Raw genomic sequence first — 57,671 nt, forward strand, 5'->3', positions numbered from 1 at the left:
GGCTCGTAAAACTCTGTTATTAGGGAAGAACAAATGTGTAAGTAACTGTGCACGTCTTGACGGTACCTAATCAGAAAGCCACGGCTAACTACGTGCCAGCAGCCGCGGTAATACGTAGGTGGCAAGCGTTATCCGGAATTATTGGGCGTAAAGCGCGCGTAGGCGGTTTCTTAAGTCTGATGTGAAAGCCCACGGCTCAACCGTGGAGGGTCATTGGAAACTGGGAAACTTGAGTGCAGAAGAGGAAAGTGGAATTCCATGTGTAGCGGTGAAATGCGCAGAGATATGGAGGAACACCAGTGGCGAAGGCGACTTTCTGGTCTGTAACTGACGCTGATGTGCGAAAGCGTGGGGATCAAACAGGATTAGATACCCTGGTAGTCCACGCCGTAAACGATGAGTGCTAAGTGTTAGGGGGTTTCCGCCCCTTAGTGCTGCAGCTAACGCATTAAGCACTCCGCCTGGGGAGTACGACCGCAAGGTTGAAACTCAAAGGAATTGACGGGGACCCGCACAAGCGGTGGAGCATGTGGTTTAATTCGAAGCAACGCGAAGAACCTTACCAAATCTTGACATCCTTTGAAAACTCTAGAGATAGAGCCTTCCCCTTCGGGGGACAAAGTGACAGGTGGTGCATGGTTGTCGTCAGCTCGTGTCGTGAGATGTTGGGTTAAGTCCCGCAACGAGCGCAACCCTTAAGCTTAGTTGCCATCATTAAGTTGGGCACTCTAGGTTGACTGCCGGTGATAAACCGGAGGAAGGTGGGGATGACGTCAAATCATCATGCCCCTTATGATTTGGGCTACACACGTGCTACAATGGACAATACAAAGGGCAGCTAAACCGCGAGGTCATGCAAATCCCATAAAGTTGTTCTCAGTTCGGATTGTAGTCTGCAACTCGACTACATGAAGCTGGAATCGCTAGTAATCGTAGATCAGCATGCTACGGTGAATACGTTCCCGGGTCTTGTACACACCGCCCGTCACACCACGAGAGTTTGTAACACCCGAAGCCGGTGGAGTAACCATTTATGGAGCTAGCCGTCGAAGGTGGGACAAATGATTGGGGTGAAGTCGTAACAAGGTAGCCGTATCGGAAGGTGCGGCTGGATCACCTCCTTTCTAAGGATATATTCGGAAACATCTTCTTACGAAGATGAAATAGGAATAACATTGACATATTGTATTCAGTTTTGAGTGCTCATTGGAGTATTCATTGCATTATTTTGTACATTGAAAACTAGATAAGTAAGTAAAATTTATGATTTTACCAAGCAAAACCGAGTGAATTAGAGTTTTTTAACAAGCTTTGAATTCAAAAAGAAATAATCGCTAGTGTTCGAAAGAACACTCACAGATTAATAACATTTTGGGTTTTCAACCGACTTGTTCGTGTTGAAAGTCAAAAAAGATTAAGTTATTAAGGGCGCACGGTGGATGCCTTGGCACTAGAAGCCGATGAAGGACGTTACTAACGACGATATGCTTTGGGGAGCTGTAAGTAAGCTTTGATCCAGAGATTTCCGAATGGGGAAACCCAGCATGAGTTATGTCATGTTATCGATATGTGAATACATAGCATATCTGAAGGTAGACGCGGAGAACTGAAACATCTTAGTACCCGCAGGAAGAGAAAGAAAAATCGATTCCCTGAGTAGCGGCGAGCGAAACGGGAAGAGCCCAAACCAACGAGCTTGCTTGTTGGGGTTGTAGGACACTCTATACGGAGTTACAAAAGAATAAACTAGACGAATCATCTGGAAAGATGAATCAAAGAAGGTAATAATCCTGTAGTCGAAAGTTTATTCACTCTTGAGTGGATCCTGAGTACGACGGAACACGAGAAATTCCGTCGGAATCCGGGAGGACCATCTCCCAAGGCTAAATACTCTCTAGTGACCGATAGTGAACCAGTACCGTGAGGGAAAGGTGAAAAGTACCCCGGAAGGGGAGTGAAATAGAACTTGAAACCGTGTGCTTACAAGTAGTCAGAGCCCGTTAATGGGTGATGGCGTGCCTTTTGTAGAATGAACCGGCGAGTTACGATTTGATGCAAGGTTAAGCAGTGAATGTGGAGCCGTAGCGAAAGCGAGTCTGAATAGGGCGTTGAGTATTTGGTCGTAGACCCGAAACCAGGTGATCTACCCATGACCAGGTTGAAGTTCAGGTAACACTGAATGGAGGACCGAACCGACTTACGTTGAAAAGTGAGCGGATGAGTTGTGGGTAGCGGAGAAATTCCAATCGAACCTGGAGATAGCTGGTTCTCTCCGAAATAGCTTTAGGGCTAGCCTCAAGTGATGATTATTGGAGGTAGAGCACTGTTTGGACGAGGGGCCCTTATCGGGTTACCGAATTCAGACAAACTCCGAATGCCAATCAATTTAACTTGGGAGTTAGAACGCGGGTGATAAGGTCCGTGTTCGAAAGGGAAACAGCCCAGACCACCAGCTAAGGTCCCAAAATATATGTTAAGTGGAAAAGGATGTGGCGTTGCCCAGACAACTAGGATGTTGGCTTAGAAGCAGCCATCATTTAAAGAGTGCGTAATAGCTCACTAGTCGAGTGACACTGCGCCGAAAATGTACCGGGGCTAAACATATTACCGAAGCTGTGGATTGTCCGTAAGGACAATGGTAGGAGAGCGTTCTAAGGGCGTTGAAGCATGATCGCAAGGACATGTGGAGCGCTTAGAAGTGAGAATGCCGGTGTGAGTAGCGAAAGACGGGTGAGAATCCCGTCCACCGATTGACTAAGGTTTCCAGAGGAAGGCTCGTCCGCTCTGGGTTAGTCGGGTCCTAAGCTGAGGCCGATAGGCGTAGGCGATGGATAACAGGTTGATATTCCTGTACCACCATAATTCGTTTTAAGCGATGGGGGGACGCAGTAGGATAGGCGAAGCGTACTATTGGATTGTACGTCCAAGCAGTAAGACTGAGTGTTAGGCAAATCCGGCACTCTTAAGGTCAAGCTGTGATGGGGAGAGGAAATTGTTTCCTCGAGTCGTTGATTTCACACTGCCGAGAAAAGCCTCTAGCTAGAATTGTGGTGCCCGTACCGCAAACCGACACAGGTAGTCAAGATGAGAATTCTAAGGTGAGCGAGCGAACTCTCGTTAAGGAACTCGGCAAAATGACCCCGTAACTTCGGGAGAAGGGGTGCTCTTTAGGGTTCACGCCCAGGAGAGCCGCAGTGAATAGGCCCAAGCGACTGTTTATCAAAAACACAGGTCTCTGCTAAACCGTAAGGTGATGTATAGGGGCTGACGCCTGCCCGGTGCTGGAAGGTTAAGAGGAGTGGTTAGCTTCTGCGAAGCTACGAATCGAAGCCCCAGTAAACGGCGGCCGTAACTATAACGGTCCTAAGGTAGCGAAATTCCTTGTCGGGTAAGTTCCGACCCGCACGAAAGGCGTAACGATTTGGGCACTGTCTCAACGAGAGACTCGGTGAAATCATAGTACCTGTGAAGATGCAGGTTACCCGCGACAGGACGGAAAGACCCCGTGGAGCTTTACTGTAGTCTGATATTGAAATTCGGCACAGCTTGTACAGGATAGGTAGGAGCCTGAGATACGTGAGCGCTAGCTTACGTGGAGGCGTTGGTGGGATACTACCCTCGCTGTGTTGGATTTCTAACCCGCACCATTTATCATGGTGGGAGACAGTGTCAGATGGGCAGTTTGACTGGGGCGGTCGCCTCCTAAAGAGTAACGGAGGCGCTCAAAGGTTTCCTCAGAATGGTTGGAAATCATTCATAGAGTGTAAAGGCATAAGGAAGCTTGACTGCGAGACTTACAAGTCGAGCAGGGTCGAAAGACGGACTTAGTGATCCGGTGGTTCCGCATGGAAGGGCCATCGCTCAACGGATAAAAGCTACCCCGGGGATAACAGGCTTATCTCCCCCAAGAGTTCACATCGACGGGGAGGTTTGGCACCTCGATGTCGGCTCATCGCATCCTGGGGCTGTAGTCGGTCCCAAGGGTTGGGCTGTTCGCCCATTAAAGCGGTACGCGAGCTGGGTTCAGAACGTCGTGAGACAGTTCGGTCCCTATCCGTCGTGGGCGTAGGAAATTTGAGAGGAGCTGTCCTTAGTACGAGAGGACCGGGATGGACATACCTCTGGTGTACCAGTTGTCGTGCCAACGGCATCGCTGGGTAGCTATGTATGGACGGGATAAGTGCTGAAAGCATCTAAGCATGAAGCCCCCCTCAAGATGAGATTTCCCAACTTCGGTTATAAGATCCCTCAAAGATGATGAGGTTAATAGGTTCGAGGTGGAAGCATAGCGATATGTGGAGCTGACGAATACTAATCGATCGAAGACTTAATCAAATTTTAAATTGTTTTGTTTTGGTTAAATCATATTTTACTTACTATCTAGTTTTGAATGTATAATTTCATACATTTCATTGTCTGGTGACAATGGCAAAGAGGTCACACCTGTTCCCATGCCGAACACAGAAGTTAAGCTCTTTAGCGCCGATGGTAGTCGGACTTACGTTCCGCAAGAGTAGGACGTTGCCAGGCAATTAAATTATTCCACAGTAGCTCAGTGGTAGAGCTATCGGCTGTTAACCGATCGGTCGTAGGTTCGAGTCCTACCTGTGGAGCCATATGGCCCCGTGGTCAAGCGGTTAAGACACCGCCCTTTCACGGCGGTAACACGGGTTCGAGTCCCGTCGGGGTCATTACATATTTGGAGGATTAGCTCAGCTGGGAGAGCATCTGCCTTACAAGCAGAGGGTCGGCGGTTCGAACCCGTCATCCTCCACCATTTTAATTAAATAGTACGGAGGGGTAGCGAAGTGGCTAAACGCGGCGGACTGTAAATCCGCTCCTTCGGGTTCGGCAGTTCGAATCTGCCCCCCTCCACCATTTATGGGCTATAGCCAAGCGGTAAGGCAATGGACTTTGACTCCATCACGCGCTGGTTCGAATCCAGCTAGCCCAGCCATTAGAGCCATTAGCTCAGTTGGTAGAGCATCTGACTTTTAATCAGAGGGTCAGTGGTTCGAGCCCACTATGGCTCACTAGTAAGCACTTCTCACAAGAGAAGTGCTTTTTTTGTATAAAATTATATTTCACTTTTAAAATAAATACTTGTGTTATTTACTCAATTTCACTTATATAAAGTAATAATATAAGCATGAAGTACAAATCCGTATTGTAGTTAGAACTTTGAATAAAGTTTGTTTTTTTTATTTATACATTTTATTGTTTAGTAAAATAATAAAAATCGATACTAAAAGGATTTGTTTTGAATGATAAATCATTATATTGATTTTATATGTAAAAAGGCAGAAATGAAGAGAAAAGCTGTTTTAACAACGCTTGAAATGTTAATGTCTTTAGATTATTCTAGAAACATATAACAACAAAGGGGTTTTAAAAATGAATAAAACAGTAGAAATTATTGGAGTACCAGCAACATTTGGGCAAAGGAAATTAGGGGTAAACCTTGGTCCAGATGCGATTCGATATGCTGGAATTGAGGACCGTATTAAAGCAATTGGTCTATCTGTTAAAGATTCTGGTAATATTGCAGTACCTAAATTAGATTTAGAAAAGTTTAATTCAGAGCAAGAGGGCTTACGTAATATAGAGGAAATCATAGAAACATCAAATATGTTAAGTGATGCTGTATCAACTAGCATTGAACATAATCATTTTCCATTAGTGCTAGGGGGAGACCATTCAATTGCAATTGGTTCTATATCAGGTGTTAGTAAGCACTATGAGAATTTAGGTGTTATTTGGTATGATGCACATGGTGACTTAAATGTACCTGAAGAATCACCTTCAGGAAATATTCATGGCATGCCGTTACGGGTGCTTGCAGGTGATGGTGATGAGCGTTTGGTTAATATTTCGGATTATTCACCGAAAGTTAAACCTGAAAATATTGTGCTTATTGGTATGAGAGATTTAGATGAGGGTGAAAGACGCTACATAAAAGAACATAATATTAAAACATTTACGATGGCTGAAGTTGACCGATTTGGTATTAAAAAAGTGATTGAAGAAACAATAGCTTATTTAAAACCTAAAACAGATGGCATTCATCTATCACTTGATGTTGATGCCTTAGATCCTGTTGAAACACCAGGAACAGGCACTAGAGTGCTTGGAGGTTTAACGTATAGAGAAAGTCATTTTGCATTAGAGTTGTTACACAATTCTAATCTCATTACTTCTATGGATTTAGTGGAGGTTAATCCACTAATCGATCATAATAATGACACGGCAGAGCAAGCAGTAGGTTTAGTAGGTAGTTTCTTCGGGGAAACATTACTATAATTCAGTTGAAATTATGTCTATAACATAGAGAAATAAGCTAAGTACTTAGCTACAATGTAATATTGGAATAGCTGACTGATATCAGAAAGTATTTTTCATGTTTTGTGTCAGTCAGTTTTGTTGGGGCGGGATAATGAAATCTTATGTTTAAAATAAGATTTCAGTTTCGCTCCTTTTGATTTTGCTAAAAATTTAAATACTAAATATGACAGTTAGTGTTATGATTGGTATAATATATAACATGGGAACAGATAACCGGAGGAGATGTTATGGAATTATCCAACTTTTTTGATAACTGGAGTACAGTTAAAATAATTGCAAGTGTACTCGACTTACTCATAGTATGGTATGTACTTTATCTTCTCATTACAGTTTTTAAAGGTACCAAAGCCATTCAACTATTAAAAGGTATTGTTGTAATAGTAATTGGTCAACAATTGAGTAAAATGCTGAACTTAACAGCTACATCCCGTCTTTTTGATTTAGTTATTCAATGGGGGGTATTAGCTCTAATCGTGATATTCCAACCAGAAATTCGCCGTGCCTTGGAACAACTTGGTAGAGGTAGCTTATTTAAACGTTATTCAACGAATTTAAATAGTGATGAAGGGAAGTTAATATCTTCAGTATCAAAGGCAGTACAATATATGGCCAAACGCCGTATAGGTGCATTGATTGTATTTGAAAATGAAACAGGGTTACAAGATTATATTGAAACAGGCATCGCAATGAATTCAGAAATATCACAAGAACTATTAACAAACGTTTTTATACCAAACACACCATTACATGATGGTGCAATGATAATTCAAGAGAATAAGATTGCTAGTGCTGCGAGTTATTTGCCGTTATCTGATAGCGCTAAAATTGCTAAAAGTTTAGGGACAAGACATAGAGCTGCAGTAGGTATATCAGAAGTATCAGATGCTTTTACTGTTATCGTTTCAGAAGAAACTGGATCTATTTCTGTTACTTTTGACGGTAAATTAAGAAAAGATATTTCAAACGAAGCATTTGAAGAATTATTAGCTGAACATTGGTTTGGTACACACTTTCATGAGAAAGGTGTGAAGTAATATGTTAGAAAGTAAATGGGGATTGAGATTAATCGCCCTTGTGTTAGCCCTTGTGTTTTTCCTATCAGTTAACAATATGTTTGGAAATATATTTAATGCTGATAACTTAGGCCAAAAGTCTTCCGAAACGATTCAGGAAGTTCCGGTGCAAGTTAAGTATAATAATAAATCATTATATGCTAGTGAAGTGCCTGATAAAGTTGATGTGGAAATTTCAGGTCCTCAATCACAGGTTTTAAAAGCTGAGAATGGTGAAAATATTAAAGCAGTTTTAGATTTAAGTGGTGAAAAAGCAGGAAAACATACGACGCAATTCCAGGTCAATGGATTGAATAAAGACATTGATTATAATGTTAAACCGAAAGAGGCCACTGTAAATCTTGAAGAACGTGTGAGCAAAACATTAAAAGTAGAACCGGATGTAAGTAATAATGACTTAGATTCAGACTATAAAATTAGTGAGCAAAGCGTTTCACCAGAGACAGTTAAAGTGACTGGTGGACAAGATCAAATTGATAAAATAGCATATTTAAAAGCAACATATAAAAACAAGAGTAAAATTGCTAAAAATACTACAGATGTAGCAAAAATTACTGCATTTGATAGAAATCTTAATAAAATTGACGTTTCAATACAACCGAATGAGGTAAACTTGAGCGTTAAGGTAGAAGATTATAGTAAAAAAGTTAAAGTAAAAACAAAAGCAGTAGGATCCTTATCAAATAATCGTGAATTAGACAATATAAGTTTAGAAGATGAAGAAGTAGAAATTTATGGTAATAAGGATGACTTAGAAGATATTGATGAAATTACTGCAAATGTAAATTTGGATAATATCTCAGATACTACTGAAAAAAATGTGAAGTTTAAAGTACCTAAAGATGTGACAAAAGTTAATCCAAATGGTACTACAGCTAAAATTACAGTTAAATAGATTTGTATAAATAAAGGAGATATAAATAATGGCAAAATATTTTGGTACAGATGGCGTAAGGGGAGTAGCAAATAAAGAATTAACACCTGAACTTGCGTTTAAACTAGGGCGCTATGGCGGCTATGTTTTAGCACATAATAAAGATGAGAAGCACCCTAAAGTACTAGTTGGTAGAGATACTCGTGTTTCAGGAGAGATGTTAGAATCTGCTTTAATTGCAGGACTAATTTCCATCGGCGCAGAAGTTATGCGTTTAGGCGTTATTTCAACGCCAGGTGTAGCCTATTTAACACGAGAAATGGAAGCCGAATTAGGTGTCATGATATCTGCTTCTCATAACCCAGTTCCAGACAATGGTATTAAATTCTTTGGTTCTGATGGCTTCAAATTATCAGATGATCAAGAACAGGAAATAGAAGAATTATTAGACCAAGAAAATCCTGATTTACCTCGACCTGTTGGCGAAGATATTGTACATTACTCTGATTATTTTGAAGGTGCACAAAAATACATTAGCTATTTAAAATCAACTGTTGATGTGAACTTAGATGGAATGAAGATTGCATTAGATGGGGCAAATGGTTCTACATCTTCTTTAGCACCGTTTTTATTCGGTGATTTAGAAGCTGATACAGTGACAGTTGGCTGTAAACCAAATGGTTATAATATTAATAAAGATGTTGGTTCTACGCATCCTGAAACATTAGCTAAAGAAGTTATCGAATCAGAATGTGACTTTGGTTTAGCTTTTGATGGTGATGGTGACAGACTAATTGCAGTAGATGAAAAAGGTAATATTGTCGATGGTGACCAAATTATGTTTATTATTGGTCAAGCGATGAGCAAAAATCATGAGTTAAATAATAATATGATTGTTTCTACTGTAATGAGTAACTTAGGGTTCTATAAAGCTTTAGAAAATGAAGGTATCCAATCTAACAAAACTAAAGTTGGAGATCGCTACGTTGTAGAAGAAATGAGAAGAGGTAACTACAATTTAGGTGGAGAACAGTCAGGTCATATTGTATTAATGGATTATAATACGACTGGAGACGGTTTGTTAACAGGTGTTCAACTAGCTAGTATTATAAAAATGACTGGTAAAAGTTTAAGTCAACTTGCAAGTCAAATGAAAAAATATCCACAATCATTAGTTAATGTTCGTGTAACAGATAAATATCGTGTGGAAGAGAATATTGATGTGCAAGAAATAATGACTAAAGTAGAAGTAGAAATGAATGGTGAAGGTCGTATTTTAGTAAGACCTTCTGGAACAGAACCATTAGTGCGAGTAATGGTTGAAGCATCAACTGATGAAGATGCGCAGCGATTTGCCAATACAATTGCTGATGTAGTTCAAGATAAAATGGGATTAGATAAATAGTTATTAATTAAATATAATCAAGACCTAAATATTTAATTCAAGTCGCCCAGCACATCATATAAAAACGATGTGCTGGGTTATTATCATTATTGTTTTAAAACATAAATTAATAAACATTCAACCATGTAAAAAAGCAATAGCTCAGACTGTCGACAGATTCTTTGACTTTTTTGCAGTTTTTTTATTCACGTTTCCCGGAGACACTGCCTAAGTCTGAAGTATTCAGCTAGTGCTCTTCCCACAATAGTCGATCCAAATATTACACTGAAAAGAGTATAGTATATATAAATTAAACAGTGGTGGTGTTTACTATGTTGAATAACTCAATGGATAAAAGTAGAACTTTGCTCTAAAAGACCCATGCTATTTTGAAAAATAAATATACAAATATAAATAAACAAACTCTAGGTGAAGTAGTACAGAACCCCTAAAGTGGAAACTTAATAAAAACTCTATATTCTAGGCTGCTAATTCCTGTATTTTATAGGGGCTAAGTAGCCTAGTTTTTGTTGAATTCGATTACTATTATAGTTTTTAATGTAATTTTCGATAATATCTATCACAATGTGATTAGAGCTATTAAGCTCATTGTTGAGGTAGAAGGTTTCACACTTTAGCGAGGAATGAAAACTTTCTATCGGGGCATTATCAGCAGGTGTTCTCTTTCGGGACATGTTTCTGATAATGCCTTTTTCTTCGCATAATTGATAGTAAGAATACGACGTGTAAACAATACGACGTGTAAACACTACCTTGGTCACTATGTAGTATGCAACCCTCAGATATATCAATTAGATTTAATGTATCATTAACTAAACTTTGGTCCTGTTATCTAACTTTAATTATTCTACTTCTGATAATTCTTCCACTCCTTTGTCATAAGCATATTGCTTGGCTCTTTGTTGATAAAACCTATAAGTTTCGCCATTTTTATATCATCACCACCAAGTTTTTACCTGTGTGCTGTTTTTAATATTTAATGCTTCTATAATTTCTTTTACAGTATATCCAGCTTCTTTCATTTCAATAGTTTTATATTTTGTTTCTATTGAATAAGACATTATTTTCATAGAAAAAACACCTCCGTATGATTCATTTTAAATGAATTCAACGAAAGTGTTTTTATTTTATTCCCGTTATTTGGGGGCAGTTCAAGTACCACCTAAGGTTTGTTCATGTTCTGAACCGTTGCTATTTTAATAGCGACGCCTTATTACATTTATAATACATTGTATGCTTGAACGATTTCTTGAGTTAATTGTTCATCTGTTTTAGCAAATTCTTTTAAGAATGCTTCAAGACCATGTTCTTGAATATAATCATTTTTTTCTACTGTTTCTTGATCATTTGTATCATCATATTTTAATAATAAAGCAGCAGTTTTAACTAATGCATCATGTTTTAAATTATTTTGATATAAATAATTTAACGGTTTAATGATTCTATCTTGTGGCCCGATTTTACGCATTGTACCTCGTCCTACACGTGTAACTTCATCAGATAAGTTTGGATTTTTAAAACGCTCAATAATTTTTTGGACATATTGAGCTTGTTCGTTTTCGTTAAAATCAAACTGTTTGGTAATGTATTGACTGGTTTCTTTAAGAACACGTTCTAAATCATGTTTAATGTCTGTATCGTTAACTGCATCTAGAATAGTTGGTTGTCCAAAATATCTACCTGCATAAGCAAGGTAAGCATGACCAGTATTCACTGTAAGTAACTTACGCTCAATGTAAGGAGTTAAATTATCTACATATTTAATATGATTAAGTTCTGGACCAAACCAAGCGTCTTTCTCTATTACCCATTCATAGAAAGGTTCAACGACCACATCTAAAAGGTTATCATTAGTTTGTAATGGAACAATACGATCAACTGCAGAATTAGCAAAATGAATGTGTTCAGGTAGTGGACCTGTAATATCTAAAATTGCTTTTTCTAAAGTATTGGTTGCCATAATTGCATTCTCACATGCAACAATATTAACAGGTGTTTCTTTTTCTGTTAAATAGGGAGCAAACGATTTTGCAATTATAGGCAAGATGTTGACACCAACCGCAGTTGTAATTAAGTCAGCTTCTAAAACTGCTTGTTTTAAACTTTCTGACGGGGCACCAGAGTTGATTGCATCTACATTATGCACACGTGTTGTTGTTTTAGCTTCATCAGCTAAAATGACATCGTATTCATGATTTTGATCCAAAGCAGTGATGATTTCAGCATTAACATCTGCAAAAGTTACTTTTATATCATTATCAGCAAGAATGTAACCGATAAAACCTCTACCTATATTTCCAGCACCAAAATGTAAGGCTTTCATTATGCGTCAGCCTCCTCAAAGACTTGTTTAATTTCTTCTGCTGATGAAGCTTGAATAATGCGTTCTACGTTTTCTTCTTCGCTAAACGTAATAGCTATTTTAGAAAGTAAGTCTAAATGTTCACCATCTTTACCTGCAATACCTACGACAACTTTAACAACTTCGCCATCCCAGTCAACGCCCTCAGGTATTTGAATTAAAGTTAAACCTGATTTTAAAACACTAGCTTTAGCTTCATCTGTACCGTGAGGGATAGCTAAGCCATTGCCCATAAATGTTGTTACTACTTGCTCGCGATCTTTCATTGCTTGTATATACGCTTCTGTTACAGCACCACTTGATACTAAAGCTTGTCCTGCTTTTTCAATTGCTTCGTTTTGATCTTTAACTGTTTGGTTGATAAAAATGTTTTCATTGCTAAATAACTCGCTCATTTTGCTTCACTCCATATTTAATAATTTTTGTAATTGCATAAGATAACTTTGCTTAAGTAACGCTTGAAGTTGTTCTGGTTGCTCCATAAATCCATCAATATTATCTAGATGCTCGACCAATTTTCCTGAGATATCACTTACAAGTTGTGCCATTGTATCATCAGGGGGAACGAACATGCTTAACAAATATCTCACGGAAAGATTGTCATTTTGATTACTATTAAGCAAAATAGGCTCATTTAAAATGGTTATTAATATAAAAGGTTTCTTAATAATTTCACTTTTTAAATGAGGGATTGCGATTGGATAAGGGTCTAAGACAAACCCTTGTCGATCCATGTGTTGCTTAATCAGTTCAGCGAATGACTGACCTTCTGTGATGATTTGATGGTCCAATAATGTGTTGGTTAAATAAGTTGTCCAGTTCGAAACTGAAGTATAATCGACATTTACAGAATCAATTATTTCTAGTCCTTTTCTGATGTATGTTAATTTTTCTTCAGGATTTAGAATATTACCATTATTCGTTTCATAGGTTTGAATATTTGGTTGTTTGTGCTGTGTGTTTAAAAAGGCTGATACGTGATTTACATCTGCGTCAGGCAGTAAAGGGTTCACCGTAATATATGGTAAGGCGATATCTAAATCTACAGTGGAAATAATCGCATCAAATTGTGTAGCATCAATATCATTTAAATCACCAACTGAGGCTTGAGTAGTATTTTGTATATCACTAAATGTTTGCTGTAACCGTGTTGCTAGTAATCTACTGGTTCCAATACCACTACTACATACTACAAGTACATTGTAAAAGGCGCTGTTTTGATTTTGTAAAGCACCACCAAAATGAAGCACAATAAATGCAATTTCACTATCTGGAAAATTAAAATTTGGCCAAGTTTGTAGTAAAGCACGATGAACACTTTCAAATAGCCGTGGGTACTTATGTTGAATCATTTCCGTTAATGGATTATAAGTTTCAATATTAGCGTTCAAACGGTTAATCGCTGGTATAATATGCAATTTTAATCCTTCGCTAAGCGTTTTAAAATCTTTGAACGATTGTTGAGAAAAGTGTGAAACAGAATGAATAAAATTCTCAATCTTTGATTCGTCTTTACTATCTTTAAATACTTCGGCAGATTCTTTACGTTTCGCACCTCTAAGGTGAATAGTGATAAAAGTCACTTCAGCTTGGTTAAACTGGACACCATAAATATGTTCAAGGTGTAAGGCAAGTGCTTTTGCTACTTCGTGTTCAAATGAATCTTTAACACTGTTATAAATTTCGTCATTTAAAGCTACGTATTGATTATTAAGCATTCGTTCAATACTTAAGACAATGTGTACAGTTAAGGTTAAATAACTTGATTCTGTTAAAGAGTAGGGAAGTTGTCCCAAGTGATCCATTAAAATACGTTCAATTTGAAATATTTTGTCCATATCAACCATTGCCAATTGTGACTGGTTAATAGATTGATATACGAAATGATTTTCAATAACTGAATAGACACTGGTGCTGTTTAGATTATTGACCATCAACTGGCTTAATAGTTCACGTTTTTTTGATTCTGCACCATGTAATTGAATACCTTCACCACGTTTTTTTTGTAGTGTTAATTGGTATTGATCAAGTTCTGTATCTAATTCATCTAAAAGTTTTGTCATTGTTTGGTTAGAGACACCGATTTCTTGTGCTAAAACGTATTGTTTAATAGGAGTAGTTGTTTGAATCAATGCATATAAAATGATTACTTTTTGTTCTTCTTGTGATAAATCTATTGTATTTTCGTTTAATAATGCATGTTTTAGTGAATTTAACGCCATCTCCGTCGTTTTCAGTTGTATACCTTTTTTGGTAACTCTTTCAAGCTCGATATCAAATGTCGATAAAAACGATTCAATAGATTTTAATTCCCTATGAATAGTACGAGAGGATACAGCTAGATGTTGAGCAATGTCATAAATAGTGACATATTGACCGTGATATTTAATTAACATTTCGATAATTTCCTTTTCACGTGTACTCAAAAACATAGCCATACCCTCCAGTATTGTTCTATATAGTGATTGTTTAATTATTTAAGATTTTCAAGTAATTCATCATATCTAGGTGAATTTAAGAAATTATCAACTGATATATGAATTGCATTTGGTACTTGTTTAATCGCTCTATCAGTAAGTTTCTTTTGTGTAATAACGAGTTGTGCATCGCTTGGTAATTGATTGATTGCAGTATTTGTTACATCTACGTCTTGTATATCAGCTTTTTTAAATTTATTACGTAGCATGCTTGCTCCCATAGCGCTTGATCCCATACCAGCATCACAAGCGAATATTACATGGTTTACTTTACTATAATCATGAGCATCTACATTTTCAGTATCGTAATTGTCTAGTAAATCTTCTTCAGATTGCGTGTCTGTACTATCTGTATCAGCAGTGGTTGCAGTAGCAACACTAGCTGTTGAAGTTGTATTACTATCTTCATTCCCTTTTAACTTAGAAGATACACTTGATTTTTTCCCTTTTGAAGCTTCCATTTTTTCAGTAGCAGCCTCTAGGTCTTCTTCGGGCTCTTTTGTGAATTTTAAAATAATCGCAGCAACGATAAATGAAACAATTGCTGCAAGAAGTACACCGATTACCATGTGTAAAAATTCGCCCTTAGGCGCGTTTAACATATAAACGATAAATGACCCTGGCGAAGCGGGACTCTTGAATCCAAAATCAAGTAGAGAATATGTTGCTACACCTGTCATACCACCTAAAATTACAGCTATGAATAATAAAGGACGCATTAACACGTATGGGAAGTAAATTTCGTGAATTCCACCTAAGAAGTGGATAATACCAGCACCATATGATGTTGCTTTAGCTGTCCCAGTACCGAAAATCATATAAGCGACTAAGATTCCCAGACCTGGGCCAGGGTTAGATTCTATCGTGTATAGTATTGATTGTCCTGCAGAAGATGCTTGGTCTGCACCAAGTGGTGTAAACACACCGTGGTTAATTGCATTATTTAAGAATACAATTTTAGCAGGTTCTACAATAATACTTACTAGTGGTAATAAATGTGCATGCACTAAAGCTTCTACAGCTAAAGATAAAACATGCATAATAAATTCCATTATTGGAGCTAATATTTTAAATCCAACAATTGTCATAATAAAACCTAAAATACCAGCTGAGAAGTTATTGAATAACATCTCAAACCCTTGTGGCGTTCTTGGTTGTATAAATTCATCGGTTTTCTTCATTAGCCAACCAACGAGCGGCCCCATAATCATAGCGCCAAGTAACATTGGCGTGTCAGGTAAAGCAACGATTACACCCATAGTTGCTACAGCTGCGATAATACCCCCACGCATTTCATGTATTAAACGTCCACCACTATAAGCAATTAGTAATGGTATTAAATATGAAATCATAGGCCCAGCTAATTGGCTTAAATCTTTATTTGGCCACCAACCGCCATCTATAAATATAGCTGCGATGAAGCCCCATGCGATAAAAGCACCGATGTTCGGCATAATCATACTACTTAAAAATGATCCAAACGCCTGTACCTTACGACCAATCCCATTATTTTCTTTAGTCTCTGTTTGTGACATATTATTGCACCTCTTTTTCTCTTTTTATTTATAACTTAATTGTAGGTGGCAGTAATGAATTAAACAATATAAAGTAATTTCAAATTTGTCACACAGTCTTTGACAATTATGACAATGTAGAAATTACTATTACTGCCTTCTTTAGAACTAAGAAATAGCATAAACAATGATTAAATAAGTTATGAATATAGGAGATTATTTTATAGATCATATAGTTAATGCAAGTACTTAGGTTATGTTCATTTATGCTAAGGAAGAATTATTGATATCAAAGAAAGCACGATACTTTTAACTAATGCTCAACTTTATTTGTGTGTTTGTAAATATATTGTTAATAAATTGTTTGCATTACAGATGAATAACATTGTACAATTAATGTTATTGAGAGAAAGGAGGAAAGATAGAGTTTTAGTCAATTATAGCGCCTGTACAAGCGATGAGGTTACGTATTAATAATTTAAGTTTTAAAACAGAAAGCTTAATAGGTATGTTAATCGAAGTTTGTAGACGAGGAGGATAGTTATCGAACCATCGGCGGATGCTATCCCGGATGTGGCTCATTCGTGAACTTATTAAGGAAAACATTAGGGCAACCTAGTGCACAAAGTTAATAAGATAGCCAAAATTAAATAACTATTATTATAAGGTGATTGAGATAACCATTATTATCACAAGACCTAGTACTATTGATTTAAATAGGGATTAGTCTGTCTATAAGGGTTTTAAATATATTGAACAAGTTCGTATGCGCTAGACGTTCAATTATCTCATTGCCATTACATTGGAGGAAATTTATATGTGTGGAATTGTCGGCTATATCGGTCAAGATAATGCGAAAGAATTATTATTAAAAGGATTGGAAAAATTAGAATACAGAGGTTATGACTCAGCAGGTGTTGCAATCGTTAATAATGAGGGCACATCAGTATTCAAATCAAAAGGTCGTATTGCAGAATTAAGAAAAGTTGCAGATGGCGAAGATACTGACGGTAATGTGGGAATTGGTCATACACGTTGGGCAACACATGGTGTACCAAATCATGAAAACTCACACCCACATCAGTCTGCAACTGAACGCTTTACATTAGTTCATAATGGAGTAATTGAAAACTATGAAGAACTAAAAAATGAATACTTAAGTGACATTACTTTCATTTCAGAAACAGATACAGAAGTTATAGTACAATTAGTTGAATATTTTTCAAATACTGGTCTAACTAGTGAAGAAGCATTTACAAAAGTTGTATCTTTATTAGACGGTTCATATGCTTTAGGACTGATTGATAATGAAGATAGAGATACAATTTATGTTGCTAAAAATAAATCACCGTTATTAATTGGTGTTGGTGATGGTTTCAATGTAATTGCGTCAGATGCAATTGCAATGTTGCAAGCTACTAATCGTTATAAAGAAATTCATGACCATGAAATTGTTATAGTTAAACGTGATGAAGTGATCATTAAAGATCAAGATGGCAATGTTCAAGATAGAGAAGCTTACACAGCACAAATTGATGCAGCTGATGCGGAAAAAGGCGTATACGACCACTATATGTTAAAAGAAATTCATGAACAACCAGCAGTTATGCGTCGTATCATTCAAGAGTACCAAGACGAAGAAGGTAACTTGAAGATGGATCCAGAAGTGATTAAAGATGTAGCTGAAGCTGATCGTATTTATATAATCGCAGCAGGTACAAGTTATCATGCTGGGCTTGTTGGTAAAGAGTTCATTGAAAAATGGGCCGGTGTACCTACAGAAGTACATGTTTCTTCAGAGTTTGTATATAATACACCGTTACTTTCTGAAAAACCATTATTCATCTATATTTCTCAATCAGGGGAAACAGCAGACAGTCGTGCAGTATTAGTTGAAACAAATCGTTTAGGACACAAGTCTTTAACTATCACTAACGTGCCAGGTTCTACGTTATCACGTGAATCTAATCATACGTTACTGTTACATGCTGGTCCTGAAATCGCAGTAGCGTCTACAAAAGCTTATACAGCACAAATTGCAGTATTATCTATTCTGTCACAAATCGTTGCGAGAGAACACGGCAGAGATGTAGAAGTAAGTTTATTACGTGAATTAGCAAAAGTTACAACTGCTATCGAATCAATTGTTGATGATGCAGATATTATGGAACAAATTGCTACTGATTTCTTAAGAACTACACGTAATGCATTCTTTATTGGTCGCACAGGGGACTATAATGTAAGTTTAGAAGGTGCATTAAAACTTAAAGAAATTTCATATATCCAAGCTGAAGGTTTTGCTGGTGGGGAACTGAAACACGGAACAATTGCATTAATTGAAGAAGGCACTCCTATTATTGCGTTAGCTACGCAAGAAAAAGTAAACTTATCTATCCGTGGTAACGTAAAAGAGGTAGTTGCACGTGGCGCAAATCCATGTATTATTTCAATGGATGGCTTGAATAAAGATGGTGATTCATATGTGATTCCTCATGTACATGAATTATTGACACCACTTGTTTCAGTAGTAGCATTACAGTTAATTTCATATTACGCTGCATTGCACAGAGACTTAGATGTAGATAAACCACGTAACTTAGCAAAATCAGTTACAGTTGAATAAATCAATCTAAATTAAATGTGGCAAACTTTATACTTTGTCATTAATATAAGGACTTATCATTAGCATTTTATCGCTAGTGGTAAGTCTTTTTTTATTTATAAGTTTCATCAAATGTCATAATATTAGTATATCAATTTAATTGTTAAATATCATTTGTCGAAATGATAGAATTGAAATGAAAGAAAATAATATAAATTATTTAACAGGTGAGCATTGTGAAACTACGTCAACTGGAACGCTACTAAAGTTTATAAATATAGAGTTGTCAGAACCTATGTTATTTGGTATTGGAGAGGGGCTTGGCTATATTTATTGGGATATGAAAAATATGGAATTCCCTTTTCTTGGTGGGCGTATTAAACCAGATTACTTAACAAAAAACATCGTGAGAAATTTAAATTTGGAAATCCATTTAGAAGAAACTACATCAATTAAAAAGGCATGGCAAAATGTCAAAAAGGTAATTGACGCTGGCCAGCCAGTTGGTTTGAAATTAGATAGTTATTATTTAGATTATTTTTCTAGCAAAGTGCATTTCGCAGGTCATTATGTAGCAATGTATGATTATGATGATTTATACGCCTATTTAATTGATACGAAACAGCAGGGAAGTAATGTTAGAACAACACTAAATAGTATAGAACAAGCTAGGAATGCTAAAGGGCCAATGTCATCTAAGAACCTTTCATATACAATTAAGCAAGTGACATCAATGCCGGATATGAGAACAGTCGTTTTAACAGCTATACAAAATAATGCGAATGATTATTTAAATCCGCCAATAAAGAATATAGGATATAAGGGGATAAAGAAGACAAGTGAAAAAGTAAAAACCTGGTTTGAAAGAAGTACTAATATTGAAGCTGATTTATTGCTTGTAGCTAATTTAATGGAAAATGGGGGGCCTGGTGGTGCATTGTTTAGGAAAATGTACAAATCATTTTTGAAAGAAGCACAGTTATTGATTGAAGATGATGCTTTGACACAAGCCTACCATATGTTTAAAGATATAGTTATAAACTGGGAAAATGTTATTGAACTGATAAAAAAGGCAGGGCTAACACAAAGCAAGACATTTTTAAATGAAGCTTCGACGATACTAGATAAACTAGCAGAACAAGAATATGAAGCAATGAACTTATTATTAAAAATTAAAAATTAATATGAGTAGCATTCATTTGAAAATGATTAGAATCAAAATATTTTTAAATATGTTAAGACTTTATTATTCTAATTAAGACGGTATATGATTGTATCAAGTTAAAGGAGGGATGTATTGATGGCAAAGCCTAAAATTTATGCAATGTCGTTTGCTTCGATATATCCACATTTAATAAAAAAAGTTGAGAAAAAAGGTAGAACAAAAGAAGAAGCGGATGAAGTCATTCATTGGATGACAGGCTACTCGCAATCACAAATAAATCAATTAATCAAAGACGGTACAGATTATGAAACTTTCATTAGCCAGGCACCAAAATTAAATCCAAATAGAACTAAGATAACAGGTGTAATTTGTGGTATTCGTATTGAAGAAATGGAAAATTCAATAATGAAAGAAATAAGGTATTTAGATAAAATGATCGATGAATTAGCAAAAGGAAAATCTTTAAATAAAATATTTAGAAACAACGTTTAGTATTCTAATATATATAATTACGTATCGGAGGGGGATATCATATGCTTATTGATATAAAAAACATTGCACGTAGAAAACAGGGGAAAGAAATAATAAAAAATATAAGTTGGCGTATCAACGAAGGCGAGAAGTGGATGCTTTATGGACTCAATGGTGCAGGGAAAACGACATTGCTTAATATCTTAAATGCTTATGAACCAAATACATCTGGAGAATTAACGCTTTTTGGTATGCAACCCGGTAAAATTGGATATTCAGCAGACGAAGTGCGCAATAAGATTGGCTTTGTGTCTAGTAGTTTAATGGAACGTTTTCAAGATGGAGAAACTGTACGTGATGTAGTAATTAGTGGAATCTTTAAATCGATTGGTATTTTTAAAGAAGTAGAAGCCCACCATGTTGAAATGGCACGTCATTATTTAGCACAGATGGGTATGGGTGAATTTGAGTCACAGTATTATGGTTATTTATCCACAGGTGAACGTCAAAAAGTACTTATTGCTCGAGCGTTGATGGGGAACCCTAAGTTACTTATTCTAGATGAACCTGCTTCAGGTTTAGATTTTATTGCTCGTGAAGATTTGTTAGATGCGCTTGAACAATTATATCAACGGCAACCTGAATTATCAGTTATATATGTTACACACTTTGTTGAAGAAATTACAAAAGATATACAAAAAGGATTTTTATTAAAAGATGGTACGTGTTATAAACAAGGTGAAATAAAAAGTGTATTAGATAGCGATACATTGAGTGATTTTTTTAATCGTAGGGTGAATGTGTTACATCAAAATGAACGTTATTCATTATTTTTGAAGCGTTAGTACATTGCTTAAAACTTTAGATAGTGACATAATTTAAAATGATAATATGTGATGGAGGACTTTTATAAATGAAAAATGTTAAAGCGATATTTTTAGATATGGATGGTACAATTTTACATAAAGACAACCAAGTTGATCTGGAAACGACCGAAGTAATACATCAATTAAGGGAAAACGGATATAAAGTCTTTTTGGCTACTGGACGTGCTCATAATGAAATTCATTACTTAGTTCCGTCATCATTTGAAGTAGATGGCATTATTAGTTCAAACGGTACGTTAGGAATGATTAACGGTGAAGAATTATTTACTCATAGCTTATCGTTTACTACTGTCAATGACATTGTGAAACGTGCTCAACAACAAGAGATTTATTATGAAGTTTTTCCATTTGAAGGTAATCGTATTGTACTTAAAGAAGATCAATCATGGGCAACTGCACTATTTAATGCAGAAACACCACCAGGTAATGTAGGTGTCTCAGAATGGACTTCTAGAAAAGCGTCACTTAAAGACAAAGTAGATTGGGCAACGGTAATTCCTGATACGACGTTTTCAAAAATATATTTATTTTCACCAAATTATGACAAAATAACAAACTTCCGTAATCAGTTGATTGAAGAACAACAAGATTTAAAAATTAGTGTATCCAATTCATCTCGTTATAATGCAGAGACGATGGCTTATCAAATTGATAAAGGTACAGGTATTAAAGAAATGATAGAACATTTCGGCATCAAACAAGAAGAAACACTAGTTATTGGTGATAGTGATAATGATCGAGCGATGTTTGCTTTTGGTCATTATACGGTAGCTATGAAAAATGCTAGACCAGAAATTAAAGAGCTAACAATGGATGTTACAACATATACAAATGAAGAAAATGGTGCAGCACACTACTTAAAAAAACATTTTTTAAAGTAAAAGTTTTTAATATATTTTGCTTAATTGTTTATATAAATAAATTTTTAAAGACAAAAAAGAAGAGCCTGGGACATAAATAGATGTCTCAGGCTCGTTTTCAATTTGGCAGTAGGTGACTGAATTGAAAATACGATTATATCAAGCTTTTTCAATCCTAGTCACCCTTGCTAGGATGGGACTACGAAATCTATATTAGAAAATTTGATTTCTGTCCCACTCCCTTCCTTTAATTTTGTATGAAAAGTTATTTATCAGATTGATTTAAATTGTTTTTTAAATTTTTTGTTTCATCGTTTGCTTTATCTTGAAGTTGATCTGATTTTTGATCTATATTTGATTTTGCTTTTTCAGTAGTATTAGTTACACTACTATTCACTTTTGAGTCTTGATTATCTGTAATATTTGCGTTCTTTTTCTTACCTTTTTTTGATTTATTATGATTAGTTGGCTCACCATTACGGTTGTAATATTGAATGATAGCTAGCATATTTGTATAATAAACAGCTAATCTTACAATGATAACAATAATATGGACAATATAAATTAAAATTGTAGCCATATTTTGAGAAATACCACCAGTTAAGATGGAAATCAATTGGCTGACTGGGCTAGCTAAGATAATAACAATTAAGTTTAATAGTAATAAACCAATGTAGAATTTAAACCATGTTCTTTGGCCATTTTTAATGCCTTTAAATCCGCGTTTTACGGAATTCCATGCGCCATTTTTAGGGTCTTTAATAAATGCTACAGTATAGTTAATTATAATTATAGCTAAAAGCCAATAAATAAATGATTTAATGAAAAGTGTTAAAGTTCCGGCAATTATTTGGAACGTTAGTGAATATCCAAGAGCGTGATCTGAATTGCTGAGTGGACCTTGTATTGCTTGATACAATTGAATGATTCCTAATTGAAGCAATTGAGCGATCAATTCTCCTAACACTAATCCGATAATGATAAACAATACCGTAATTAATGAAAGTTTTAGTGCTTTTAGATATCTACCTTTTGCGAACACTGAAAATAAATCTTTAAAATTAACCTTGTCTTTATTTAACGCTTTGTCTATAGTGTAGATAGTTCCAGCAATTAATGGATAGCCTACAAATAAAAATACTAGTATAGGTACAAGTATTGCAAGGACGATTCCAAATATTGGACCAACCACAGATTGTTGCATAGCCATTGACATCATTAACTTATAAATAGCTGGTTGTAATGGCATAAACGTTAAAATAGTTAAAGCGAATAGTATTATAAAACTTACGATTGTAAACAGTAATACTTTAGCATTTTGGGGTTTTGCATTTTGTAATGCTAATTTATGGAAATTAAACAAATTTTAAGCACTCCTTTTTCGTCATAAGCATACGATATCAAAAATTTGAAGATTTTAAAATAAATAGGTAACAAAATCGATATAAAATGTTAAAATGTCCTAATGAGAAAAAGTTGAAAGGAGATATCATCATGAAATTTGCAATTATAACTGATGTTCATGGTAATTTTGATGCATTAGAAACTGTTTTGGATGATATTGATAGAAGAGAAGATATCAATAAAATATTTAACCTAGGTGATAATATTGGTGTTGGACATGAAACGAATAAAGTACTTGATGAAATCTTTGATAGAGATGATATGGAAATCATTGCGGGTAATCATGATGAAGCGGTAATGTCAATTGTAAACGGTACACCTTATCCTGAAGACTTAAAAGATAAATTCTATGAACATCATCAATGGATAGAAAGTCATTTAGATGAAGATTACTATGACAGATTAAATGAGTTACCTCGTGTTATTGAGAAAACATTTTGTCATAAGAAAGTATTATTTATTCATTACGAAATTCCTAATAATCAATTAACTACACCAATTGATGGGCAACCATTCAGCCCAATTGTTGAACCAAACGAAGAGAACATGAAAGAACTTTTTGAAGATAAAGATGCCAATTTAATTGTCTTTGGACATAATCATACGGTGCACTTATTTGATGATAAATCAACAGTTTATTTTAATCCTGGTTCTGTCGGTTTAAATAACGGTGCGTATGCAGTTTATGGAATTGTAACTGTAGATGAAAATGAATTTTCATTTGAACGTGTGAAAGTACCATACGATAATGAAGAATTTATTAGAGGGTTCGATGAGAAGCAAGTTCCTGCCAAAAAACTTATTTTTGATAAATTTTTATAATTACGATTATAAAAAAGCTGATAGTTATAACCTAAGTATGTATTCCTTAAAGTCTTAACTTTGAAAGGAAAGGTAACTTATGGAAACTATCAGCTTTTTATTGTTATACGATTAATAATTAATGGCTATGTGCATGGTGATGAGACTTTGATGTATCATGTGCTGAACAAAGAGTGTCATTGTCATGTTTGTGGTTTATAGTTTCTAATTGGATAGTCATATGCTGAATGTTCAAATGTTGAAGTTTATGTTCTAGTTTATCTAGTAAATTTTCACACTGTTCGACAGACATATCGCTAGGAACAACAGCATGACAACTTAATGCATTCATTTCATTAGAAATGGTCCATATATGACAGTCATGCACATTTTCAATTTCGTTTTCTTCAGTAATTGTAGAAATCACTTCATTCATATTAACATCAGATGGCGTGCCCTCCATTAATATATTTAAGGAAGATTTCGTTATACCTAAGCTACTTTTTATTATAAGAATAGAGACGATAATACTTGCGATAGGATCTGCAATTGTTAGGTTTAAAGTCCATATGAGTATAGCAGCGATGATTGCACCTACGGAACCTAACAAATCACCCATAACATGAAGGAAGGCACCACGCATATTAATATTATTGGAAGTGTCACCGCCTTTAAACATAAATAAAGCGACAATGATATTAACGATAAGTCCAATTACACTTATTATGAACATCTCTGTTGACTTAACGTCTTCCGGATTAAAGAAACGACTAATTGCTTCTACTATGATAACAATGCCGATAATAAAGAGTGTTACACCATTAAATAATGCAGCTAAAATCTCGAATCTCTTGTAGCCAAAAGTCTTACTTTTGGTAGCATTTTTTTCAGCATATATAAAAGCGACCAAGGCCACGCCTAAAGATATTGTATCGCTAAACATGTGCAAACCATCAGATAATAGTGCCAAGCTATTTGATACAAATCCTCCAATAATTTCTATAATCATAAAGGTTCCAATAATTAGAAAACTGATAAGTAATATTTTTTTATTATTTGTGTGTACATGACCATGTGCATGATTGTGACCGTGATGTTCAGACATATTTCGCGTCCACCTTTCAATTATTGTTTATGACTAGCATGATGAATTGCTTGTTTAAGTAATGTTGTAACATGTGTGTCATCGATTGTATAAATCATAGATTGTCCATCTCGATTTCCTTTTACCAAATGAGCTTGTTTAAGTATGCGTAATTGATGAGAGACGTTAGATTGGCTTAAATCTAATACATGTGCAATATGACCAACGCTACTTTCTCCTTGAATTAATAAATGCATTATACGTAGGCGATTGCCATCACTAAGCGCCTTGAAGATATCAGTTACTTGCTCAATCGTTTGTTCGTTAAATGATTCTTCCAAAATGAAGCCCTCATTTCTAATTATTGATTTTAATATATGAATATATGTTCATATATTAATGTATTTTTCAGTAATTGTCAAAGCCAAACAGATTTCGTTTCAAATTAAAATAAAAGTGGTAAAGTCTAATTAATAATTTTTTAAGGAGGCTATAAAATATGAGTACATTAGTTATTGGAGCAAATGGTGGCGTAGGGCAATATTTAGTTAAACAATTAAAAGAGCGTGGAGAGTCATTCACAGCAGGTGTTAGAAAAGAATCTCAAGTTGAAGCATTAGCCTCAGAAGGTGTTGAAGCAATTTTAATCGATGTTGAAGCAGATGATATTGATACTTTAACAGAAAAAATTAACGGCTTTGATAAAGTTGTATTTTCAGTTGGTTCTGGTGGTAGTACTGGTGCCGACAAGACAATTAGTGTTGATTTAGATGGTGCAATTAAATCGATTAAAGCGAGTGAGGCAAATAATGTTAAACAATATATAATGGTCTCAACTTACGATTCAAGAAGACAAGCATTTGATGCAAGTGGTGATTTGAAGCCTTACACGATTGCAAAACACTACGCAGATGAATATTTAAAACAAGCAGATATTGGATATACTATTGTACACCCTGGTGGTTTAACAAATGATTCTGCCACAGATAAAATAGAAGTTGGAGCATTCTTCGAAGGTAGAGGAACGATTCCTCGTGAAGATGTAGCTTCTGTTATTAGAGAAGTAATAACTAGTGATAATCTTTTAAATACAGAATTCCAAATTATTAGTGGGGATGTCTCAATATCTGAAGCATTAACAGATTTTAGTAAATAATTAAGACTCAAATAATGAGTAACTGGAAGATCTCCCAAGTATTATTAAAACAAAAAGAAGCGACTGATGAATGATTGCTAAAGATACTGAGTGCAATCTTATAGCTTTTTATAGCGTGGGTTAATGAAATCTTATGATAAAAGATTAGATTTCATTAGCAAACGCTTTTTTTATAGCCATTTTATAGTATATTTTAGCAAAAATTTGATACAATGATAGATATCGTTTGGAGGTAATTATGAAAATTTCAAACACGAAAATCTATGAGCAAGTCGCAGATATTATTTTAGAGCAAATTAAAGCAGGCGATTACCAAGTGGGCGACAAACTGCCTTCTATCCAAAAGCTTGGAAAGCAGTATGGCGTGAGTGTAGCTTCGGTAAGAGAGGCATTGAATGCTTTAAGAACAATTGGAATTATTGAAATGAAACAAGGTTATGGCACATTTATTAAACAGATAGAGCCTACCTTTTTTGAACTTGGTGATAAATTCACGTCGCTAAGTCAAATCAAAGAATTATTAGAGTTACGTGAAATTGTTGAAAGTGCTACTGTAGAAAAAGCAGCTTTATATCGAACTGATGAAGATTTGGTGGATCTAAAGAAAGCACTAGTTGAAATGGGACAAGCTGTAACAGATGGTACTTCTGGTGAAGAAGCAGATTTAGAGTTTCATCTCTCAATTGCGAAAGCTGCCCAAAATACACTATTAGTTGAGTTATTAAATAATATTTCAGAACTAATGCGAAATTCTATGGAAGAAACAAGGAAGATTTTTATTTATAGTAAACAAAAAACTATGAATAAATTATTAGAGGAACATGATGTGATATATCAAGCAATTTTACAGCAAAATGATGTCGAAGCTGTAGGTGCGATGCGCGCACACCTGCTAGAGGTTAAGGAAACCATATTGGCTAATTTCAAAGCATAATAGTATATATGGTGCATGATAAATAACTTTCAAATGGTTAAGATAGGATTCATTTAATATTGTAAGTAAAAGAGGTAGAATATCCAAATAAATTTGAATAAAATAAAAGCCCAAACTTTTCCGAAGTTTGGACTTTATCGCAAATTAACTGCGTTGAAAAAGTAATCAACAATTTCAACTAAATCATAATTAATACATTACCTTATATGTAAAAAACAGATAGAGTACATTGCTGTAACTCTACAGTTAATTATAAAATCAATTACTGCTAATTAGCAAGTATTAATTGATTAAAAATTAGAAAGATAAAATAACTGTTCAATAAAATGTCATAAAATGTTATTGAACAAAATATAATGGGGTATCGATTTTTACAAAGCATTGATATAATTAAAAGTGGCTCTTAAGTACTAGGGTTGTGATTTAAGCGTTTATTCTAGTAGGATGAATATGATACAATCACAATGGTTCTGAAAATTTTGAAATGATACGTGTATGATCATCATGAAAAAGTATATGAGATAAATACAATAATTAAATTACAACTTAAGAATTTGGAGGTGTGAGTATGCCGTTATTTTTAAAGCCAGTATTTCATGAGAAAATTTGGGGTGGTAATCGTTTAAAAGATTATGGATATGATTTACCCAGCGATTATGTAGGAGAAGTATGGGGGATATCAGCACATCCAAATGGTAAGTGTGAAATATTGAATGGTCTATATCAAGGACAAACTTTGGATCAAGTTTGGAGTGAGCATCGCGAGTTATTCGGTGACTTTCCAAGTCAAGAGTTTCCCTTGATGACTAAAATTGTAGATGCAAGAGAATCATTATCGGTTCATGTTCATCCTGATGACGCTTATGCATATGAAAATGAAAAAGGACAATATGGCAAATCAGAATGTTGGTACATCATTGATGCTGAAGAAGACTCAGAAATCATCTATGGATTAAATACAGATTCAAAAGACATCGCAATAGATAAACTTGACGAAGAAGATTACGAAGCATTGTTAAATAAGGTGAAAGTTAAGCCGGGTGAGTTTTATTTTATACCTGCTGGAACAATTCATTCTATAGGAGAAGGTATACTTGTTTATGAAACAATGCAATCTTCAGATGTTACATACCGGGTGTATGATTATGAACGCACTCACGATACTGGTGATAAACGTGTGTTAAATAAAGATAAAGCTAAAGACGTCATTGAACTTTCTAATGATAATATTAATATACCGACAGATACAGAAATTATCGAAAATCATAAAAGAACGCAACTTGTGTCTAGTGACTTTTTTACCATTGTAAAATGGAAAATTTCTGGAACTTTAAATTATATGAAACCGAGAGAGTTCGTATTAGTTTCTGTACTTAAAGGCGAAGGACAAGTCATTATAGATGGAGAAGTATATACCTTAAATCAAGGACAGAATTTTATCCTAACTTCAGATGATTTAGATACTATATTTGAAGGTGATTATGAATTAATTGTAAGTTATCTATAGTTAAAATAGTGGGAGAGTATGAGTGTGTACAAATTTTTATATGTTTCTTTAATTTGTGGCCTATTAGCTGGTGCTGGAACGTTTCTAAAATTACCTGTATTTCCCTCAATGGCTTTTCCAATTATAATCGGTGCGCTTGGCATTATTTCAGCATTAATTACGCTTCCAGATAAAGAGATAAGCGGTATGTTGAAATTTGGTGGTGTATTAATTAATTTGATGCCTATTATGGGGGCGCTAACTTTAGCGTAATGATTTGTGAATTTGAGGCTGAGACATAATTATGTCTCAGCCTCAAATATGATGTCGTAAATATTTAGATAACATAGAATAGTTACATAGTAAATTTTAAAATAACTGATTAGATTGGTTATGCAAATAACGAAATTAGTGATTTTACACCCAGACTGAAAGGCGATCTGACATCTTTATATAAACTGTTAAAATTTACTAAATCCATTTAAACTTTCAAAGTTTACCGATGAACAAATATGTTAAAATAGAATTTAAATTGGGGGTGACAAGGTTGGATAAAGTAAGAGGGATTATTATGACATTGGTTATAGCGATGGTAGCTACAATTATGGGGAGTAAGTTTCCAATAATTGGAAGTGCTATTTTTGCTATAATAATCGGTATAATAATCAATAATGTAATCTTAATTCCCAAAAAATATGAAGCGGGTATCAAATTCAGCAGTAAGAAAATACTGCATTATAGTATTGTAGTGTTAGGATTTACACTGAGCTTTCAATCAATTGGTATCATTGGATGGAAGTCATTGCCAATTATTATTGTTACATTATGTGCGGCGTTTTTAGCAGTATTCTTAATGATGAAGATATTTAAAATAAATGAGCATCTTAGTATATTGATTGGTGTTGGTACAGCGATATGTGGTGGTTCTGCCATCGCAGCAACTAGCCCAGTTATCAAGGCGAAAGAAAGTGAAGTTGCTTTTGCAATTTCAACTATTTTTTTATTTAATTTATTAGCTGTTTTTATCTTTCCTCCTTTAGGTCACATTATGCATATGAGTCAAAGTACATTTGGCTATTTTGGAGGAACTGCAATTAATGATACTTCAAGTGTAATTGCTGCCACATCAAATTATGGTAAAACATCATTAGAAACTGGCGCAGTTGTAAAATTAACACGTACATTAATGATTATTCCAGTCGTATTATTTTTTACATATAGAACGGTACGGAAAGAAAGAGAAGCACAGACTGATACATCAATTGCTAAAATCTTCCCGTGGTTTATTGTATGGTTTGTTGTAGCTTCCTTAATTAGTACTATTTTCAATTTTTCGCCTATGGTCATAAGCTTTTTCCAACAAGTAGCACTATTTTTAATTACAATGGCTATGGCAGGTATTGGTTTGAATGTTAACTTTAATCAATTTAAACAGGCTGGCTTTAAACCGGTATTACTTGGTTTAGTTACATGGATTGTAGTGATTGTTACAAGTTTGATAACAATGAAATTAGTTAACTTACTATAATGTTTGTTCTAAATGATTTTTTTGAATATAATAGGAAAAATAGAATTTTATATGAGATAAGGAGTATCTAAATGGCAGAGGAAACAAGTTATTTTTGGTTAAACTGCGGTTATAATCGCTGGAATCATAATGAACCAATGGTAGGGCAAACGACATTATTTGAATCAGGTGCACAATTTAATCCTTCACAAGGTTTCCGATCCTTTAAACAAGCTAAAGTAGGAGATCGAGTTGTCTTCTATCAAGTACAAATGGATACTGGCTTATTAGGTTTTGGGGAAATTACAAGTGTTCAAACTGGTGCACAAAATAAAATTCGTGTCCATTTTCAGTTACAAGAACAACTGAAACCTTTAACAGCTGATTATTTAAAGAGAAGTGACCAATTAGAATTTAGAATGAGTAACATGAAAGAAACACTTTTTAATCAAATTACAAAAGAAGAATTTGAATTAATTGTTAGTTTAGGTAAAGGGGAAACTAAAATACCTAGATACTTTTTTGTATCGGAAGCACAAGATTTTGAACCTAATTCATATAATACAATTTACACACATACTTACAATGGTATTAAACGGAATGGCTACCATTTTTATACGCAACTTGAGATTGGAGATAAAATCGTTTTTTATAATAAAAAACGAGATCAATCTGTTATTGGTGTAGGGGAAGTCAGTAAACATATACATGAAAAGGCACCGATAGCTGGTAGGACTAATAGTACCGCTATTGAAGTTTACTTTGAAAAAGAAATTGAACCTGTATCACTTAGTACATTGAACAAGCATCCTAAACTAAAAAATATTTACTTTTTACAAGAAAATGCTAAACAGGCTATTGCTAGCTTGTCTCAAGTACAATTTGAAGCAATTCTTGATATGAGTGCAAATGATGGTCTGAAATCACAATTTGAGTCCGTTCCTACTGAAAATGTCATTGATAAAGCACAAGAAGAATTAAAACCATTCATTTTGCTAGTTGTAGATAAGGGTGAAGGTCTAAAAGCAGCAGAAGACTTATTACAGAAGACAAACGCGAATCCCGTCATAACAACAGGACACCCTGACTTTAATGAAGATATGCTCTATGGTAAATATTTACCAAATGAGACAGGCGCGCTATATTATAGAGAAGGATTTATTACTAACCTTATGCCTCGAAAAGATAAAAGTTATTTAGTGATAGATAACTTTAATCGAATTGATCCAGATGTATTTCAAGCTTACATTAATGTATTAGAAGGGTATGAAGTGACGCTACCACGCTATAATAAAGATGGTACAATGGTAAAATGGTCTAGAAAGAAAGATTCATATTACCACTTTAATCCTAACTGGCATATCGTGGGTGTAACTTATGATAACTTAAATGATATTAAACAAAAATATACTGAACAATTTTTGAAATACACTAGAATTGTGAAGGTGAACCAAGACTAGTATCACAAATCACAAATAAGATACCGTCAATATTTTAACCGTCTATGTGCATAAAAGCATGTTAATCACTGTCCTTAGACTTGTTTTTAAAAATGTTTTAATTATAGTAACTTTGATTCAATATCATATTTAAGTTTTAGATATTCACATATTTTTTTATCGCGGAAATTAGCTTACAATCATCTTAGTTTTTAGATGAGGTAAGCTTTTTTTATTGTGATTATCCATTTTATATTGAATAATATATTATTTGTAACCAGTAGCAGTATGATTTATTTTATGTAATTTAGGTTATAATAATGTTAGGAGAATTTTAATTTATGAATAATTAACTATAAAGTTATATAATATAAGGAGTGTTAAGTATGCCAATAGTTTATTACGATAGCAATTGTGTTTATTGTTATAATTATGCAATATGGCTGATACAAAAAGGTTTGTCTAGACGCTATCAATTCGCATCATTACAAGGCGAAACAGCACAGAACCTATTATCAAACTATCCTGAAACTCAACAATATGATAGCGTTATATTACAAGAAGGGGATCATTTAGAATATAAATCAGATGCAATTACAACGCTGATAACGTCATTGACTAATTATAAATGGATAGGGATACTATTACATTTAACACCTAAATTTATCAGGGATTTAGGTTATCAATTATTTGCTGACAATAGAAATCATATGTGGAAAACACATTGGCATCAACCAAATGATTACGAAAAATCTTTTTTTATTGATTAATGAATTTCAACTGAAACTACGGAGGATACAGACATGGGAAAAATTATAGTGATAGGTAGCGCATCAATTGATTTGGTAGTACAAACAGAAATCTTACCTGAAGCTGGAGAAACAGTAATGGGGGAATCATTCTTTACTAATCCAGGAGGTAAAGGTGCAAATCAGGCAGTCGCAGCAGCTCGGTTAAGTAATGAGGTTTATATGATAGGTGCTGTCGGTGACGATGATAATGGCAAACAAATTCTATCAAATTTAGAACAGAATAATGTTAATACAACTTATATGGATGTTATCGAAAATGAGAAATCGGGGACTGCCCACATTACTTTATTTGATGATGATAACCGTATCATTGTAGTACCAGCGTCAAACAACTATGTAACAGCAGAAAGAGTTCTACCAAAACTTGAAAATTTTAGTGCAGGAGACATTATTGTAATGCAACACGAAATACCTGAATCAACAATAAAAGATGTTGTTGATTATGCTGTTGACCATGATATGAAGGTTATATTAAATCCAGCACCATATCGAAAATTGGATAACACAATAATTGAAAAAGTAACATGGCTAACACCGAATGAGTCTGAAAGTGAGCTGTTATTTGATAATCAAGTTGATGATGCATTAAAAGCATACCCACATAAATTGATTGTTACTAAAGGTGCTTCTGGTGCAATGTATTATAGCGATTCTCAACAATTGGTTGAGGGGTACAAAAAGCAAGTAGTTGATACTACAGGTGCAGGTGATACATTTAATGGTGCATTAGCAGTTGCACTAATTGAGAACAAGCCATTAGAACAGGCAGTTGCTTTTGCTAATTTAGCAGGCAGTTATTCAGTGACTGGATTAGGAGCTCAGGGTGCAATGCCATACAGAAAAGACCTGGAATAAACGCTACCTTATTGTTATAATATAAGTGGTTATCTAATCTGTATACAGATTAAAATGATTCTAATTTATTCAGCTATAACTCTTTACAGATTATAATTATTATTATATAATATTTATTGTAATAAAAGATTTGTGTCGTCTTTTGTGACGATAATAAATTTTAAAAGGAGAGATTTTTATGGCAAAAAGTAATGAAGAAGTAGTAAAAGTATTAAATCAACAAGTAGCAAACTGGACAGTAGCATTCACCAAATTACACAATTTTCATTGGTATGTAAAAGGGCCTAATTTCTTCTCACTACACACTAAATTTGAAGAATTATACGATGAAGCTAGCCAATACATTGATGATTTAGCTGAAAGAATTTTGGCAGCAGGTGGTAATCCAGTAGCAACTTTAAAAGAAAGTTTAGAACTTTCAATTATCGAAGAAGCTGGAAAAGGTTATAAAGCTGAAGAAATGGTTGAAGAGCTTGCAAAAGACTTCGATAATATATCAAACCAGTTAGAACAAGCAATTGAAGTTGCTTCAAATGCTGAAGACGACGTAACTGAAGATATGTTCATTGGTATGCAAACAAATATTGATAAACATAACTGGATGTTAAAATCATATTTAGGTAGATAATCTATTCAGGCTAAAATATAAATAAATACAAAAAGAAGCTTTTCAGACATTTGGTGTACTGAGAAGCTTCTTTTTGTTTATCTCAAAAAATAAAAGGTAAACTGTAAATGGTCTATTACAGTTTACCTTAAGAGTAAGGTTTAATATTGAGTTATTCTGCGATTTCTAATGCAATTTCCATCATTTGAGTAAATGAGTTTTGACGTTCTTCAGCTGTTGTAGCTTCATCGCGTAAGATATGATCACTTACAGTAAAAATACCTAAGGCTTTTTTATTTGCATAAGTGGCATTTAAATATAATGCTGCAGATTCCATTTCAATACCTAAGACACCCATACGTTGCCATCTTTCATTGAATGTTTCGTCAGCATTATAGAATGTGTCAGATGATAAGATATTACCAACATGAGTTGTTGCACCAATATCGTCTGCTTTTTGTTTTGCTTTTAATATTAAGTCAAAATCTGCCAATGGTGCAAAATGGCCTGGGATATTATATTGCTCAACATAACTGGAATTTGTTGAAGCGCCTTGGGCAATAATAACGTCATAAAGGTTCACATTTTCTTGTAATGCACCGCAAGAACCGATGCGAATAATTGTTTCAACATTAAAGAAATTATAAAGTTCATAAGAATAAATACCAATACTTGGTACGCCCATTCCAGAGCCCATTACTGATACTTCCTTACCATTGTATGTACCTGTATAGCCGAACATATTACGTACTTCGTTAAATTGTTCAACATTTTCTAAATAATTATCAGCAATATATTTTGCGCGAAGCGGATCGCCTGGCATTAATACAGTTTTAGCGATTTTAGTCCCATTAGGTTGAATATGAGGTGTTGCTTTTGTCATAGTCATCTTCTCCTTTAAATTCTTTATCAAATTAAAGATAACATTTGTTTATTATTTTTGCTAATTTTTGTAATATAGAGATAAAGAAAAGTTATTTATTAAGGATATGTTATTAATTTTGCTTTATAATTATGAGTGGTATGAAAACATATAGATAATTAGGAGGATTTAATATGAATTACGCAAAATATATAGATCACACATTACTTAAACCAGAGTCTACGAGAGCTCAAATTGATAAAATTATTGAGGAAGCTAAGTCATTTAGCTTTAAATCAGTTTGTATCAATCCTACACACGTTAAATATGCTGCAGAACAACTTAAAGATTCTGGTGTATTAGTATGTACGGTTATCGGATTTCCTTTAGGTGCATCTACAACAGAAACAAAAATGTTTGAAGTTGAAGATGCGATTAAAAATGGCGCGTCTGAAGTAGATATGGTCATTAATATTGGTGCGCTAAAAGACGGTCGTTTTGATGAAGTTCAAAAGGATATTGAAGGTGTAGTAGGCGCTGCTAATGGAAAAACAGTTAAAGTTATTATTGAGACATGCCTATTAACAGACGAAGAGAAAGTTAAAGCATCAGAATTAAGTAAAGCAGCAGGTGCTGATTTTGTTAAAACTTCAACAGGTTTTGCAGGTGGAGGTGCTACTCCAGAAGATGTAAAATTAATGAAAGATACTGTAGGAGAAGACTTAGAAGTTAAGGCTTCTGGTGGCGTGAGAAACCTAAATGATTTTAACCAAATGCTTGAAGCAGGCGCTACACGTATTGGTGCAAGCGCTGGTGTTCAAATCATTCAAGGTTTAGAAAGTAATTCTGACTATTAATTGCTCATTAATCGTGGGAATATCAATGTTTTTACGTCTTTATTTGAAAAGGGAGGCCAACTCATATGAGAATGGTAGATATTATTGAAAAAAAACGTGATGGACAAGTATTGACTAAACAAGAGATTGAGTACTTTATTGAGGAATATACCAATGGTAATATTCCGGATTATCAAGCATCAAGTTTAGCTATGGCGATATATTTTCAAGACATGAATGATGATGAACGTGCAGCACTAACAATGGCTATGGTGAATTCTGGTGATGTCATAGACTTATCTAATATTGATGGGATTAAGGTAGATAAGCATTCAACTGGTGGCGTGGGTGATACAACTACACTAGTATTAGCACCTTTAGTAGCATCAGTAGGTGTACCTGTAGCCAAAATGAGTGGCCGTGGTCTAGGACATACTGGTGGAACGATTGATAAATTAGAATCTGTAGCAGGTTTCCATGTGGAAATCAGTGAAGATAAATTTGTTAAATTAGTCAACGAAGCGAAAGTCGCAGTGATAGGTCAAACAGGCAACCTTACACCAGCAGATAAAAAATTATATGGCCTTCGTGACGTTACGGGGACTGTAAATTCGATTCCATTAATTGCTTCATCAATCATGAGTAAAAAAATTGCTGCAGGTGCAGACGCCATTGTTTTAGATGTGAAAACAGGTAATGGTGCGTTTATGAAGACAATCGAAGAAGCTGAAGCGTTGGCGCATGCAATGGTTAGTATTGGTAACAATGTAGGTAGAAATACGATGGCTATTATTTCTGATATGAGCCAACCGTTAGGCAATGCCATAGGAAATGCTCTGGAAGTCAAAGAAGCAATTGAAACTTTACAAGGTAAAGGTCCAAAAGACCTTACAGAATTAGTGATGACACTAGGCTCACAAATGGTCGTTGTAGGTGGTAAAGCTAAGGACTTAGACGAAGCACGACAATTGTTAGAAAATGCAATTCAAAATGGTTCAGCATTAGAAACTTTTAGAACATTTTTAGAAAATCAAGATGGTGATGGTTCAGTTGTAGATGATGTAAAAAAATTACCACAAGCTAAATATCAAATTCAATTACCATCACCAAAGACGGGGGTTGTAACTGAAATCGTTGCAAATGAGATAGGTGTTGCTTCGATGATGTTAGGTGCAGGTAGACAAACAAAAGAAGATGATATTGATTTAAGTGTTGGTCTCGTATTGCATAAAAAAGTAGGAGACAAGGTGAATGAAGGAGAAGCACTATTAACCATTCATAGTAATAAAGAGCAAATTGATGACGTCAAAGACAAACTCAATGAAAATATTACGATAAGTCAAACTGGTACCGAACCGACATTGATTCATAAAATTATTACTGAATAGGAGTGAACGTCATGACTACACCATTCAAACGTGTACATTTAATTGTTATGGACTCAGTTGGTATTGGAGAAGGACCTGATGCCAAAGCCTTTAATGATGAAGGCAGCCATACATTAAAACACACATTAGCAGGATTTAATCAAAACTTACCTAACTTACAAAAGCTGGGATTAGGTAACATTGACCCTTTGCCAATTATTGAACAAGAGTCACAACCACAAGCGTTTTATACTAAAATGAGTGAAGCGTCAGTGGGTAAAGATACAATGACTGGTCATTGGGAAATTATGGGCCTAAATATAATGCAGCCCTTCAAAGTATATCCAGAAGGCTTTCCTGAAGAACTCGTTAGTGAAATAGAATCATTAACTGGTCGTAAAGTTGTGGCAAATCGTCCTGCCTCAGGAACTCAGATTATTGATGAGTGGGGAGAGCATCAAATGAAAACGGGTGATTTGATAGTATATACATCAGCGGATCCTGTGCTTCAAATTGCTGCGCATGAAGATATAATACCTTTAGAAGAGTTATACGATATATGTGAGAAGGTTAGAGAGTTAACTAAAGATCCAAAATATTTGATAGGTAGAATTATTGCCAGACCATATATAGGTGAGCCTGGTTCGTTTAAAAGAACTTCCAATAGACACGATTATGCCTTGAAACCGTTCGGAAGAACAGTAATGAATGAATTAAAAGATAACGGTTATGATGTGATAGCCCTAGGTAAAATCAACGACATCTTTGATGGAGAAGGCGTGACAGAATCAATTCGTACTAAAGATAATATGGATGGTATGGATAAATTAGTTGAAACAGTACAACGAGACTTTAATGGTATGAGTTTCTTAAATCTTGTTGATTTCGATGCCTTATATGGCCATCGTCGTGATAAAGGTGGTTACGCACAAGCTCTTAAAGAGTTTGATGAGCGTCTGCCAGAACTTATTAATCATTTGCAAGAAGACGACTTAGTGATTATTACAGCCGACCATGGAAATGATCCGACTGCAGACGGCACAGATCATACAAGAGAGTTTGTACCAGTATTGATGTTTAGTCCGAAAATTAAAGACTACCATGAATTAACAGTCGATAACACATTCAGTTCTTTAGGAGCGACGATTGCTGATAACTTTGGTGTGAAATTACCAGAGTTTGGCAGAAGTTACTTAAAAGAAATGGGTGTTGAAAAGTGAATAAAATAACGAGAGTGATTTTTGGCATTGTTTTTAGTATCGCTGGTATTTTGCATTTTAAAGACGAACAAAAATTTAGAGCGATCATACCAACATACCTTCCGTTTAGAAAAGCGGCAGTATTAATCACTGGTGTGTTTGAAGTGGTTTTTGGTTTGTTATTGCTAGCTCGCAAACCTTCGACATGCTTGAAAAAGGCTATCATTGCGTTTTTATTGGCTGTGTTTCCAGCTAATATATACATGGCGCGTAACAATATTCCATTAGGCGGTAAAGAACTGCCTAAGTGGGCGTTGTATGGTAGACTTCCGCTACAGTTTGTCATGATTAAAATGATAAGTAAACTATAAGTTATTAGTTTGAATAAATAGAAACGCTTCAAAGTGTACATTAAAGAATGTCTGCTTCGAAGCGTTTTTTTGCGTAGCGATAAGATTGTTATATTTACTATTAATAAATTTATGATTTATAAAAAAGAAGAGGTTAGGCATGAAAGTGCATGCTTAACCTCTTCTTTTTTGTTGATAATAAGTAATTGCTCATGTTCTATCTTTTGTAGAGACCCCAGTTTAAAGTTACTTACTTTCACCATAAATATCATGCCATTCATCTTTTTTATCTAAAAATGTTTGCGCGATTTCCTTTGCGCCTTCTAATGAATGACTTGCTGCCCAACCACATTGTACTTCATTACAAGCCGGTACCTCTGTAGCATTTAATACGTCTTGAATTGTTTTTTCGATGATTTGTAGTACATCTTTATAATCATCATGGTTGATGAATGAAACGTAAAAGCCAGTCTGACATCCCATTGGACTGATATCAACGACTTTATCTGAATGATTACGGATATTTTCAGCCATAAGATGTTCTAGTGAATGTAATCCTGGCATATCCATGTGCTCTTTATTTGGTTGTTTGAAACGAATATCATATTTATGAATAACATCTCCGTTTGCGCCTTCCATTTTTCCTGCGAGTCTTACAAATGGCGCAGATACAATTGTGTGGTCTAAATTGAAGCTTTCAACATTCATTTTTGGCATGGTGTTATCCTCCTAATATTTTACATAAACTAATTGTAACAAGACCAAACAGTATTTACAATTTCTGTATTTGGGTAAACTCATAGAATAGCTAACAATTATTATAAATTTCAGAAAATTAATGACAGAATCCAACAAACCCGATAGAATAAGTAATAATTAAAACAGGTTTTGTACATTATGAATTATAAATTGTGTTATTAAATAAATTACTTATTGCGTTTCATTTTAGTGTTCATCGCTATAAAGGCAATATTAGGAGGGCGTATTTATACTATGAAAAACAAACAAATTATTTTAGATTACATAGAAAATGATAAATATAAATTTTTGGAAATGAGCCATCAAATACATCAAAGACCTGAATTAGGAAATGAAGAAATTTTTGCATCTAGATCACTAATTGAAATGTTAGACAGCAATGATTTTGAAGTCGAAACGGATATCGCTGGTCATGCTACTGGTTTCATAGCTAGATATGAATCAGATTTACCGGGTCCTACAATAGGATTCTTAGCAGAATATGATGCATTACCAGGTTTAGGTCATGCTTGTGGTCACAATATTATTGGAACGGCAAGTACTTTTGCGGGTATCGCGTTGAAACAACTCATAAATAAAATTGGAGGAAAAGTTATTGTACTTGGATGCCCAGCTGAAGAAGGTGGAGAAAACGGGAGCGCTAAAGCAACTTATGTTAAAGAAGGTGTTATTGACGAATTAGATATTGCGTTAATGGTGCATCCCGGTAATGAAACTTATAGAACGATTAATACATTGGCTGTAGATGTTTTAGATATTAAATTTTATGGTAAAAGTACACATGCTTCTGAAAATGCTGATGAAGCTAGAAATGCATTAGACGCAATGATTTCTTATTTTAATGGTGTAGCACAATTAAGACAACATATTAAAAATGGACAACGTGTACATGGTGTCATATTAGACGGTGGTAAGGCGGCTAATATTATTCCGGACTATACGCATGCACGTTTTTATACAAGAGCAACTTCGCGTCAAGAATTAGATATATTAACAGAACGAGTAGGACAAATTGCAAAAGGTGCAGCCATTCAAACTGAATGCGATTATGAATTTGGGCCAATACAAAACGGTGTAAATGAATTTATAAAATCTTCTAAACTAGATGATTTGTTTGCAAAATATGCAACTGAAATGGGAGAAGCTGTTATAGATGATGATTTTGGGTATGGTTCAACAGATACGGGGAACGTAAGTCATATTGTACCTACAATACATCCTCATATTAAAATAGGATCCCGTAATTTAGTTGGCCACACGCATAGATTTCGTGAAGCTGCAGCAAGTACACAAGGTGATAATGCCTTAATTAGAGGCACAAAGATTCTTGCCTTAATGGGTTTAGAATTAATCACTAATAAATCGTTGTTTGATGAAATTATCGAGCAACACCGATATATAAAGGAGCATAAAAAATGACTAATCAAAGCTCTCTGCATCCTCAATTAACACTTAGTGATCTATATGATTCTAGTATTGTCTATACTTCACGGCCATCATATGTTTCGAACCCTTGGTTAGAACCTGAAGAACATCAGTCCAATTTTCTAACTGGTAGAGAGCTCATCATTGCTAACCAAATGCCTGTAATAGTACACGAGGCATGTGTTACAAATAAATTGAAAATTTTGTTTGAAGCTGTAGGTAAAGCCATGCCTACAAACATTATTCAATTTAATAATCGAAGAAGTTATGAACAAGTGATCCAAGATTTAGCATTGAATGACAATAAAAAAATATATTTCCAATATATTCATGGTGAAGATATTGTAAACAAAGAGTATTATGCATTAAATAAAGATGTTTTTATGGCTTTAAATAATAAAGCACGTATCCCAGAGTGGACTAATTACAAATATTTACCTAAAAGAGAAGTTGTAGCCATTGATGATTTTCGCCACGCAGTTTCTTTTTGGGAATTTCCATTTGTATTAAAACCAGGCGACGACTTACCTACAGCAGGTGGATATGGCGTTATGATTTGTAATGATGAAAAAGATTTAGACCAAGCTAAAATCCGAATTGAGCAAGCAAAAAGCGAAACAGACACAATTATTATAGAACAAAAAGTAGAAATAGTTACGAATTATTGCGTGCAATATGCATATTCTAAATATACAGGTATTCAATATATTGGTACATCTGATCAAATTACAGATGATTATGGTTCTTACAAAGGTAACCAAAATACACATGATGTTCCACAATCAGTGATTCAAGCTGGCAGAGAGATAATGGAAATAGGTGTTGCGAAAGGGTATTTTGGTATTGCTGGATTCGATTTGTTGTTAGATAAGAATGGTGAAGTATTTGCCATAGATTTAAATTTTAGACAAAACGGTTCAACGAGTATGTTATTGTTAGAACCTATGTTGCAAGGCAAATATCATAAATTCTTTAGTTATATAGCGCCAGATAATTGCGATAATGAACATTTTTTCAAAATAATTGAGAAATATGTAAATAAAGGCGTATTGTTCCCATTATCTTATTACGATGGTGACTGGTATAAGAATGAAGTTGTTCAATCAAGGTTTGGTTGTATTTGGCATGGAGAAAGCCAAGCCTTAGTGGAATCTATGGAGCGACAGTTTTTAGAAGAACTGAAAAATAACCTATAGGCGCATTGATTGATGAATACATTTAATTTTATCAGTGATTGTAACCAGCTAATGTAACTATAATAGTAAGCTTAAGACGCCATTGTAGTAGTTGTTGTTTGTTGTCACATTTCTATCATGAATGTCTATTGTATAGCGTCTCGTTTATTATCGGCGATTGACTAGAGCCATGCAGTCCTTTATATTCTTAATATAGGTAAATTATTATGAATGGATTGAAGGTGTTTTGATGTCTTATAAAGAAAGTTCATTTTTTAAAGAAATATTAATTAATGAAGTGTTTTATGTAGCAACGGAAGCAAAGGAATTAATCAGACAAGAAGTAGATGAAAATAAAGTCGTATGTACTTGGACTGATAAAGAGACTGCCGAAGCTTACTTGAAAAAGCAAAAAATTGATTACGATAAAATTAAAAAGATAGATATCGATCGTTTTGTAACTTATGAAATCGATAATGTCTTTAGCGATAACGAACAAGTATTGATGAACCCTACTTCTGAGAAAGATGGTGAGCTTATACCAATCGCAGAAGCTACGGATGAATTAATGTCTGATTTAGATAATATTCGTTTAAAAGAATTTGTTAAGGATGTTGCAAAAGAAGACGCAGTGTTTGGTTTGACAAATAAAAACGTTAAGCAATTCCTTATGATTAGTGATGAATCACATCAAAGACCTAATATCATGCCTGTATGGAGTATCAAAAAAAGAGCTGAGAAGGTAAGAGATGAAGATTTTGAAGAGTGTGACATTATAGAAGTAGAAGGTGAAGTATTCGCTGAATGGTTAGATAACTTACGAGATGACGATAACGCGGTTGCAATCGATTTGAAACCAGGCGTTTTAGGTAGTGTAGTACCTGCACAAAAAGTATTGGATCAGCTTCCTTTTTAAAATAAAAGGGCTCTAAGACATGAAAATATGTCTCGGGGCCCTTTTAACTTTATAGACAGTAAAGAACTTAAATAAAATTAAGCTTATAAATGAATAGCACCTAGAGCACCTGAAAAGGCGCCGTGTTCGATATAATACGGTTTGAAGCCTCTTAATACTGTATAGTCTTTAACGACCTCTTTTAATAATTCATTATTATGAAATGACGAACCGATATATGCAACGTTTTCTGTGTTATGCTCTCTAGCTACAGTAATAGACATTGTAGTAATAACTTCACCGACGACACCTATAACAGAGGCTAGTTTATCTGCTTCTGTAAAGTTAGTATCTAAATTATGTAAGACATTACCAAAGTTTGCTGCTGTTAAATCACCAGAGATTGGTGGCTCACTATCTTTGTAAATGTGTTTTACTTTCAAGTCAATGATATCTCTATTACCATTTTGAGCAGTATCAGTTAAGGTTTTATAGTCTTTGATTCCAGTCAATAAGTAACCTAGGCCTTGTATCATACCGCCACCTGTACCAACGCCCCCAACTCGCTGTTGACTGTTTCCGTTAGAAAAATGTATAGAAGTGCCTGTACCTACATTTGTGAAAATGTAGTCATCTAAAAAGTGTCCTTGTTCTTCAAGTAGTATTTCCAGCCCTTTAGCAGCAGCATCAAACTCAATAAATATACGTGCATCAAAATTTAATTTTTCATTTATGAGTGCAGCTTGACCGCCTGTCAAGCTAATACTTTCACAGTCTTGTTGGTTCAACCATTTTATGACATCATCGATTTCCGTTGTTAATCTTGTGTTATATTCACGTTTACCGGCATAATCTTGAACAATTTTAATAAGCGTCCCACCAGCATCGATGCCAATTTTCATCTAAAATTCCTCCTAAAAAATTTCCATTTTAACTAATAGTATAATAAAATTTAAGAAAATCAACTATGAATTTGCTAGAGGACCAATTTCTTCACTTGAAGTAAGCATTAGTTTATATAAAGTAGACATGCAAAAGATATATGCAAATATTTTATTTTTTCAATAGGTATTTTGATAGTTAAAATACTAATTATTAATAGAGCAATGAATAGCTTTTTAAATTAATTCCAGATTTATAGATTATTTTATGTGTAATAGTGGTATTAATAATTACTACTACGTTTTAAATAGGGGATATTAAAATGGTGATTAAGCAAAAATTTGAAAATATTATAGTACAAGAGTTTGAAGAGAAGTATAGACAGGCTCTTTATGAGTTTAATTTAAATGAGCGTCAACAAATCTATTCTTCTTTACCGAAAGATGTGTTAGATGATGCAATAAATGATGAGGAGAGGATTGCCAATATTGCACTAAATAAAGCGGGAGATGTTGTTGGTTTTTTTGTGCTACATCAATATTATCAACATGAAGGATATGATACACCTAGCCAAGTTATTTATGTTAGGTCTTTATCCGTAAATGAAGATTACCAAGGCTATGGCTACGGCACAAAGATGATGATGTATTTGCCTCAATATGTTCAAGATTTATTTCCGAATTTTAACCACTTATATCTTGTGGTTGATGCAGAGAACAAAGGTGCATGGAATGTATATGAACGTGCAGGTTTTATGCATGCTGCAACGAAAGAAGAAGGGCCAATTGGTAAAGAGCGATTATATTATTTAGATTTAGATTCTAAGCATGTCTCATCTTTAAAGTTAAAGCCAAATACAGATGAACAACCCTTTAACATACACATCATAGACTTAATAAAAGATGGGCAAAAAGTTGGCTTTATAGCTATAGAGAGACATGATGGACGAATGAATATTTCTAAGATTGAAGTAAATAAAGATAAGAGACATCATGGTATTGCAGAAAGCGCCTTGAGACAATTAGCAACATATGTTAGAAAGCATTTTAATGATGTAGAACTTTTGACAATTACTCTCTATGGAGAGAATAATGAATTAAAGTCACTATGTATAAATAGTAATTTTGTTGAAATTGAGGCGGCTGATGACTTTATTGGCTTTGAAAAATATATAAATTACTAAATGCGATTGCGAAATCAAGCATTGTCATTTATAATTTACATTTGTTATTATTACTTATGATAAACTTAGTACTGATTTGGATAAATGCCTTTGAAAGGAAGAATAAATAATGAGAATTCAAGATTATACAAAAGAAATGGTTGATGAGAAATCATTTATCGATATGGCTTACACATTATTAAACGAAAAAAATGATACGATGAATTTATACGATATCATTGATGAATTTAAAGCGTTAGGTCACTATGAAGATGAAGAAATTGAAGATAGAATTGTTCAATTCTATACGGATTTAAACACAGACGGACGTTTCTTAAACGTTGGAGAAAATATTTGGGGCTTACGTGATTGGTATTCAGTTGCTGACATCGAAGAAAAAATTGCTCCTACAATTCAAAAATTCGATATCCTAGATGACGATGCTGAAGAAGACAAAAACTTAAAATTACTTGGTGAAGATGAAACTGAAGATGATGATGATATTCCAACAGTAACCGACGACCAAGAAACATTAAATGACCCAGAAGATCCTGAAGAAGACGATGTAGATGAAGATCTTAATGAATCAGATATCGTTATCGATGAGGACGACGAAGATTTTGATGATGAAGAAGACGAAGAAGACGAAGAATTTGAAGAAGATGAAGAGGATTTTAAAGAATAATTCTTCGAGATTTAATTGACTTTTTTCAAGAACATGATAAAATTTTATTCGGGCTCCTTTAAATAGGACGACGTGTATAAATAATATACGCTCCCCCTTACAACCATGTGAGAGGGAGCGATTTTTTTATTTAAATTACTATATAAGCTTTATAATATTTTTAATTTAGGTGATTGTTTGTAAAGGCAATTCGTATGTATAAATAATTTGCTATGTAAAAGCTATCTCACAAATTAATTAACCATTGAATTGGAAATGTGTTTGTCAATCATAGGTATTGAAGGAAATTACTGTTTTAATAATAGGAGGCAGAACATGACAAAATTTATTTTTGTAACTGGTGGAGTTGTTTCTTCATTGGGTAAAGGTATCACAGCAGCATCTTTAGGTAGATTATTAAAAGATAGAGGATTGAAAGTAACTATCCAAAAATTTGATCCTTATTTAAACGTAGATCCAGGTACGATGAGCCCGTATCAACATGGTGAGGTATTTGTAACGGATGATGGTGCAGAAACAGACCTAGACCTAGGACATTACGAAAGATTTATTGATATAAATTTAAATAAATATTCAAATGTAACTGCAGGTAAAGTCTATTCTCATGTATTGAAAAAAGAGCGTCGTGGTGATTATTTAGGTGGTACCGTACAAGTTATTCCACATATTACGAATGAAATAAAAGAACGTTTACTTTTAGCAGGGGAAAGTACAAATGCAGATGTTGTTATCACTGAAATCGGTGGTACAACTGGTGATATTGAATCATTACCGTTTATCGAAGCAATTAGACAAATTCGTAGTGATTTAGGCCGTGAAAATGTGATGTATGTACATTGTACGTTACTTCCTTATATTAAAGCTGCTGGTGAAATGAAAACAAAACCAACACAACATAGTGTGAAAGAATTACGTGGACTTGGTATACAACCAGACTTAATTGTAGTTAGAACAGAATACGAACTGACACAAGATTTAAAAGATAAAATTGCCTTATTCTGCGATATTGATAAAGCAAGTGTTATCGAATGCCGTGATGCTGAATCACTATATGAAATTCCATTACAATTAAGTAACCAAGATATGGATGACATTGTGATAAAACGTTTAGAATTAAACGCGAAGTATGAAACTCAACTAGATGAATGGCAATATTTATTAGATACTGTAAATAGTTTGGATGGTAAAATAACAATAGGTTTGGTAGGAAAGTACGTAAGTTTACAAGATGCTTATCTTTCAGTTGTTGAATCATTGAAACATGCTGGATACCCATTGAAAAAAGATATTGAAGTAAGATGGATTGATTCTAGCGAAGTAACAGATGAAAACGTCTCAGAAGTTCTAGCTGATGTAGATGGCATTTTAGTACCAGGTGGATTTGGTTTCCGTGCAAGTGAAGGGAAAATATCTGCGATTAAATATGCACGTGAAAATAATGTACCTTACTTTGGTATTTGTTTAGGTATGCAACTTGCCACTGTTGAGTTTGCCAGAAATGTAATTGGTCTTGATGGTGCACATTCTGCTGAGTTAGATCCTAGTACACCACACCCAATTATTGACTTATTACCTGAACAAAAAGATATCGAAGACTTAGGTGGAACTTTACGTTTAGGATTATACCCGTGTCATATTCAAGAAGGTACTTTAGCTCATGATATTTACAACGAAACGAATATTGAAGAAAGACATCGTCATCGTTATGAATTTAATAACGATTATAGAGAACAGCTTGAAGCGAACGGCATGGTATTCTCTGGTACAAGCCCAGATGGTCGTTTAATTGAAATGGTAGAGATTCCTGAAAATGACTTCTTTATTGCTTGTCAATTCCATCCAGAATTTTTATCAAGACCTAACCGTCCTCAACAAATTTTCAAAGCATTTATTGAAGCATCTTTAAAACATCAACAAAGTAAATAATATATAGATTTAACGCGATATCAGAAACTTAGTGTTTAGCTAATTTCTAAATATCGCGTTTTTTATAATTGTATTAAAATATAAAATTCAAATCGCTATATTTATATAAAAAATGGTATAAATTATAAGATTTTCATTTTCTGAATAAAAAATGTGAAATAAAAACGCTTACAATTATATAGAAGAATGCAAAAATGATATTACTTTGATATAATTAGATTGTAAAAATATGTGCTTAAAGCACCAAGGAGGAACTTTCATGCCTTTAGTTTCAATGAAAGAAATGTTAATAGACGCAAAAGAAAATGGTTACGCGGTTGGTCAATACAACTTAAATAACTTAGAATTTACACAAGCGATTTTAGAAGCTTCTCAAGAAGAGAACGCTCCAGTAATCCTAGGTGTATCTGAAGGTGCTGCTCGTTACATGGGTGGTTTCTACACAGTTGTTAAAATGGTTGAAGGATTAATGCACGACAAAGAAATTACTATTCCTGTAGCAATACACTTAGACCACGGTTCAAGCTTTGAAAAATGTAAAGAAGCAATTGATGCTGGTTTTACTTCAGTAATGATTGATGCTTCTCATGGTTCATTTGAAGATAATGTTGAAATCACTTCAAAAGTTGTTGAATATGCACATGAGCACGGCGTTTCAGTTGAAGCAGAATTAGGAACTGTTGGCGGACAAGAGGATGATGTTGTTGCTGAAGGCGTTATCTATGCAGACCCTAAAGAGTGTCAAGAACTTGTTGAAAAAACAGGTATCGATACATTAGCTCCAGCCTTAGGTTCAGTACACGGACCTTATAAAGGTGAACCTAAATTAGGATTCAAAGAAATGGAAGAAATTGGTGCTTCTACTGGTTTACCATTAGTACTACATGGTGGTACAGGTATCCCAACTAAAGACATCCAAAAAGCAATTCCTTTTGGTACAGCTAAAATCAATGTAAACACTGAAAACCAAATTGCTTCTGCTAAAGCTGTTCGTGAAGCGTTAGATAACGATAAAGAAGTTTATGATCCTCGTAAATACTTAGGACCGGCTCGTGAAGCGATTAAAGCTACAGTGATTGGTAAAATTAAAGAGTTTGGTACATCTAATAAAGCTAAATAATTTAACTGTTATATAGCAAAAGTTGACTAGGTTATAATTACAATTTGAGCTAATGCTAAGTGGTTCAACCATAAGAACTGCAATTGTCTAATTACTAAATAAACTTTTAGATATCTAGTCGTTTTCTGGGGCGAGAATAAGAAATCAAAATTGAATTTTTGATTTCTGTTTCGCCCCTTTTTTTATGTTATAATTTGTTAGGCTTTGAAAGCTAATAAATAGAATTACAGTGGTTTACATAATTTTTATAAACAAATCTTAAAAAATGATTTAAATTGTAAAATATTGGGAATTAAAAATTATAGTAAAAAATTATATGCATTATGCAGCACTTAATTAAATTTGAAATAGATTTTATGAAACTGTTGTGCTTTGCAAACTGTAATCATTTAATTTATAATGCAAATGATATATTAGAATAGAATATCGATTGAAAGGCAAAGGAGAACAAGCGAATGGCTCAAGAAGTGATTAAAATTAGAGGTGGGCAAACACTTAAAGGTGAAGTGAATAACCACGGTGCTAAAAATAGTGCAGTAGCAATTATACCAGCAGCAATATTGGCTGAAGACAAAGTAACAATTGAAGGCCTTCCAGAAATCTCTGATGTAGAAACTTTAGTAAGTTTACTTGGAGATCTAAACATTGAGACAGAATTAGAAGGTATGACATTACATGTTAACCCTGAAAATATTGAAAATGCACCATTACCAAATAATAAAGTAGAATCATTACGTGCTTCTTATTATATGATGGGAGCAATGTTAGGTAGATTTAAAAAATGTGTCATTGGTTTACCTGGTGGATGTCCTTTAGGACCAAGACCGATTGATCAACATATTAAAGGATTTAAAGCATTAGGTGCAAAAGTAGATGAATCAAGTAGTACTTCTATGAAGATTGAAGCAGACAGATTGGTCGGCGCAAATATATTTTTAGACATCGTAAGTGTAGGTGCTACGATTAATATCATGTTGGCAGCAGTACGTGCTGAAGGTCATACAGTTATTGAAAATGCTGCAAAAGAACCAGAAGTGGTTGATGTAGCTAATTTCTTAATGAGCCTTGGAGCTGATATTAAAGGTGCAGGTACAAGTACAATCAAAATTAATGGGGTAGAACAATTGCATGGTTCACATCATCAAGTGATTCCCGACAGAATTGAAGCGGGTACATATATGTGTATTGCAGCAGCTTGCGGTGAGAACATCAGAATCAATAATATTATCCCAACACATGTAGAACCACTTACAGTTAAACTGAAAGAATTAGGTGTAGATATCCAAGTTGAGGATGATAGCGTACTTATTAGACGTAGCACACCGTATTCAAGCGTTGATATTAAAACATTAGTATATCCAGGATTTGCCACTGACTTACAACAACCAATAACACCTCTATTATTTATGGCTGATGGCGTATCGTTTGTTACTGAAACGATATATCCAGCACGTTTTAAGCATATAGATGAATTGAAAAATATGGGGGCAAATATTTCTGCAGACAATGGTACAGCAACTATAAAACCATCGGAATTAACTGGAGCTGATGTTTACGCAAGTGATTTACGTGCAGGTGCTTGCCTTATTGTAGCTGGATTGTTAGCAGAAGGAGTTACAACTATTTATAATGTAAAACATATTTATCGTGGTTATACAAACATCGTAAAAACTCTACAATCACTTGGTGCAGATATTTGGACTGAAGTAATTTAAAAAATATGGTATACTAAATATACTAAGTAAAAAGTTGTGTATTTAGTGAATATGTATTTTAGAATAAAATCGATAATGAGGTGATAGCCATGGAGGTTTGCCCTTATCTAGAAGAAACCTTTAAAATTGTAGGTAGAAGCTGGAATGGTCTTATTATTAATTATTTATCTAGATGTACGGAAAAATCTGCTCACTTTTCAGATATGAAGCGTGATTTGAAGACGATAACACCACGTGCACTTAGTATAAAATTAACTGACCTTACGGAATGGGGTCTAGTAGAGAAAAATGTAGTATCTACAAGCCCGATGAATATTTTGTATCAGCTTACAGATAAAGGTGATGCTTTAGCGGCAGCGCTAGTACCAATGGAAGAATGGGCACAAGAGTATATTAAACTTGAAAACAAGTAACTAAATACCTTGGACAATCGAGTCTGAAACGTCAATATGATGTTTTAGGCTCGTTTTTTATATACTAGTAGTTGTGAGCAGTTATGTTTAAAAATACAAAATCTCGGTTAGAATATAATTATCAACATAACTTAAGGAGTGAATATATAATGAGAAATTTCACTAAACAATATATCAACGGTGAATGGATTGAAAGTGCAAGTGGCGAAACGATAGAAGTTATCAATCCTGCAACAGAAGAAGTAGCGGGTACAATCGCGAAAGGTAACAAAGAAGATGTTGATAAAGCAGTGGATGCAGCAGAAAATGTATATTTTGAATTTAGACACAGTTCAGTTCAAGAAAGAAAAGAACTATTAGATAAAATTGTTCAAGAGTATAAAAATAGAAAAGAAGATCTTATAGAAGCTATTACTGATGAACTAGGTGCGCCTTTAGACGTTTCAGAAAACGTCCATTATCAAATGGGGTTAGATCATTTTGAGGCAGCACGTGATGCATTAGATAATTTCGAATTTGAGGAGCGCCGTGGTGATGACTTAGTTGTCAAAGAAGCCATTGGTGTGGCTGGTTTAATCACACCTTGGAACTTCCCTACAAATCAAACATCTCTTAAATTATCAGCGGCATTCGCAGCAGGAAGTCCAGTAGTTTTAAAACCATCAGAAGAAACTCCGTTTGCAGCAATTATTTTAGCTGAAATTTTTGATAAAGTAGGCGTGCCAAAAGGTGTATTTAACTTAGTTAATGGTGATGGTAAAGGCGTAGGCAACCCTTTAAGTGAACATCCTAAAGTTAGAATGATGTCATTTACTGGTTCTGGCCCAACAGGCTCAAGTATTATGAAAAAAGCTGCGGAGGATTTCAAAAAAGTGTCACTTGAACTAGGTGGTAAATCACCATATATTATCCTAGATGATGTAGATATAGACGAAGCAGCAAGTGCAGCAACTGGTAAAGTTGTTACAAATACTGGCCAAGTATGTACAGCGGGTACTAGAACCCTCGTACCTGAAAGCATTAAAGAAGATTTCTTAACAGCTGTAAAAGAGAAATTTAGCCAAGTTAAAGTAGGAGACCCACGTGCAGAAGGCACTGAAGTTGGACCTATCATTAGTAAAAAACAATTTGACCAAGTTCAATCATATATTGATAAAGGTATAGAAGAAGGCGCAGAATTATTTTATGGTGGGCCAGGTAAACCAGAAGGTCTAGAAAAAGGATACTTTGCACGCCCAACAATCTTTAACAATGTAGATAATGATATGGTAATTGCTCGAGAAGAAATATTTGGTCCTGTTATGTCAATTATCACTTATAATGATGTAGATGAAGCTATTAAAATCGCAAATGATACAGAATATGGTTTAGCAGCATATGTATATGGCGAGGATCAAGAAACGTTGCATAAAGTAGCCCGTTCATTAGAAGCAGGTACAGTTGAAATTAATGAAGCAGGACGCAAACCAGATTTACCATTCGGTGGCTACAAACAATCAGGTATTGGCCGTGAATGGGGAGACTATGGTATTGAAGAATTCCTAGAAGTTAAATCAATTGCAGGTTACTATAAATAATTTATTTTTAATAGGTTAATTATTTGAAGATGAGGCATATAATTTATGCTTCATCTTTTTTCTGATTTTAGAAAATTGAAATACGTTTTGTAATTAAAAAGGAAATTTGCTATAGTTATAAAAGTAAGTAGCGTAGTTACTACGTTATTTAAAAACTTATTTATGAAATGGGTGCAAGATAATGCCTGAAAAAGTACGGACATCACCTCAGTATGAATCGTTCCACGAATTATACAAAAATTACACTACAAAAGATCTCACTCAAAAAGCCAAATCTCTAAAATTAACAAATTATAGTAAATTGAATAAAAAAGAACTTGTTCTAGCCATTATGGAAGCACAAATGGAAAAAGACGGAAATTATTATATGGAGGGTATCTTAGATGATATTCAACAAGATGGTTATGGTTTCCTAAGAACAGTTAATTATTCTAAAGGTGAAAAAGATATCTATATTTCTGCTAGTCAAATTCGTCGTTTTGAAATTAAACGTGGAGACAAAGTGACTGGCAAAGTGAGAAAGCCTAAAGATAATGAAAAATACTATGGTTTATTACAAGTTGATTTCGTAAATGGTGAGAATGCAGAAGAAGTTAAAAAACGTCCGCATTTCCAAGCTTTGACACCATTATATCCTGAAGAGCGCATTTTATTAGAGACAACAAAACAAAACTTCTCAACGCGTATTATGGATTTAGTAACACCAATCGGTTTAGGACAACGTGGTTTAATTGTTGCCCCGCCAAAGGCTGGTAAAACATCATTGCTTAAGGAAATTGCAAATGCAATTGCGATAAATAAACCAGATGCAGAGTTATTTGTGTTGCTTGTTGGAGAAAGACCTGAAGAGGTTACAGATTTAGAAAGATCAGTTGAATCTGCAGAAGTAGTGCACTCTACATTTGACGAACCACCACAACATCATGTGAAAGTTGCGGAATTATTATTAGAACGTGCAAAACGTCTAGTAGAAATTGGTAAAGACGTCATCATTTTAATGGATTCAATTACTAGGTTAGCTCGTGCTTATAATCTTGTGATTCCTCCTAGTGGTCGTACATTATCTGGTGGTTTAGATCCTGCATCCTTACACAAGCCTAAAGCTTTCTTCGGGGCTGCTAGAAATATTGAAGCGGGTGGTAGTATGACAATTTTAGCTACTGCTCTAGTAGATACTGGGTCTCGGATGGATGATATGATTTATGAGGAATTTAAAGGGACAGGAAATATGGAATTACATCTAGATCGTAAGTTAGCTGAACGTCGTGTATTCCCAGCAATCGATATCGGTCGTAGTTCCACTCGTAAAGAAGAATTGCTAATAGATGCAAAAGAGCTTGAGTCATTGTGGCAATTACGTAATATGTTCACAGATTCTACAGATTTTACAGAAAGATTTGTGCGCAAATTGAAACGTACAGATAACAATAAAGAATTCTTTGAACAGTTACAAAAAGCTGCTAAAGAAAGTACTAAGACAGGTAAACCAATTATTTAATCTGAAATAATTCTGTATATACTTAAGCAATATTTGATTTGGGGTTGCGTTTTATATTTAAAGCCATTATAATTATCAAGTATTGGGTAAAAACTCACAAAAAACTCTGTGCCAGATGGTTCAGGGCAAAGGAGCTGAAAAGTAATGAGACAAAATATTCATCCTGAATATCATAAGGTTATCTTTTTAGATACTACTACGGATTTTAAATTCTTAAGTGGTTCAACTAAATCTTCATCAGAAACTATGACATGGGAAGATGGTAATGAATACCCAGTTATTCGTTTAGACATTTCATCTGATTCACACCCATTCTATACAGGACGTCAAAAATTCGCTGCTGCGGATGGTCGTGTGGAACGTTTCAACAAAAAATTCGGATTCAAATCAAGCAACGAATAATTGTTGTTTTAAAGCATTCTCATATTATGAGGATGCTTTTTTACTTTTACATAAATTTAAATTAAAAATGACATAATGGCATGGCGATATTCAAGAAACTCAGACATAAATAAACGCAATTACTTGAAGATATATCATATTTTAACTTAAAAAATATGATATAATAAACCGATTATGTTTTGAAAAAGGTGGAACGCATAATGTATGAAACTTATCATTCCGGGTGGATTGAATGTATTACTGGAAGTATGTTTAGTGGTAAATCTGAAGAGTTAATACGTCGGTTAAGACGTGGCCTTTACGCTAAACAAAAAGTAGTTGTGTTTAAACCAGCTATAGATGACCGTTATCATAAAGACAAAATTGTTTCTCATAATGGTAACGCGATAGAAGCAATTAATATATCAACAGCAGCAGAAATTTTTAAACACGATTTATCAGATGTAGATGTAATCGGTATAGATGAAGTACAATTTTTTGAAAATGGTATCGTCCATATCGCTGAGCAATTAGCTGAAAAAGGACATAGAGTTATAACAGCTGGTTTAGATATGGATTTTAGAGGGAAACCTTTTGAGCCTATACCAGAGCTATTAGCAGTGAGTGAAGATGTAACGAAATTACAAGCTGTTTGTGCAGTTTGTGGTGCATCTTCAAGTCGTACTCAAAGGTTAATAGATGGTAACCCAGCAAAAATAGATGATCCAGTTATATTAGTTGGTGCAAATGAAAGTTATGAACCGAGATGTAGGGCACATCATATCGTCGCACCGAGTAATGATGAGAAGGAGGAAATGTAGTGTTTGATCAATTAGATATTGTAGAAGAAAGATATGAACAATTAAATGAATTATTAAGTGATCCAGATGTTGTGAGCAATCCAGATAATTTACGTAATTATTCAAAAGAACAAGCAGACTTACAAAAAACGGTAGAAGTTTACCGTGACTATAAACAAACAAAAGAAGATTTAGCAGAAGTTGAAGAAATGTTACGTGATACAAAGGATAGTGAAGAAATTGAGATGCTAAAAGAAGAGCATCAAACGCTTCAAAATAAAGTCCCTAAATTAGAAGAAGAACTTAAATTCTTACTTATTCCTAAAGATCCTAACGATGAGAAAGATGTTATTGTAGAAATTCGTGCTGCCGCAGGTGGAGATGAAGCTGCTATCTTTGCTGGGGATTTATTTAGAATGTATTCTAAATACGCTGAAGCACTCAATTACAAGACTGATATTGTAGAAATTACAGAGAGTGATCATGGCGGATATAAAGAAATCAGTTTCTCAGTTTCTGGAAGTGGCGCGTTTAGTAAATTGAAGTATGAGAATGGGGCGCACCGTGTACAACGTGTTCCAGAAACAGAATCTGGTGGCCGTATTCATACATCAACAGCTACTGTGGCTGTTTTGCCAGAAGTAGAAGATGTGGAAATTGAAGTACGTAATGAAGACTTGAAAATTGATACTTATCGTTCTAGTGGTGCAGGCGGTCAGCACGTAAATACGACAGATTCAGCAGTACGTATTACGCATATTCCAACGGGCATTATTGCGACTTCATCAGAAAAATCTCAAATCCAAAACCGTGAAAAGGCTTTAAAAGTATTAAAAGCACGTTTATTTGATATGAAATTACAAGAAGAACAACAAAAATATGCAGCCCAACGTAAATCTGCAGTCGGTACAGGAGACCGTTCAGAACGTATTAGAACATACAATTATCCTCAAAGTCGTGTAACCGACCACAGAATTGGTTTAACATTACAAAAGTTAGATCAAATTATGGAAGGTAAATTGGATGAAATTATAGATGCTTTAACATTAGCTGAACAAACTGATAAATTGAAAGAACTTAACAATGGTGAATTATAAAACTATTTTAAGCAATGCTAAAGAAAAGTGCGTCGACAGAAATATTGAGACGGCTCGAGCTGAATGGTTGATGCTTGATTTGTTTGGTTGGTCCAAGGCACATTATCTAATGCACATGAATGATGAAATATCAGTGTCACATTTAAAAATATTTGATGAAGCAGAGCGTAGAATGCTAAATGGGGAACCGATACAGTACATTACGGGTAAACAAACTTTTTATGGCGAGATTTTTAATGTGAATAAAAATTGTTTGATCCCTAGGCCTGAAACAGAAGAAGTTATGTTACATTTCTATCATCAACTTGAAAAAGGCGATACTGTAGTAGATGTAGGTACAGGAAGTGGTAATATTCCAATTGTACTAAAAAAATTAGATAGCACGCTCAATGTGTATGCAACTGATTTATATCAAAATGCATTAACAGTAGCTGAAGCAAATGCTGAACATCATCAAGTTGAAGTTAAGTTCTTACATGGAGACGGTTTAACACCACTTATAGAACAAGGCGTAAAAGTAAACGGATTAATCTCTAACCCACCGTACATTGATAATGATGAAGCGGAAATGATGGAAGATACAGTGCTGAAATATGAACCACACTCTGCGCTATTCGCAGCAGACAATGGTTACAAAGTTTATGATACAATTTTAGATAGCTTACCAGAAGTCTTACTACCGAATGCCAAAGTAGTATTTGAAATAGGGTTTGCACAAGGTCCTAAATTAAAAGAAAAGATTATCGCAAAATATCCAACATTAGATGTTCAAATTATAAAAGACATTAATAATAACGATCGTATAATTGCTTTCGTATGGTAAAAAAGTTATGCACTGAACATGGACAATCATGAGAGTGCATAACTTTTTATTTTGATTTAAAATGAATAATAAGATGAAAGGATGTGCCTTAATGAAAACGCGTATATGGGATTTACGTCAATATGAATATAATTTGACTGCTTATGATGGGATTGAAGATATAAAATCAATTTTTGAAAAGGGTGGATTAATCGCAATTCCAACTGAAACAGTTTATGGATTAGGTGGAGACGCACGTAATAATCAAGCGATTGAAAAAATTTATGAAGCTAAAGGTAGACCTTCTGATAACCCTTTAATTGTTCATATACATGAACTTAATCAATTAAAGTCATTTACTGCTGACTTAGAACCAGAAGTTGAGCTATTAATGAATACGTTTTGGCCCGGACCTATATCCTTTATTTTACCGTTAAGAAAAGGGTACTTATGTAATCGTGTAAGTGGTGGGCTAAATTCTATTGCTGTGCGAATGCCTAGTCACCCTATAGGCAGAGAGTTACTTCAATTAATTGATATTCCTATTGCTGCGCCTAGTGCAAATTTAAGTGGTAGACCTTCGCCAACGACCTTTGATCATGTATATCATGATTTAGATGGTCGTATA

The 57,671-nt window shown here is 34.4% G+C and carries 50 protein-coding genes, 6 tRNA genes, 3 rRNA genes and 1 pseudogene (2 of these 60 cut by a window edge); 48 read left to right on the forward strand and 12 right to left on the reverse strand.

The window, feature by feature from the left end:
- From ACW5YJ_RS05470 to glmM, 13 genes are all read left to right on the forward strand, one after another.
- Positions 1-1,124 (forward strand): 16S ribosomal RNA (locus ACW5YJ_RS05470); it begins 429 nt to the left of the window's first position.
- Between the two features lie 288 nt (positions 1,125-1,412).
- Positions 1,413-4,335, forward strand: a 23S ribosomal RNA gene (locus ACW5YJ_RS05475).
- Between the two features lie 80 nt (positions 4,336-4,415).
- Positions 4,416-4,530, forward strand: a 5S ribosomal RNA gene (gene rrf / locus ACW5YJ_RS05480).
- The 16S, 23S and 5S rRNA genes sit together here with 6 tRNA genes alongside, the layout of an rRNA operon.
- Before the next feature lie 11 nt (positions 4,531-4,541).
- Positions 4,542-4,616 (forward strand) — tRNA-Asn (locus ACW5YJ_RS05485).
- A 3-nt stretch (positions 4,617-4,619) separates the two neighbouring features.
- A tRNA-Glu gene (locus ACW5YJ_RS05490) sits at positions 4,620-4,691 on the forward strand.
- Positions 4,692-4,701: 10 nt separating this feature from the next.
- A tRNA-Val gene (locus ACW5YJ_RS05495) sits at positions 4,702-4,777 on the forward strand.
- Between the two features lie 17 nt (positions 4,778-4,794).
- Positions 4,795-4,878 (forward strand) — tRNA-Tyr (locus ACW5YJ_RS05500).
- Positions 4,879-4,882: 4 nt separating this feature from the next.
- A tRNA-Gln gene (locus ACW5YJ_RS05505) sits at positions 4,883-4,957 on the forward strand.
- A gap of 3 nt (positions 4,958-4,960) precedes the next feature.
- A tRNA-Lys gene (locus ACW5YJ_RS05510) sits at positions 4,961-5,033 on the forward strand.
- A gap of 361 nt (positions 5,034-5,394) precedes the next feature.
- Positions 5,395-6,300: an arginase gene (rocF, locus tag ACW5YJ_RS05515; RefSeq protein ID WP_017722030.1), complete on the forward strand. Its 906-nt coding sequence runs from the start codon at positions 5,395-5,397 to the stop codon at positions 6,298-6,300.
- Positions 6,301-6,569: 269 nt separating this feature from the next.
- Positions 6,570-7,376, forward strand: coding sequence for a diadenylate cyclase CdaA (gene cdaA, locus ACW5YJ_RS05520; RefSeq protein WP_017722031.1), 807 nt, complete (start codon positions 6,570-6,572; stop codon positions 7,374-7,376).
- A gap of 1 nt (position 7,377) precedes the next feature.
- Positions 7,378-8,310 carry a CdaR family protein gene (locus ACW5YJ_RS05525; protein WP_017722032.1) on the forward strand — a complete coding sequence of 311 codons (933 nt, stop codon included), beginning with the start codon at positions 7,378-7,380 and terminating at the stop codon, positions 8,308-8,310.
- Positions 8,311-8,338: 28 nt separating this feature from the next.
- Complete coding sequence (glmM, locus tag ACW5YJ_RS05530) at positions 8,339-9,694, forward strand: phosphoglucosamine mutase (RefSeq protein ID WP_017722033.1); 1,356 nt, start codon at positions 8,339-8,341, stop codon at positions 9,692-9,694.
- Positions 9,695-10,161: 467 nt separating this feature from the next.
- Here the strand turns inward: glmM and ACW5YJ_RS05535 are convergent.
- The 6 genes and pseudogenes from ACW5YJ_RS05535 to ACW5YJ_RS05560 all read right to left on the reverse strand — a co-directional run.
- A pseudogene (locus tag ACW5YJ_RS05535) lies at positions 10,162-10,522 on the reverse strand (IS3 family transposase); the annotation flags it as partial.
- A gap of 110 nt (positions 10,523-10,632) precedes the next feature.
- On the reverse strand, positions 10,633-10,755 hold the full coding sequence (locus tag ACW5YJ_RS05540) for a hypothetical protein (RefSeq protein WP_398575117.1): 123 nt from the start codon (positions 10,753-10,755) through the stop codon (positions 10,633-10,635).
- Positions 10,756-10,913: 158 nt separating this feature from the next.
- The gene (locus ACW5YJ_RS05545; protein ID WP_017722035.1) at positions 10,914-12,017 is read right to left on the reverse strand and encodes a mannitol-1-phosphate 5-dehydrogenase; all 1,104 of its coding nucleotides are present in this window, start codon (positions 12,015-12,017) and stop codon (positions 10,914-10,916) included.
- Positions 12,017-12,451 (reverse strand): PTS sugar transporter subunit IIA, encoded by a 435-nt coding sequence (locus ACW5YJ_RS05550; RefSeq protein ID WP_017722036.1) that lies wholly within the window; start codon positions 12,449-12,451, stop codon positions 12,017-12,019. The genes ACW5YJ_RS05545 and ACW5YJ_RS05550 overlap by 1 nt, the downstream gene beginning before the upstream one ends.
- Before the next feature lie 6 nt (positions 12,452-12,457).
- Complete coding sequence (locus tag ACW5YJ_RS05555) at positions 12,458-14,488, reverse strand: BglG family transcription antiterminator (RefSeq protein WP_457338564.1); 2,031 nt, start codon at positions 14,486-14,488, stop codon at positions 12,458-12,460.
- A 41-nt stretch (positions 14,489-14,529) separates the two neighbouring features.
- Complete coding sequence (locus ACW5YJ_RS05560) at positions 14,530-16,068, reverse strand: PTS mannitol transporter subunit IICB (protein ID WP_017722038.1); 1,539 nt, start codon at positions 16,066-16,068, stop codon at positions 14,530-14,532.
- A gap of 796 nt (positions 16,069-16,864) precedes the next feature.
- Between ACW5YJ_RS05560 and glmS the strand changes: the two genes are divergently transcribed.
- From glmS to ACW5YJ_RS05585, 5 genes are all read left to right on the forward strand, one after another.
- Positions 16,865-18,670, forward strand: a complete 1,806-nt coding sequence (gene glmS, locus ACW5YJ_RS05565) for a glutamine--fructose-6-phosphate transaminase (isomerizing) (protein WP_119603604.1) — start codon at positions 16,865-16,867, stop codon at positions 18,668-18,670.
- 175 nt (positions 18,671-18,845) lie between these two features.
- Positions 18,846-19,832, forward strand: coding sequence for a BtrH N-terminal domain-containing protein (locus ACW5YJ_RS05570; protein WP_457338565.1), 987 nt, complete (start codon positions 18,846-18,848; stop codon positions 19,830-19,832).
- 117 nt (positions 19,833-19,949) lie between these two features.
- Positions 19,950-20,306 carry a DUF2200 domain-containing protein gene (locus ACW5YJ_RS05575; RefSeq protein WP_457338566.1) on the forward strand — a complete coding sequence of 119 codons (357 nt, stop codon included), beginning with the start codon at positions 19,950-19,952 and terminating at the stop codon, positions 20,304-20,306.
- Between the two features lie 41 nt (positions 20,307-20,347).
- Positions 20,348-21,130, forward strand: a complete 783-nt coding sequence (locus tag ACW5YJ_RS05580) for an ABC transporter ATP-binding protein (RefSeq protein ID WP_017722045.1) — start codon at positions 20,348-20,350, stop codon at positions 21,128-21,130.
- Between the two features lie 68 nt (positions 21,131-21,198).
- The gene (locus ACW5YJ_RS05585; RefSeq protein ID WP_107551794.1) at positions 21,199-22,053 is read left to right on the forward strand and encodes a Cof-type HAD-IIB family hydrolase; all 855 of its coding nucleotides are present in this window, start codon (positions 21,199-21,201) and stop codon (positions 22,051-22,053) included.
- A gap of 244 nt (positions 22,054-22,297) precedes the next feature.
- On the opposite strand, the gene ACW5YJ_RS05590 is transcribed toward ACW5YJ_RS05585, so the two are convergent.
- Positions 22,298-23,395: a hypothetical protein gene (locus ACW5YJ_RS05590; protein ID WP_017722047.1), complete on the reverse strand. Its 1,098-nt coding sequence runs from the start codon at positions 23,393-23,395 to the stop codon at positions 22,298-22,300.
- A 131-nt stretch (positions 23,396-23,526) separates the two neighbouring features.
- Between ACW5YJ_RS05590 and ACW5YJ_RS05595 the strand changes: the two genes are divergently transcribed.
- Positions 23,527-24,258, forward strand: coding sequence for a metallophosphoesterase family protein (locus ACW5YJ_RS05595; protein ID WP_017722048.1), 732 nt, complete (start codon positions 23,527-23,529; stop codon positions 24,256-24,258).
- A 118-nt stretch (positions 24,259-24,376) separates the two neighbouring features.
- Here the strand turns inward: ACW5YJ_RS05595 and czrB are convergent, their stop codons facing one another.
- Together czrB and ACW5YJ_RS05605 are read right to left on the reverse strand one after the other, a co-directional pair.
- Positions 24,377-25,342 carry a CDF family zinc efflux transporter CzrB gene (czrB, locus tag ACW5YJ_RS05600; RefSeq protein WP_017722049.1) on the reverse strand — a complete coding sequence of 322 codons (966 nt, stop codon included), beginning with the start codon at positions 25,340-25,342 and terminating at the stop codon, positions 24,377-24,379.
- Positions 25,343-25,362: 20 nt separating this feature from the next.
- A complete protein-coding gene (locus ACW5YJ_RS05605; protein WP_017722050.1) occupies positions 25,363-25,662 on the reverse strand; it encodes an ArsR/SmtB family transcription factor in 300 nt (99 codons plus the stop codon).
- Between the two features lie 158 nt (positions 25,663-25,820).
- Here ACW5YJ_RS05605 and ACW5YJ_RS05610 point away from each other — a divergent pair, with 158 nt between their 5' ends.
- From ACW5YJ_RS05610 to ACW5YJ_RS05650, 9 genes are all read left to right on the forward strand, one after another.
- Complete coding sequence (locus ACW5YJ_RS05610) at positions 25,821-26,477, forward strand: NAD(P)-binding oxidoreductase (RefSeq protein ID WP_017722051.1); 657 nt, start codon at positions 25,821-25,823, stop codon at positions 26,475-26,477.
- Positions 26,478-26,715: 238 nt separating this feature from the next.
- The gene (locus ACW5YJ_RS05615; protein WP_017722052.1) at positions 26,716-27,411 is read left to right on the forward strand and encodes a FadR/GntR family transcriptional regulator; all 696 of its coding nucleotides are present in this window, start codon (positions 26,716-26,718) and stop codon (positions 27,409-27,411) included.
- Positions 27,412-27,979: 568 nt separating this feature from the next.
- Entirely contained in the window at positions 27,980-28,918 is a 939-nt protein-coding gene (locus tag ACW5YJ_RS05620; RefSeq protein WP_017722053.1) for a type I phosphomannose isomerase catalytic subunit, read from the forward strand.
- A gap of 18 nt (positions 28,919-28,936) precedes the next feature.
- A complete protein-coding gene (locus tag ACW5YJ_RS05625) occupies positions 28,937-29,170 on the forward strand; it encodes a hypothetical protein (protein ID WP_153672163.1) in 234 nt (77 codons plus the stop codon).
- Between the two features lie 274 nt (positions 29,171-29,444).
- Positions 29,445-30,425, forward strand: a complete 981-nt coding sequence (locus tag ACW5YJ_RS05630) for a YeiH family protein (protein ID WP_017722055.1) — start codon at positions 29,445-29,447, stop codon at positions 30,423-30,425.
- A gap of 71 nt (positions 30,426-30,496) precedes the next feature.
- Positions 30,497-31,864 carry an EVE domain-containing protein gene (locus ACW5YJ_RS05635; RefSeq protein WP_457338567.1) on the forward strand — a complete coding sequence of 456 codons (1,368 nt, stop codon included), beginning with the start codon at positions 30,497-30,499 and terminating at the stop codon, positions 31,862-31,864.
- A 365-nt stretch (positions 31,865-32,229) separates the two neighbouring features.
- Positions 32,230-32,613, forward strand: a complete 384-nt coding sequence (locus ACW5YJ_RS05640; RefSeq protein WP_017722057.1) for a thiol-disulfide oxidoreductase DCC family protein — start codon at positions 32,230-32,232, stop codon at positions 32,611-32,613.
- Positions 32,614-32,646: 33 nt separating this feature from the next.
- Positions 32,647-33,510 (forward strand): ribokinase, encoded by an 864-nt coding sequence (rbsK, locus tag ACW5YJ_RS05645; protein WP_017722058.1) that lies wholly within the window; start codon positions 32,647-32,649, stop codon positions 33,508-33,510.
- 178 nt (positions 33,511-33,688) lie between these two features.
- On the forward strand, positions 33,689-34,138 hold the full coding sequence (locus tag ACW5YJ_RS05650; RefSeq protein ID WP_017722059.1) for a Dps family protein: 450 nt from the start codon (positions 33,689-33,691) through the stop codon (positions 34,136-34,138).
- 151 nt (positions 34,139-34,289) lie between these two features.
- Here ACW5YJ_RS05650 and deoD read toward each other — a convergent pair whose 3' ends face one another.
- Entirely contained in the window at positions 34,290-35,000 is a 711-nt protein-coding gene (gene deoD, locus ACW5YJ_RS05655; protein ID WP_017722060.1) for a purine-nucleoside phosphorylase, read from the reverse strand.
- A 173-nt stretch (positions 35,001-35,173) separates the two neighbouring features.
- On the opposite strand from deoD, the gene deoC reads away from it, so the two are divergent.
- The 4 genes from deoC to ACW5YJ_RS05675 all read left to right on the forward strand — a co-directional run bounded on the left by deoC (position 35,174) and on the right by ACW5YJ_RS05675 (position 38,752).
- Complete coding sequence (gene deoC / locus ACW5YJ_RS05660; RefSeq protein WP_017722061.1) at positions 35,174-35,836, forward strand: deoxyribose-phosphate aldolase; 663 nt, start codon at positions 35,174-35,176, stop codon at positions 35,834-35,836.
- Positions 35,837-35,901: 65 nt separating this feature from the next.
- Positions 35,902-37,203 (forward strand): pyrimidine-nucleoside phosphorylase, encoded by a 1,302-nt coding sequence (locus ACW5YJ_RS05665; protein ID WP_017722062.1) that lies wholly within the window; start codon positions 35,902-35,904, stop codon positions 37,201-37,203.
- Positions 37,204-37,214: 11 nt separating this feature from the next.
- The gene (gene deoB / locus ACW5YJ_RS05670; protein ID WP_017722063.1) at positions 37,215-38,402 is read left to right on the forward strand and encodes a phosphopentomutase; all 1,188 of its coding nucleotides are present in this window, start codon (positions 37,215-37,217) and stop codon (positions 38,400-38,402) included.
- Positions 38,399-38,752 carry a DoxX family protein gene (locus ACW5YJ_RS05675; protein WP_017722064.1) on the forward strand — a complete coding sequence of 118 codons (354 nt, stop codon included), beginning with the start codon at positions 38,399-38,401 and terminating at the stop codon, positions 38,750-38,752. Before deoB ends, ACW5YJ_RS05675 begins: the two co-directional genes overlap by 4 nt.
- 225 nt (positions 38,753-38,977) lie before the next feature.
- Here ACW5YJ_RS05675 and ACW5YJ_RS05680 read toward each other — a convergent pair whose 3' ends face one another.
- Complete coding sequence (locus ACW5YJ_RS05680; RefSeq protein ID WP_017722065.1) at positions 38,978-39,448, reverse strand: S-ribosylhomocysteine lyase; 471 nt, start codon at positions 39,446-39,448, stop codon at positions 38,978-38,980.
- Between the two features lie 276 nt (positions 39,449-39,724).
- Between ACW5YJ_RS05680 and ACW5YJ_RS05685 the strand changes: the two genes are divergently transcribed.
- From ACW5YJ_RS05685 to ACW5YJ_RS05695, 3 genes are all read left to right on the forward strand, one after another.
- Positions 39,725-40,909 carry a M20 family metallopeptidase gene (locus ACW5YJ_RS05685; RefSeq protein WP_457338568.1) on the forward strand — a complete coding sequence of 395 codons (1,185 nt, stop codon included), beginning with the start codon at positions 39,725-39,727 and terminating at the stop codon, positions 40,907-40,909.
- Positions 40,906-42,111: an L-aspartate--L-methionine ligase LdmS gene (gene ldmS / locus ACW5YJ_RS05690; RefSeq protein WP_457338569.1), complete on the forward strand. Its 1,206-nt coding sequence runs from the start codon at positions 40,906-40,908 to the stop codon at positions 42,109-42,111. The genes ACW5YJ_RS05685 and ldmS overlap by 4 nt, the downstream gene beginning before the upstream one ends.
- 229 nt (positions 42,112-42,340) lie before the next feature.
- Complete coding sequence (locus tag ACW5YJ_RS05695; RefSeq protein WP_017722068.1) at positions 42,341-43,006, forward strand: DUF2750 domain-containing protein; 666 nt, start codon at positions 42,341-42,343, stop codon at positions 43,004-43,006.
- An 83-nt stretch (positions 43,007-43,089) separates the two neighbouring features.
- On the opposite strand, the gene coaW is transcribed toward ACW5YJ_RS05695, so the two are convergent.
- Positions 43,090-43,887 carry a type II pantothenate kinase gene (gene coaW / locus ACW5YJ_RS05700; RefSeq protein WP_119603607.1) on the reverse strand — a complete coding sequence of 266 codons (798 nt, stop codon included), beginning with the start codon at positions 43,885-43,887 and terminating at the stop codon, positions 43,090-43,092.
- Positions 43,888-44,189: 302 nt separating this feature from the next.
- Between coaW and ACW5YJ_RS05705 the strand changes: the two genes are divergently transcribed.
- The 13 genes from ACW5YJ_RS05705 to ACW5YJ_RS05765 form a co-directional block, all read left to right on the forward strand.
- On the forward strand, positions 44,190-45,050 hold the full coding sequence (locus tag ACW5YJ_RS05705; RefSeq protein ID WP_457338570.1) for a GNAT family N-acetyltransferase: 861 nt from the start codon (positions 44,190-44,192) through the stop codon (positions 45,048-45,050).
- A gap of 109 nt (positions 45,051-45,159) precedes the next feature.
- On the forward strand, positions 45,160-45,714 hold the full coding sequence (gene rpoE / locus ACW5YJ_RS05710; protein WP_135092859.1) for a DNA-directed RNA polymerase subunit delta: 555 nt from the start codon (positions 45,160-45,162) through the stop codon (positions 45,712-45,714).
- A 315-nt stretch (positions 45,715-46,029) separates the two neighbouring features.
- Positions 46,030-47,640 carry a CTP synthase gene (locus ACW5YJ_RS05715; protein ID WP_017722072.1) on the forward strand — a complete coding sequence of 537 codons (1,611 nt, stop codon included), beginning with the start codon at positions 46,030-46,032 and terminating at the stop codon, positions 47,638-47,640.
- Positions 47,641-47,899: 259 nt separating this feature from the next.
- Positions 47,900-48,760 (forward strand): class IIb fructose-bisphosphate aldolase FdaB, encoded by an 861-nt coding sequence (gene fdaB, locus ACW5YJ_RS05720; protein ID WP_017722073.1) that lies wholly within the window; start codon positions 47,900-47,902, stop codon positions 48,758-48,760.
- Positions 48,761-49,215: 455 nt separating this feature from the next.
- Entirely contained in the window at positions 49,216-50,475 is a 1,260-nt protein-coding gene (locus ACW5YJ_RS05725) for a UDP-N-acetylglucosamine 1-carboxyvinyltransferase (protein ID WP_017722074.1), read from the forward strand.
- Positions 50,476-50,564: 89 nt separating this feature from the next.
- The gene (locus ACW5YJ_RS05730) at positions 50,565-50,888 is read left to right on the forward strand and encodes a winged helix-turn-helix transcriptional regulator (RefSeq protein ID WP_017722075.1); all 324 of its coding nucleotides are present in this window, start codon (positions 50,565-50,567) and stop codon (positions 50,886-50,888) included.
- Positions 50,889-51,037: 149 nt separating this feature from the next.
- A complete protein-coding gene (locus tag ACW5YJ_RS05735) occupies positions 51,038-52,465 on the forward strand; it encodes an aldehyde dehydrogenase family protein (protein ID WP_017722076.1) in 1,428 nt (475 codons plus the stop codon).
- A 181-nt stretch (positions 52,466-52,646) separates the two neighbouring features.
- Positions 52,647-53,963, forward strand: a complete 1,317-nt coding sequence (gene rho / locus ACW5YJ_RS05740; RefSeq protein WP_017722077.1) for a transcription termination factor Rho — start codon at positions 52,647-52,649, stop codon at positions 53,961-53,963.
- A 144-nt stretch (positions 53,964-54,107) separates the two neighbouring features.
- Positions 54,108-54,365: a type B 50S ribosomal protein L31 gene (locus ACW5YJ_RS05745; protein WP_017722078.1), complete on the forward strand. Its 258-nt coding sequence runs from the start codon at positions 54,108-54,110 to the stop codon at positions 54,363-54,365.
- A gap of 200 nt (positions 54,366-54,565) precedes the next feature.
- Entirely contained in the window at positions 54,566-55,165 is a 600-nt protein-coding gene (locus ACW5YJ_RS05750) for a thymidine kinase (protein WP_017722079.1), read from the forward strand.
- Entirely contained in the window at positions 55,165-56,241 is a 1,077-nt protein-coding gene (gene prfA / locus ACW5YJ_RS05755) for a peptide chain release factor 1 (RefSeq protein WP_017722080.1), read from the forward strand. Before ACW5YJ_RS05750 ends, prfA begins: the two co-directional genes overlap by 1 nt.
- The gene (gene prmC / locus ACW5YJ_RS05760) at positions 56,228-57,064 is read left to right on the forward strand and encodes a peptide chain release factor N(5)-glutamine methyltransferase (RefSeq protein WP_017722081.1); all 837 of its coding nucleotides are present in this window, start codon (positions 56,228-56,230) and stop codon (positions 57,062-57,064) included. The genes prfA and prmC overlap by 14 nt, the downstream gene beginning before the upstream one ends.
- A 91-nt stretch (positions 57,065-57,155) precedes the next feature.
- Positions 57,156-57,671: the 5' portion of an L-threonylcarbamoyladenylate synthase gene (locus ACW5YJ_RS05765; protein ID WP_457338571.1), read on the forward strand. It continues 528 nt past the right edge of the window; 516 of the gene's 1,044 nt are visible here — the first part of the coding sequence; the start codon lies at positions 57,156-57,158; the stop codon falls past the right edge of the window.

It is taken from the genome of Staphylococcus sp. mip270_02, assembly GCF_054031535.1.

Coding starts and splice junctions, on each gene's coding strand:
- ACW5YJ_RS05735 (WP_017722076.1), top strand. CDS start 51,038: ATGAGAAATTTCACTAAACAATATATCAACGGTGAATGGATTGAAAGT.
- ACW5YJ_RS05610 (WP_017722051.1), top strand. CDS start 25,821: ATGAGTACATTAGTTATTGGAGCAAATGGTGGCGTAGGGCAATATTTA.
- glmS (WP_119603604.1), top strand. CDS start 16,865: ATGTGTGGAATTGTCGGCTATATCGGTCAAGATAATGCGAAAGAATTA.
- ACW5YJ_RS05620 (WP_017722053.1), top strand. CDS start 27,980: ATGCCGTTATTTTTAAAGCCAGTATTTCATGAGAAAATTTGGGGTGGT.
- ACW5YJ_RS05715 (WP_017722072.1), top strand. CDS start 46,030: ATGACAAAATTTATTTTTGTAACTGGTGGAGTTGTTTCTTCATTGGGT.
- ACW5YJ_RS05540 (WP_398575117.1), bottom strand. CDS start 10,755: ATGTCTTATTCAATAGAAACAAAATATAAAACTATTGAAATGAAAGAA.
- ACW5YJ_RS05595 (WP_017722048.1), top strand. CDS start 23,527: ATGAAATTTGCAATTATAACTGATGTTCATGGTAATTTTGATGCATTA.
- deoD (WP_017722060.1), bottom strand. CDS start 35,000: ATGACAAAAGCAACACCTCATATTCAACCTAATGGGACTAAAATCGCT.
- cdaA (WP_017722031.1), top strand. CDS start 6,570: ATGGAATTATCCAACTTTTTTGATAACTGGAGTACAGTTAAAATAATT.
- ACW5YJ_RS05615 (WP_017722052.1), top strand. CDS start 26,716: ATGAAAATTTCAAACACGAAAATCTATGAGCAAGTCGCAGATATTATT.
- ACW5YJ_RS05730 (WP_017722075.1), top strand. CDS start 50,565: ATGGAGGTTTGCCCTTATCTAGAAGAAACCTTTAAAATTGTAGGTAGA.
- ACW5YJ_RS05580 (WP_017722045.1), top strand. CDS start 20,348: ATGCTTATTGATATAAAAAACATTGCACGTAGAAAACAGGGGAAAGAA.
- rocF (WP_017722030.1), top strand. CDS start 5,395: ATGAATAAAACAGTAGAAATTATTGGAGTACCAGCAACATTTGGGCAA.
- prmC (WP_017722081.1), top strand. CDS start 56,228: ATGGTGAATTATAAAACTATTTTAAGCAATGCTAAAGAAAAGTGCGTC.
- ACW5YJ_RS05685 (WP_457338568.1), top strand. CDS start 39,725: ATGAAAAACAAACAAATTATTTTAGATTACATAGAAAATGATAAATAT.
- ACW5YJ_RS05695 (WP_017722068.1), top strand. CDS start 42,341: ATGTCTTATAAAGAAAGTTCATTTTTTAAAGAAATATTAATTAATGAA.
- czrB (WP_017722049.1), bottom strand. CDS start 25,342: ATGTCTGAACATCACGGTCACAATCATGCACATGGTCATGTACACACA.
- ACW5YJ_RS05545 (WP_017722035.1), bottom strand. CDS start 12,017: ATGAAAGCCTTACATTTTGGTGCTGGAAATATAGGTAGAGGTTTTATC.
- ACW5YJ_RS05635 (WP_457338567.1), top strand. CDS start 30,497: ATGGCAGAGGAAACAAGTTATTTTTGGTTAAACTGCGGTTATAATCGC.
- ACW5YJ_RS05555 (WP_457338564.1), bottom strand. CDS start 14,488: ATGTTTTTGAGTACACGTGAAAAGGAAATTATCGAAATGTTAATTAAA.
- ACW5YJ_RS05575 (WP_457338566.1), top strand. CDS start 19,950: ATGGCAAAGCCTAAAATTTATGCAATGTCGTTTGCTTCGATATATCCA.
- deoC (WP_017722061.1), top strand. CDS start 35,174: ATGAATTACGCAAAATATATAGATCACACATTACTTAAACCAGAGTCT.
- ACW5YJ_RS05665 (WP_017722062.1), top strand. CDS start 35,902: ATGAGAATGGTAGATATTATTGAAAAAAAACGTGATGGACAAGTATTG.
- ACW5YJ_RS05750 (WP_017722079.1), top strand. CDS start 54,566: ATGTATGAAACTTATCATTCCGGGTGGATTGAATGTATTACTGGAAGT.
- ACW5YJ_RS05625 (WP_153672163.1), top strand. CDS start 28,937: ATGAGTGTGTACAAATTTTTATATGTTTCTTTAATTTGTGGCCTATTA.
- coaW (WP_119603607.1), bottom strand. CDS start 43,887: ATGAAAATTGGCATCGATGCTGGTGGGACGCTTATTAAAATTGTTCAA.
- ACW5YJ_RS05650 (WP_017722059.1), top strand. CDS start 33,689: ATGGCAAAAAGTAATGAAGAAGTAGTAAAAGTATTAAATCAACAAGTA.
- fdaB (WP_017722073.1), top strand. CDS start 47,900: ATGCCTTTAGTTTCAATGAAAGAAATGTTAATAGACGCAAAAGAAAAT.
- rbsK (WP_017722058.1), top strand. CDS start 32,647: ATGGGAAAAATTATAGTGATAGGTAGCGCATCAATTGATTTGGTAGTA.
- ACW5YJ_RS05550 (WP_017722036.1), bottom strand. CDS start 12,451: ATGAGCGAGTTATTTAGCAATGAAAACATTTTTATCAACCAAACAGTT.
- ACW5YJ_RS05640 (WP_017722057.1), top strand. CDS start 32,230: ATGCCAATAGTTTATTACGATAGCAATTGTGTTTATTGTTATAATTAT.
- ACW5YJ_RS05525 (WP_017722032.1), top strand. CDS start 7,378: ATGTTAGAAAGTAAATGGGGATTGAGATTAATCGCCCTTGTGTTAGCC.
- rpoE (WP_135092859.1), top strand. CDS start 45,160: ATGAGAATTCAAGATTATACAAAAGAAATGGTTGATGAGAAATCATTT.
- ACW5YJ_RS05705 (WP_457338570.1), top strand. CDS start 44,190: ATGGTGATTAAGCAAAAATTTGAAAATATTATAGTACAAGAGTTTGAA.
- glmM (WP_017722033.1), top strand. CDS start 8,339: ATGGCAAAATATTTTGGTACAGATGGCGTAAGGGGAGTAGCAAATAAA.
- ACW5YJ_RS05725 (WP_017722074.1), top strand. CDS start 49,216: ATGGCTCAAGAAGTGATTAAAATTAGAGGTGGGCAAACACTTAAAGGT.
- ldmS (WP_457338569.1), top strand. CDS start 40,906: ATGACTAATCAAAGCTCTCTGCATCCTCAATTAACACTTAGTGATCTA.
- ACW5YJ_RS05570 (WP_457338565.1), top strand. CDS start 18,846: ATGAAAGAAAATAATATAAATTATTTAACAGGTGAGCATTGTGAAACT.
- deoB (WP_017722063.1), top strand. CDS start 37,215: ATGACTACACCATTCAAACGTGTACATTTAATTGTTATGGACTCAGTT.
- ACW5YJ_RS05560 (WP_017722038.1), bottom strand. CDS start 16,068: ATGTCACAAACAGAGACTAAAGAAAATAATGGGATTGGTCGTAAGGTA.
- ACW5YJ_RS05680 (WP_017722065.1), bottom strand. CDS start 39,448: ATGCCAAAAATGAATGTTGAAAGCTTCAATTTAGACCACACAATTGTA.
- ACW5YJ_RS05745 (WP_017722078.1), top strand. CDS start 54,108: ATGAGACAAAATATTCATCCTGAATATCATAAGGTTATCTTTTTAGAT.
- rho (WP_017722077.1), top strand. CDS start 52,647: ATGCCTGAAAAAGTACGGACATCACCTCAGTATGAATCGTTCCACGAA.
- ACW5YJ_RS05585 (WP_107551794.1), top strand. CDS start 21,199: ATGAAAAATGTTAAAGCGATATTTTTAGATATGGATGGTACAATTTTA.